60 protein-coding genes and 3 pseudogenes (2 of these 63 only partly in view) are annotated in these 54,238 nt (G+C 69.8%); 48 read left to right on the top strand and 15 right to left on the bottom strand.

Features of this window, described 5'->3' with window-relative positions; all coding sequences use genetic code 11:
• A protein-coding gene (locus ACWCPF_RS26440; RefSeq protein WP_451047580.1) for a hypothetical protein crosses the window boundary here: on the top strand, nucleotides 1-1,013 show its 3' portion. The gene continues 124 nt to the left of window position 1, outside the view; the window shows 1,013 of its 1,137 coding nt (coding positions 125-1,137); its start codon lies beyond the left edge, outside the window; its stop codon occupies nucleotides 1,011-1,013.
• Between the two features lie 207 nt (nucleotides 1,014-1,220).
• Here ACWCPF_RS26440 and ACWCPF_RS26435 read toward each other — a convergent pair.
• A pseudogene (locus ACWCPF_RS26435) lies at nucleotides 1,221-1,331 on the bottom strand (IS5/IS1182 family transposase); the annotation flags it as partial.
• On the opposite strand from ACWCPF_RS26435, the pseudogene ACWCPF_RS26430 reads away from it, so the two are divergent.
• From ACWCPF_RS26430 to ACWCPF_RS26390, 9 genes and pseudogenes are all read left to right on the top strand, one after another.
• Nucleotides 1,321-1,431 (top strand): annotated as a pseudogene (locus tag ACWCPF_RS26430) (IS5/IS1182 family transposase); the annotation flags it as partial. The pseudogenes ACWCPF_RS26435 and ACWCPF_RS26430 sit on opposite strands and share 11 nt — an antisense overlap.
• 189 nt (nucleotides 1,432-1,620) lie before the next feature.
• Nucleotides 1,621-1,842, top strand: a complete 222-nt coding sequence (locus ACWCPF_RS26425) for a hypothetical protein (RefSeq protein ID WP_451047579.1) — start codon at nucleotides 1,621-1,623, stop codon at nucleotides 1,840-1,842.
• A gap of 56 nt (nucleotides 1,843-1,898) precedes the next feature.
• Nucleotides 1,899-2,522: a restriction endonuclease gene (locus ACWCPF_RS26420; RefSeq protein ID WP_451047578.1), complete on the top strand. Its 624-nt coding sequence runs from the start codon at nucleotides 1,899-1,901 to the stop codon at nucleotides 2,520-2,522.
• 73 nt (nucleotides 2,523-2,595) lie between these two features.
• Nucleotides 2,596-2,991, top strand: coding sequence for an effector-associated constant component EACC1 (locus tag ACWCPF_RS26415; RefSeq protein WP_451047577.1), 396 nt, complete (start codon nucleotides 2,596-2,598; stop codon nucleotides 2,989-2,991).
• Nucleotides 2,988-6,689, top strand: a complete 3,702-nt coding sequence (locus ACWCPF_RS26410; RefSeq protein WP_451047576.1) for a caspase, EACC1-associated type — start codon at nucleotides 2,988-2,990, stop codon at nucleotides 6,687-6,689. Before ACWCPF_RS26415 ends, ACWCPF_RS26410 begins: the two co-directional genes overlap by 4 nt.
• Nucleotides 6,690-7,012: 323 nt before the next feature.
• Nucleotides 7,013-7,849 carry a vWA domain-containing protein gene (locus ACWCPF_RS26405; protein WP_451047575.1) on the top strand — a complete coding sequence of 279 codons (837 nt, stop codon included), beginning with the start codon at nucleotides 7,013-7,015 and terminating at the stop codon, nucleotides 7,847-7,849.
• Between the two features lie 35 nt (nucleotides 7,850-7,884).
• Nucleotides 7,885-8,706 (top strand): hypothetical protein, encoded by an 822-nt coding sequence (locus ACWCPF_RS26400; RefSeq protein WP_451047574.1) that lies wholly within the window; start codon nucleotides 7,885-7,887, stop codon nucleotides 8,704-8,706.
• Nucleotides 8,703-10,889, top strand: a complete 2,187-nt coding sequence (locus ACWCPF_RS26395) for a hypothetical protein (protein ID WP_451047573.1) — start codon at nucleotides 8,703-8,705, stop codon at nucleotides 10,887-10,889. The genes ACWCPF_RS26400 and ACWCPF_RS26395 overlap by 4 nt, the downstream gene beginning before the upstream one ends.
• Nucleotides 10,890-11,196: 307 nt before the next feature.
• On the top strand, nucleotides 11,197-12,483 hold the full coding sequence (locus ACWCPF_RS26390) for an IS256 family transposase (protein ID WP_451047585.1): 1,287 nt from the start codon (nucleotides 11,197-11,199) through the stop codon (nucleotides 12,481-12,483).
• A gap of 406 nt (nucleotides 12,484-12,889) precedes the next feature.
• Here the strand turns inward: ACWCPF_RS26390 and exaC are convergent, their stop codons facing one another.
• The 4 genes from exaC to xylB form a co-directional block, all read right to left on the bottom strand.
• Complete coding sequence (exaC, locus tag ACWCPF_RS26385) at nucleotides 12,890-14,413, bottom strand: acetaldehyde dehydrogenase ExaC (protein ID WP_451047572.1); 1,524 nt, start codon at nucleotides 14,411-14,413, stop codon at nucleotides 12,890-12,892.
• A gap of 149 nt (nucleotides 14,414-14,562) precedes the next feature.
• A complete protein-coding gene (locus ACWCPF_RS26380) occupies nucleotides 14,563-15,837 on the bottom strand; it encodes a GAF domain-containing protein (protein WP_451047571.1) in 1,275 nt (424 codons plus the stop codon).
• 327 nt (nucleotides 15,838-16,164) lie between these two features.
• On the bottom strand, nucleotides 16,165-17,433 hold the full coding sequence (locus ACWCPF_RS26375) for an ROK family protein (RefSeq protein ID WP_451047570.1): 1,269 nt from the start codon (nucleotides 17,431-17,433) through the stop codon (nucleotides 16,165-16,167).
• A 90-nt stretch (nucleotides 17,434-17,523) separates the two neighbouring features.
• Nucleotides 17,524-18,969, bottom strand: a complete 1,446-nt coding sequence (gene xylB / locus ACWCPF_RS26370) for a xylulokinase (RefSeq protein WP_451047569.1) — start codon at nucleotides 18,967-18,969, stop codon at nucleotides 17,524-17,526.
• 254 nt (nucleotides 18,970-19,223) lie between these two features.
• Between xylB and xylA the strand changes: the two genes are divergently transcribed.
• Complete coding sequence (gene xylA, locus ACWCPF_RS26365; RefSeq protein WP_451047568.1) at nucleotides 19,224-20,390, top strand: xylose isomerase; 1,167 nt, start codon at nucleotides 19,224-19,226, stop codon at nucleotides 20,388-20,390.
• 177 nt (nucleotides 20,391-20,567) lie between these two features.
• A complete protein-coding gene (locus ACWCPF_RS26360; RefSeq protein WP_451047567.1) occupies nucleotides 20,568-21,023 on the top strand; it encodes a hypothetical protein in 456 nt (151 codons plus the stop codon).
• Nucleotides 21,024-21,101: 78 nt separating this feature from the next.
• Here ACWCPF_RS26360 and ACWCPF_RS26355 read toward each other — a convergent pair whose 3' ends face one another.
• The 3 genes from ACWCPF_RS26355 to ACWCPF_RS26345 form a co-directional block, all read right to left on the bottom strand.
• Nucleotides 21,102-22,445 carry an esterase-like activity of phytase family protein gene (locus ACWCPF_RS26355; RefSeq protein ID WP_451047566.1) on the bottom strand — a complete coding sequence of 448 codons (1,344 nt, stop codon included), beginning with the start codon at nucleotides 22,443-22,445 and terminating at the stop codon, nucleotides 21,102-21,104.
• A gap of 171 nt (nucleotides 22,446-22,616) precedes the next feature.
• Nucleotides 22,617-23,978: an SWF or SNF family helicase gene (locus tag ACWCPF_RS26350; protein WP_451047565.1), complete on the bottom strand. Its 1,362-nt coding sequence runs from the start codon at nucleotides 23,976-23,978 to the stop codon at nucleotides 22,617-22,619.
• On the bottom strand, nucleotides 23,975-26,884 hold the full coding sequence (locus ACWCPF_RS26345; protein ID WP_451047564.1) for an SNF2-related protein: 2,910 nt from the start codon (nucleotides 26,882-26,884) through the stop codon (nucleotides 23,975-23,977). Before ACWCPF_RS26345 ends, ACWCPF_RS26350 begins: the two co-directional genes overlap by 4 nt.
• 267 nt (nucleotides 26,885-27,151) lie before the next feature.
• On the opposite strand from ACWCPF_RS26345, the gene ACWCPF_RS26340 reads away from it, so the two are divergent.
• A complete protein-coding gene (locus tag ACWCPF_RS26340) occupies nucleotides 27,152-27,334 on the top strand; it encodes a hypothetical protein (RefSeq protein WP_351902902.1) in 183 nt (60 codons plus the stop codon).
• 128 nt (nucleotides 27,335-27,462) lie between these two features.
• Here the strand turns inward: ACWCPF_RS26340 and ACWCPF_RS26335 are convergent, their stop codons facing one another.
• Both ACWCPF_RS26335 and ACWCPF_RS26330 read right to left on the bottom strand, forming a co-directional pair.
• Complete coding sequence (locus ACWCPF_RS26335; protein WP_451047563.1) at nucleotides 27,463-28,401, bottom strand: hypothetical protein; 939 nt, start codon at nucleotides 28,399-28,401, stop codon at nucleotides 27,463-27,465.
• 139 nt (nucleotides 28,402-28,540) lie between these two features.
• Nucleotides 28,541-28,870 carry a hypothetical protein gene (locus ACWCPF_RS26330; RefSeq protein WP_451047562.1) on the bottom strand — a complete coding sequence of 110 codons (330 nt, stop codon included), beginning with the start codon at nucleotides 28,868-28,870 and terminating at the stop codon, nucleotides 28,541-28,543.
• Nucleotides 28,871-28,968: 98 nt separating this feature from the next.
• Here ACWCPF_RS26330 and ACWCPF_RS26325 point away from each other — a divergent pair, with 98 nt between their 5' ends.
• Nucleotides 28,969-29,853 (top strand): oxygenase MpaB family protein, encoded by an 885-nt coding sequence (locus ACWCPF_RS26325; protein WP_451047561.1) that lies wholly within the window; start codon nucleotides 28,969-28,971, stop codon nucleotides 29,851-29,853.
• A gap of 43 nt (nucleotides 29,854-29,896) precedes the next feature.
• Here ACWCPF_RS26325 and ACWCPF_RS26320 read toward each other — a convergent pair whose 3' ends face one another.
• Nucleotides 29,897-30,496: a class I SAM-dependent methyltransferase gene (locus tag ACWCPF_RS26320; RefSeq protein WP_451047560.1), complete on the bottom strand. Its 600-nt coding sequence runs from the start codon at nucleotides 30,494-30,496 to the stop codon at nucleotides 29,897-29,899.
• A 152-nt stretch (nucleotides 30,497-30,648) separates the two neighbouring features.
• On the opposite strand from ACWCPF_RS26320, the gene ACWCPF_RS26315 reads away from it, so the two are divergent.
• From ACWCPF_RS26315 to ACWCPF_RS26285, 7 genes and pseudogenes are all read left to right on the top strand, one after another.
• A complete protein-coding gene (locus tag ACWCPF_RS26315; RefSeq protein WP_451047559.1) occupies nucleotides 30,649-31,443 on the top strand; it encodes an MHYT domain-containing protein in 795 nt (264 codons plus the stop codon).
• Between the two features lie 104 nt (nucleotides 31,444-31,547).
• Nucleotides 31,548-34,184: a sensor histidine kinase gene (locus tag ACWCPF_RS26310; protein ID WP_451047558.1), complete on the top strand. Its 2,637-nt coding sequence runs from the start codon at nucleotides 31,548-31,550 to the stop codon at nucleotides 34,182-34,184.
• A complete protein-coding gene (locus ACWCPF_RS26305) occupies nucleotides 34,181-34,618 on the top strand; it encodes a roadblock/LC7 domain-containing protein (RefSeq protein WP_451047557.1) in 438 nt (145 codons plus the stop codon). Before ACWCPF_RS26310 ends, ACWCPF_RS26305 begins: the two co-directional genes overlap by 4 nt.
• Nucleotides 34,619-34,640: 22 nt before the next feature.
• Nucleotides 34,641-35,051, top strand: a complete 411-nt coding sequence (locus ACWCPF_RS26300) for a DUF742 domain-containing protein (RefSeq protein WP_451047556.1) — start codon at nucleotides 34,641-34,643, stop codon at nucleotides 35,049-35,051.
• Between the two features lie 66 nt (nucleotides 35,052-35,117).
• Nucleotides 35,118-35,723: a GTP-binding protein gene (locus ACWCPF_RS26295; protein WP_451047555.1), complete on the top strand. Its 606-nt coding sequence runs from the start codon at nucleotides 35,118-35,120 to the stop codon at nucleotides 35,721-35,723.
• Between the two features lie 147 nt (nucleotides 35,724-35,870).
• Nucleotides 35,871-36,284, top strand: a complete 414-nt coding sequence (locus ACWCPF_RS26290; protein ID WP_451047554.1) for a roadblock/LC7 domain-containing protein — start codon at nucleotides 35,871-35,873, stop codon at nucleotides 36,282-36,284.
• A gap of 139 nt (nucleotides 36,285-36,423) precedes the next feature.
• Nucleotides 36,424-36,816, top strand: a pseudogene (locus ACWCPF_RS26285) (DUF6397 family protein); the annotation flags it as partial.
• On the opposite strand, the gene ACWCPF_RS26280 reads toward ACWCPF_RS26285, so the two are convergent.
• The 3 genes from ACWCPF_RS26280 to ACWCPF_RS26270 form a co-directional block, all read right to left on the bottom strand.
• Nucleotides 36,817-38,226, bottom strand: a complete 1,410-nt coding sequence (locus tag ACWCPF_RS26280; RefSeq protein ID WP_451047553.1) for a tyrosine-type recombinase/integrase — start codon at nucleotides 38,224-38,226, stop codon at nucleotides 36,817-36,819.
• A 16-nt stretch (nucleotides 38,227-38,242) separates the two neighbouring features.
• Complete coding sequence (locus ACWCPF_RS26275; RefSeq protein WP_451047552.1) at nucleotides 38,243-38,692, bottom strand: hypothetical protein; 450 nt, start codon at nucleotides 38,690-38,692, stop codon at nucleotides 38,243-38,245.
• Between the two features lie 155 nt (nucleotides 38,693-38,847).
• On the bottom strand, nucleotides 38,848-39,279 hold the full coding sequence (locus ACWCPF_RS26270; protein ID WP_451047551.1) for a hypothetical protein: 432 nt from the start codon (nucleotides 39,277-39,279) through the stop codon (nucleotides 38,848-38,850).
• 531 nt (nucleotides 39,280-39,810) lie between these two features.
• On the opposite strand from ACWCPF_RS26270, the gene ACWCPF_RS26265 reads away from it, so the two are divergent.
• The 25 genes from ACWCPF_RS26265 (at nucleotide 39,811) to ACWCPF_RS26145 (ending at nucleotide 52,058) form a co-directional block, all read left to right on the top strand.
• Complete coding sequence (locus tag ACWCPF_RS26265; RefSeq protein ID WP_451047550.1) at nucleotides 39,811-40,095, top strand: hypothetical protein; 285 nt, start codon at nucleotides 39,811-39,813, stop codon at nucleotides 40,093-40,095.
• Between the two features lie 100 nt (nucleotides 40,096-40,195).
• Nucleotides 40,196-40,486 (top strand): hypothetical protein, encoded by a 291-nt coding sequence (locus tag ACWCPF_RS26260; RefSeq protein WP_451047549.1) that lies wholly within the window; start codon nucleotides 40,196-40,198, stop codon nucleotides 40,484-40,486.
• Nucleotides 40,483-40,764, top strand: coding sequence for a hypothetical protein (locus ACWCPF_RS26255; protein WP_451047548.1), 282 nt, complete (start codon nucleotides 40,483-40,485; stop codon nucleotides 40,762-40,764). Before ACWCPF_RS26260 ends, ACWCPF_RS26255 begins: the two co-directional genes overlap by 4 nt.
• Complete coding sequence (locus ACWCPF_RS26250; protein ID WP_451047547.1) at nucleotides 40,761-41,363, top strand: hypothetical protein; 603 nt, start codon at nucleotides 40,761-40,763, stop codon at nucleotides 41,361-41,363. Before ACWCPF_RS26255 ends, ACWCPF_RS26250 begins: the two co-directional genes overlap by 4 nt.
• The gene (locus tag ACWCPF_RS26245; protein ID WP_451047546.1) at nucleotides 41,360-42,088 is read left to right on the top strand and encodes a hypothetical protein; all 729 of its coding nucleotides are present in this window, start codon (nucleotides 41,360-41,362) and stop codon (nucleotides 42,086-42,088) included. The genes ACWCPF_RS26250 and ACWCPF_RS26245 overlap by 4 nt, the downstream gene beginning before the upstream one ends.
• Nucleotides 42,085-42,312 (top strand): hypothetical protein, encoded by a 228-nt coding sequence (locus ACWCPF_RS26240; protein WP_451047545.1) that lies wholly within the window; start codon nucleotides 42,085-42,087, stop codon nucleotides 42,310-42,312. The genes ACWCPF_RS26245 and ACWCPF_RS26240 overlap by 4 nt, the downstream gene beginning before the upstream one ends.
• Entirely contained in the window at nucleotides 42,309-43,028 is a 720-nt protein-coding gene (locus ACWCPF_RS26235) for a hypothetical protein (protein ID WP_451047544.1), read from the top strand. The genes ACWCPF_RS26240 and ACWCPF_RS26235 overlap by 4 nt, the downstream gene beginning before the upstream one ends.
• A complete protein-coding gene (locus ACWCPF_RS26230; RefSeq protein ID WP_451047543.1) occupies nucleotides 43,028-43,276 on the top strand; it encodes a phiSA1p31-related protein in 249 nt (82 codons plus the stop codon). Before ACWCPF_RS26235 ends, ACWCPF_RS26230 begins: the two co-directional genes overlap by 1 nt.
• On the top strand, nucleotides 43,276-43,452 hold the full coding sequence (locus ACWCPF_RS26225; protein WP_451047542.1) for a hypothetical protein: 177 nt from the start codon (nucleotides 43,276-43,278) through the stop codon (nucleotides 43,450-43,452). Before ACWCPF_RS26230 ends, ACWCPF_RS26225 begins: the two co-directional genes overlap by 1 nt.
• Nucleotides 43,452-43,682 carry a hypothetical protein gene (locus ACWCPF_RS26220; RefSeq protein ID WP_451047541.1) on the top strand — a complete coding sequence of 77 codons (231 nt, stop codon included), beginning with the start codon at nucleotides 43,452-43,454 and terminating at the stop codon, nucleotides 43,680-43,682. The genes ACWCPF_RS26225 and ACWCPF_RS26220 overlap by 1 nt, the downstream gene beginning before the upstream one ends.
• Nucleotides 43,679-44,137 (top strand): hypothetical protein, encoded by a 459-nt coding sequence (locus tag ACWCPF_RS26215; protein WP_451047540.1) that lies wholly within the window; start codon nucleotides 43,679-43,681, stop codon nucleotides 44,135-44,137. The genes ACWCPF_RS26220 and ACWCPF_RS26215 overlap by 4 nt, the downstream gene beginning before the upstream one ends.
• Before the next feature lie 111 nt (nucleotides 44,138-44,248).
• Nucleotides 44,249-44,593, top strand: coding sequence for a hypothetical protein (locus tag ACWCPF_RS26210; RefSeq protein WP_451047539.1), 345 nt, complete (start codon nucleotides 44,249-44,251; stop codon nucleotides 44,591-44,593).
• A 64-nt stretch (nucleotides 44,594-44,657) separates the two neighbouring features.
• Nucleotides 44,658-44,795, top strand: coding sequence for a hypothetical protein (locus ACWCPF_RS26205; RefSeq protein WP_451047538.1), 138 nt, complete (start codon nucleotides 44,658-44,660; stop codon nucleotides 44,793-44,795).
• A complete protein-coding gene (locus ACWCPF_RS26200) occupies nucleotides 44,792-45,910 on the top strand; it encodes a DNA polymerase III subunit beta (RefSeq protein ID WP_451047537.1) in 1,119 nt (372 codons plus the stop codon). The genes ACWCPF_RS26205 and ACWCPF_RS26200 overlap by 4 nt, the downstream gene beginning before the upstream one ends.
• Before the next feature lie 63 nt (nucleotides 45,911-45,973).
• Nucleotides 45,974-46,621, top strand: coding sequence for a hypothetical protein (locus tag ACWCPF_RS26195; protein WP_451047536.1), 648 nt, complete (start codon nucleotides 45,974-45,976; stop codon nucleotides 46,619-46,621).
• Nucleotides 46,622-46,745: 124 nt separating this feature from the next.
• Nucleotides 46,746-46,985, top strand: coding sequence for a hypothetical protein (locus tag ACWCPF_RS26190; protein ID WP_451047535.1), 240 nt, complete (start codon nucleotides 46,746-46,748; stop codon nucleotides 46,983-46,985).
• Nucleotides 46,985-47,962 carry a YqaJ viral recombinase family nuclease gene (locus ACWCPF_RS26185; RefSeq protein WP_451047534.1) on the top strand — a complete coding sequence of 326 codons (978 nt, stop codon included), beginning with the start codon at nucleotides 46,985-46,987 and terminating at the stop codon, nucleotides 47,960-47,962. The genes ACWCPF_RS26190 and ACWCPF_RS26185 overlap by 1 nt, the downstream gene beginning before the upstream one ends.
• The gene (locus ACWCPF_RS26180; RefSeq protein ID WP_451047533.1) at nucleotides 47,959-48,762 is read left to right on the top strand and encodes a recombinase RecT; all 804 of its coding nucleotides are present in this window, start codon (nucleotides 47,959-47,961) and stop codon (nucleotides 48,760-48,762) included. The genes ACWCPF_RS26185 and ACWCPF_RS26180 overlap by 4 nt, the downstream gene beginning before the upstream one ends.
• Before the next feature lie 65 nt (nucleotides 48,763-48,827).
• A complete protein-coding gene (locus ACWCPF_RS26175; RefSeq protein WP_451047532.1) occupies nucleotides 48,828-49,217 on the top strand; it encodes a hypothetical protein in 390 nt (129 codons plus the stop codon).
• Nucleotides 49,217-49,531 (top strand): nucleoside triphosphate pyrophosphohydrolase, encoded by a 315-nt coding sequence (locus ACWCPF_RS26170; protein ID WP_451047531.1) that lies wholly within the window; start codon nucleotides 49,217-49,219, stop codon nucleotides 49,529-49,531. The genes ACWCPF_RS26175 and ACWCPF_RS26170 overlap by 1 nt, the downstream gene beginning before the upstream one ends.
• The gene (locus ACWCPF_RS26165) at nucleotides 49,528-49,758 is read left to right on the top strand and encodes a hypothetical protein (protein ID WP_451047530.1); all 231 of its coding nucleotides are present in this window, start codon (nucleotides 49,528-49,530) and stop codon (nucleotides 49,756-49,758) included. Before ACWCPF_RS26170 ends, ACWCPF_RS26165 begins: the two co-directional genes overlap by 4 nt.
• The gene (locus ACWCPF_RS26160; RefSeq protein ID WP_451047529.1) at nucleotides 49,755-50,600 is read left to right on the top strand and encodes a hypothetical protein; all 846 of its coding nucleotides are present in this window, start codon (nucleotides 49,755-49,757) and stop codon (nucleotides 50,598-50,600) included. The genes ACWCPF_RS26165 and ACWCPF_RS26160 overlap by 4 nt, the downstream gene beginning before the upstream one ends.
• A 20-nt stretch (nucleotides 50,601-50,620) precedes the next feature.
• Entirely contained in the window at nucleotides 50,621-50,851 is a 231-nt protein-coding gene (locus ACWCPF_RS26155; RefSeq protein WP_451047528.1) for a WhiB family transcriptional regulator, read from the top strand.
• On the top strand, nucleotides 50,848-51,315 hold the full coding sequence (locus ACWCPF_RS26150; RefSeq protein ID WP_451047527.1) for a hypothetical protein: 468 nt from the start codon (nucleotides 50,848-50,850) through the stop codon (nucleotides 51,313-51,315). Before ACWCPF_RS26155 ends, ACWCPF_RS26150 begins: the two co-directional genes overlap by 4 nt.
• Nucleotides 51,312-52,058, top strand: coding sequence for a DNA methylase (locus ACWCPF_RS26145; RefSeq protein ID WP_451047526.1), 747 nt, complete (start codon nucleotides 51,312-51,314; stop codon nucleotides 52,056-52,058). Before ACWCPF_RS26150 ends, ACWCPF_RS26145 begins: the two co-directional genes overlap by 4 nt.
• Before the next feature lie 56 nt (nucleotides 52,059-52,114).
• Here ACWCPF_RS26145 and ACWCPF_RS26140 read toward each other — a convergent pair whose 3' ends face one another.
• Complete coding sequence (locus ACWCPF_RS26140) at nucleotides 52,115-52,414, bottom strand: type II toxin-antitoxin system prevent-host-death family antitoxin (protein ID WP_451047525.1); 300 nt, start codon at nucleotides 52,412-52,414, stop codon at nucleotides 52,115-52,117.
• A 159-nt stretch (nucleotides 52,415-52,573) separates the two neighbouring features.
• Between ACWCPF_RS26140 and ACWCPF_RS26135 the strand changes: the two genes are divergently transcribed.
• Both ACWCPF_RS26135 and ACWCPF_RS26130 read left to right on the top strand, forming a co-directional pair.
• Complete coding sequence (locus ACWCPF_RS26135) at nucleotides 52,574-53,506, top strand: hypothetical protein (protein WP_451047524.1); 933 nt, start codon at nucleotides 52,574-52,576, stop codon at nucleotides 53,504-53,506.
• Nucleotides 53,503-54,238, top strand: the 5' portion of a protein-coding gene (locus ACWCPF_RS26130) for a replicative DNA helicase (protein WP_451047523.1). It continues 614 nt past the right edge of the window; only the first 736 of its 1,350 coding nucleotides appear in the window; it begins with the start codon at nucleotides 53,503-53,505; its stop codon lies beyond the right edge, outside the window. The genes ACWCPF_RS26135 and ACWCPF_RS26130 overlap by 4 nt, the downstream gene beginning before the upstream one ends.

The raw sequence follows: 54,238 nt of genomic DNA, 5'->3' as shown, positions 1-54,238 counted from the left end.
TCGGCATCTTCGAGCAGGTGATCGCCCCCGCCTGCGAGAAGTACGGCATCACCGCTGTGCGCGCGGACGGCATCGCGCACGCCGGTGACATCAACGAGCAGATCTGTCGGCACGTCGTCGAGTCCGACCTGGTCGTCGCGGATGTCAGCGGCGGCAACCCCAACGTGATGTACGAGCTGGGGCTGCGGCACATCACGGGCAAGCCGACGATCCACATCGGGGAGGCCGGGCAGCTGCCCTTCGACATCGCTTCGATCAGGACCATCCGCTACCAGCGGACGCGCAGTCATCTGGCCGGAGCGTGCAAGGAGATCGAGAGCGCCCTGGAGGCCGGGCTCCGCGACGGCTTCGAACTCCTCACACCGGCACGGGTGCTGCGCGGACTCCAGACCGGTGACGGACCGGCCTCCGCCTCAGAGGTCAGCGACGGGGAGAACGGGGAGGACATGGATTCGCCCGGTCTGCTCGACGACTTTGCTGTGATCGAGGACGGGCTGGACGAGACGACCGCCGACATGGAGGCGATCACGAAGACGATCGAGACGATCGCAGTCCTGACCGAGCGCTCCGCCACCGAGATGCTCGAACTAACCCAGGCCAACGCTCCCGCGAGCGCGCGGCTCGCCGCCGTCGCCCGGTACGCGGAGACGATCAGCGCACCGGCGGGCGAACTGAACATCATCGCCGCCGCGTTCGGGCAGCGGATGGTGAATCTTGACAGTGGGGTGCGGGCCGTGCTGGGGCTCATCGAGATGACGCCACCCAACGAGCGAGGCGAGGGAACGGAGGCGTTCCTGGAGCAGCTGATGTCGCTGGATGAGGCCGCGCGGGACAGCCTGGCACAGATCGGCTCCTTCGGCGCGTCGGCGGGCACCATGGTCCGGGTGAGCCGGCACCTCCGTAAGCCGGTGAAGGAGATCTCCTCGGCGGTGACCCAACTGACCGCCGCCATCACGAGGATGGGGGAGTGGTCGGCCAAGGCCCGCGTGCTGGCTCGCAGTGACACCGCATGACACTGCATCGAGGGACCCGGACCTCCTCAGAGGTCCGGGTTCTGTGTTCTCACGCAACGGCTCGCACACACATTGACGGGCCGCTGCCGGCCGATCCACCTGCGGTCCTGTCCTACAGCGGAGTTGAGGGCGCAGCTCTTGCCGCAGCAGAAGCTGTCGTCCAAGGCGACGCCGATACATGGCTGTGGCCGTCGGGGATGATGGTGACCCCCGGTAGAGGATCGCGTTCACGATCTTCCGCATGTCGTAGGCATCGTGGTGGCCGCTGACCGAGCGGTGCCGGTCCTTCCACGCGGTGATCACCGGCTCGATCAACAGGTCGCCTCGTCGCTCTGCGAAGGTCCGCGCACTGGTCGAAAAAGGTATCGCCAGCCTCAAGCCCTGGCGACTTCTCCGCAAGATCGGCTGCTCGACTACCGGATCACCTGCCAACTCGTCCCCGTCACCGATCCGGCGACTCCCAGCCGGAGCACCTGCCGGGGCGCAGGGGGGCACGCGAGGCATGCACGGTGCTGCAACGCGCCACCACTTCGGCTGAAGATGCACTGCCCGGGACGGATGCTTTCCCGATATTCATGAAGGCTGGGGTGGGAAACGGGGGGTTCCGATGCTGCTCGTCGTGGCATTACTGGTGGTCGGAGGCACGGCGCTGGTGTCGCGCTGCGGCGGCCCGACAGCGTTCCACCGGCCATGTCGCCGCAGACGCAGGGGGTTGTTCGCGCGCTGTCGGGACCATACCTTCACCTTGGTCACGATTACCGATCTGGCAGGCCTCGCGCTGTACGGACTGGCCTGTGGCTTGTTGGCGCTGTTCGGCCCGGCCGTCTGATGCCGCGCAGGCGGAGCCAGGGCGGCTGGGCGGCGGTGCCCTGGTGGGGATGGGGCGTGGGCGCCGTGGCCCTCATCAGCGGGTTGTGGCAGGCGGCTGGGCAGTGGCCGGAGCGGACGGGCATCGCCCTGACCGTTGCGGCCGTGGGACTGGGCCTGAAACCGGGACGGCTGGCCGTACGGAGATGGACCGACCGCTCAGCTCTCGCCGCGGGGCCCCTACGGTATTCGCTGGCGCATCTCGATGCCCTAGATCCTCAGGCGTTCGAGCAGGCGGTCTGTTCCCTGCTGCGCCGGGACGGACTGACCGCGGAGCACGTGGGAAGAGCGGGGGACAAGGGCGCTGACGTACTCGTCGTCGACCGTTCGCGACGACGGGTCGTCGTCCAGTGCAAGCGGCTGCGTCCGGACCGCAAGGTCGGGGACCAGGACGTGCAGCGAGTCAACGGCACCTATCGCCACGACCACGGTGCCCAGTTTGCGGTGATCGTCACCACAGGAGGCTTTACGGCAGCGGCCAGAGCCAGCGGCCCACGCTACGGGATTCGCCTGGTGGACCGGGATGCGCTGGAGCGGTGGGCTGACCTGGGTGAGCCGCTGTACAGAATTCTGCGAATTCCCGACGAGGGCGTAAGACGTCGACGCCGGGCGGCCGGATCGTGGCGGAGTGGCAGGAACTAGGGTGACGGCGCAGTCGAACGAGATACATCTAATTCTGGTTCAGAACGGGCGAGTTGGCAGTATGAGGGGAATCATGTCGGACGAGATCGAGTCGGCGCGGATCCAGGTGTTCGGCGCCGACCCGCGTCACGCGGAACTCGAAGCGCGAGAGCTTCGTGAGGTTCTGCAGGGGCTGGACGACGCCAAGGTGCGCTTCGCTCCTTCTGAAGCGCCGGTCACCAGGGAGGGCGCGAAAGGGCCGGAACTGTTGACTCCGGAGGTCGTGCTCATCCTCACTACGGGCACTCTGGCGCTGGCACGGACTGCCATCAAGGCATGGGTCGAGGTACGGAAGAGCCGCAAGGTGCGTGTTGTACATGCCGACGGCACTGTCACGGAGTTCCAGGGCGGAGTGTCCGGGCGTGAGGTGAAGGCACTGCGCGACGGCCAAGGTGATGTGCCGGGAACCGGCCAGGGAGCCGGAAGATGAGCCGGAAGCATGCCTTACTCGTGGGCACCGCCACCTACGCGGATGTGAACTTCCCCGACCTGCCTTCAGTGCGTGCGGACCTTCACTATCTGAGCCAGGTACTGGAGATGCCGGCGGTAGGCCGGTACGAGAAGTGCGTACGGGTCGAGGACGCGTCGAAGACGGCCATCAAGCAGGCCGTTGAACGGTTTCTCCGGGACCGCGAGCCCGACGAACTGGTCGTGCTCTACATCAGCGGCCACGGGGCCTACGACCGTGAGGATGGTCAGCTCTACTACGTCACCACGGACACCGAGGCGGGTCGGCTCCAGCAGACCGCGCTCGAAGCCTCCTATGTGACGGACCAGTTGGAGAAATGCGCAGCTCGGCGCAGAGTCCTGCTCCTGGACTGTTGTTTCAGCGGCAGCGCGGTGCAGGGCTTTCGCAGCAAGGGAGTGTCACACTCGGCCGCCGCGCCGGTGGTCGAGGCAAGCGGCGTATATGTCATCACCGCGTCGCAACACTGGGAGCAGGCCTTCACCACTGATGCGGACCAGCCCTCGCAGTTCACCAAAGCGATGATCGAAGGCCTGCACTCAGGACAGGCGGACCTGGATGGCGACGGTCAGGTCTCGGCGAACGAACTCTTCCGGTATATCAGCCGTGACTTGAGGAAGGCACCTGACGGACGTCGGCAGACGCCGACCCAGTCCAGCCTTCAGGTGACCGGTGACGTCTATCTCGCCGATGCCGCCGCCGGACGCCAGATCCCCGCGCTCAAGCCGCTGCCCGCCGGCCTCACCGCGGTCACCGACGGAACCGGAGGGGCAGCGCCGGCCCCGGTCAAGGCAACCAGGGCGGTGCACGACGACTCCGCCTTCACCGACACCGACTGGGCAGACCTGCTGACGTACTACCAGCACTGTCTGGAGGCGGAGAACTCCAGTGACGAACTGCTGCCGCTGGTGGGCAGCGACCCGCCCCGCGTGGTCTGGCCGGCGAGGGAGGAAGTCCTGCTCTCCGGTGTGGAAGCCAGCGTGCAAGCGCCGGCACGCGTCGTGGACCTCGCCGAGCGAGCGCACAAGGAAGGCGCAGACCTCTGGTACGGATACCCCGTAGCCGTGCTCTACGACGGCAAGCGACAGGTGTGCGCACCGCTTGCCATGCGCCAGATCGAGATCGAACGTGGGCCACAGGGACCCAGTGTGGTGACTCCCACGGGGCCGATCATCCTGCATCCCAAGCTCGTTCTCGACCGGTTGGGCAAGGACGAAGGCAGGGAACTGCTCGCCGCCTACCAGCCCAACTGGCGACCGGGCTTCCGGGAGGACATGGTCCGCGATCTTCGCAGCCTGCTGCAGGAGCTGGGGCTGTCCGACACTGAGCATCTTGATCCCGGATCGCTCGGCGATGGCAGCTCGCTGTACGCCGCGCACGAAGGTGCCCGCAATGTGGCGGTCGTCTTCGCGGCCCGGCCGGACTCGGGGGCCACCGCGCAGCTGATGAAGGACTACAAGACGCTGGCGAGGAGCGTCGGGCAGTTCGCGGGCACTGCGCTCGGGGCATTCCCCGGGCGCGCGGACTCGGAAGCGGACGAAGGCGCCGAGGAAGACGTGCAGGTCGTCGCTCCGCTGGAACTGAACGAAGTGCAGGAAGCGGTCATCCGGTCCGCCATGGTCCGCAGGCTCACCGTCGCAACCGGACCGCCTGGCACTGGCAAGAGCCAGCTCATCGTCAACGCGGTCGCCACCGCCAGGGCGGCCGGCCAGACGGTCCTGGTCGCCTCCACCAACAACAAGGCGGTGGACGAGGTTTGGGAGCGCTGCGAAGCGCTGGCTCCGGGCCTTCTCGTGCGTACGGGTAACCAGAACGCCATAGAGGAAGAGTTGCGGACGCTGGAGCGGCTGACCCGCAGTGCTCGGCCCCACCAGTCTTCCCAAATGCACCGAGGCGAGCTGCGGAACCATCTGCGGGAGCAGGAGGCACTGCGTGGTCAACTTGCCGAAGCCGCCGGTAGAGAGCGGGAACTGGCGGACCTGGGCCGACTGCGCTTTTCCTTCGCAGCACAACGCCATGCTGCCCCTCAGACGCTCGCAGCTGCTCTGGGCGACGACGTGGCGCTTGGCCGCTGGTTGCGCCGAGCTCGCACGGCGGTGCGCCTCGGCTTCTTCGGGGGATGGCTGCGAAGCCGTTGCCTGCGCGGTATCGGCCCGCTGTCCGTCCAGACTTCCGGGCGCGCTGAATTCGCCGGCCTTGTGGCTTTCGCGGAGGCCGAGGCCGCTTGGCGGCAGAAAAGCACCGAGGCCGAAGGTGTAGCGGACGATCACGAACTCCTGACGGTGTCTCGGGAGACCGATCGACGGATACGCGAGACGGCGGCACTACTGCTGCAGGCGCTGGTGGCAGAGCAGGCGACGACCATCCGCGCGGCCCTTCACGACCGGATCGAAGCCGTGAAATCACGATCACCGCGGCAGTGGTCGTCCCTGGAGCGGATCCTGCCCCAGGTTTCGGGCTGGGCCGTCACCGCGAGGTCCGCACGGCGGTTCCGGGACCGCGCTGCCCTCTTCGACCTGGTCATCGTCGACGAGGCGAGCCAGTGCTCCACGCCAGATGTGCTGCCTTTGCTGTTTCGCGCACGGCGGGCTCTCGTGATCGGTGACCCCATGCAGTTGCAGCACATCACCACGCTTCAGCCCCGGCAGGAGGCCGAGGCGCATCGAGGGGCGGGGCTGCGAGCCAGCTGGCTTGATGAGCACCGGCTTGAGCACCGTCGCTACTCCTCGTTCCATGCGGCTGCCCACGCCGCGGGAAAGACTCTGCTGCTGGACGAGCACTTCCGCTGCCATCCGGACATCATCGGCATCTCCAATCGGCACTGCTACGGCGACCGGCTCACCGTTCTCACAGAACCCCGGTCATTGCGGCGCCTCGAAGGAGTTGCTGCGGTTCAGTGGCTCGATGTGACCGGAACCGCGCGCAGAGGCGGTAACGGATCGTGGATGAACGAGGAGGAGGCGGATCGGATTCACCTTTCGGTGGAGCGGCTGCTGATGCGGCTGCCTGATGGCTCGACGGTAGGGGTCGTCACCCCCTTCCGAGCGCAGAAGGAGCTGATCGCCGAGCGCTGGAAACACGAGTCGCGTGTCCGTATCGGTACGGTGCACACCTTCCAGGGAGGACAGCAGGACGTGATCCTGCTGTCGCTCGTCGCAGGCGCGAGAATGCGCCCGAGCGCGGTCAACTGGCTGTGCCGGGAGGTCAATCTGTGGAACGTGGCCGTTACCCGCGCTCGTTCGCACCTCATCGTGTTCGGCGACCGCGACTTCTGGGCGGCCCGGGCGGGGATGCCCGCTGTGCTGCTGGACGCGGCCGAGACCAAGGGCGCGTCGTCGTTGCCAGCCGCGGAACCGGGACAGCAGGATGAGCTGGTCGGCGACCGGCTCCAATTTCTTCTGAAGGCCGAGATCTCCGGAGTCCTGATCGATCGGAACGTCACGGTCGATGGCTATCCGTGCGACTTCGACGTCCGTCGGCGTACGGGTGCGACACAGGTCCAGCTGGATCACGGGGCGCCCGCCGACCTGGAGGACGGCGCCCGCCACCTGAGGCTTGCCCTCAGCCATGCGGCGCTGTTGCCGAACGGTGTGCGACTGCCTGCCTGGCACGTCTGGGCCGACCGGACGGAACGAGTGACGGAGCTACTCGGCGGCCAATGAGGACGAGGCACCGACATCGGAGTGCTGAGCGTCCGCGCCGGTCGCCCGGACGGCTATCCCAACCTCGATGGCAGCCAACCGTCGGCACCTTTCACTGAGTTGCCCAGCTCGACATCGTGCAGCAGAGGGGCAGGACAGGAGGCATCGAGGTGCAAGGCCTCGGCAGCAGCACTTTGAGCACGTCCGCCCCTACACCGACGACTTCGCACTACGATGCGGTCGGGGGATTTCTGTGAGTCGAGGCGCGCGCTGATGGCCTGAGCGTTTGCACGTCGTACGAGTCCTCCGACATCGACTTCTTCGCAGTCCGCCAGGAGCCCAACGTGCCGTATACGGCAGAGATCAGCCGCAGCAACCCGACGAGCATCATCTTTCTCGTCGATCAGTCGACCTCCATGAGCGACCCCATCGGCGGCGAGGTTCCGCAGCAGAAAGCTGATGTAGTTGCCGACGCCATCAACCGGCTGCTCACCGAACTCTCGGTCAAGTGCGCAAAGGAAGAGGGCGTCCGCGACTACTTCCACGTCGCGGTCGTCGGCTACGGCGCCACCGTCGGCTCGGCGTTCGCGGGCTCGCTCGCCGGACGGGACATCGTTCCCCTCAGCGAGGTGGCGGACAACCCGGCCCGCGTCGACGAGCGAAGCAAGAAGGTGCCTGACGGTGCCGGTGGTCTGGTCGAGACCGTGGTCAACTTCCCACTGTGGATGGACCCGGTCGCTCATGGTGGAACCCCGATGAACCGCGCCCTTCAGTATGCGGAGAGCCTGGTCGCCGCCTGGACCGAGCGGTACCCGGCGAGTTTCCCGCCCATCGTCATCAACCTGACGGACGGGCAGTCGACCGACGGCGACCCGACCGCGGCTGCCGAGGCCGTCACTTCGCACGCCACCGCCGACGGTGCCGCGCTGCTGTTCAACCTGCACGTGTCCGCCGCAGGGGGAACACCCACTGCGTTCCCCGACAGCGCGGACGGTCTCCCCGACAGCTACGCCCGCACGCTCTTCTCCATGTCGAGTCCTCTGCCGAGCCATATGCGTTCGTACGCCGCATCGCAGGGCCAGCGGGTCAGCGAGACCACGCGGGGCTTCGTCTACAACGCGGACATCACCACCGTCGTACAGTTCCTCGACATCGGCACCCGCGCCACCGAACTGCGGTGACGGCTCCACCCTCCTGCGTGTACGTCACTCACCTCGTGGCTCCCAAGTACGGGAGCACGGAGGCGGAATGCGAGGACGCCGTCGTTGTGCTCCCCGATCTCACGCACGACTACATGTTGCGAGAGCCCCTTACCGCGGGCGTCTGTGACGGGGCGACAGAGAGCGCCCTGGCCAAGGACTGGGCTCGGATGTTGTCCCGCGCGGCGGCCGAGCATGCCATGGAACGTCCGGAGCTACTGGCCGGCGGAACCGCCTTCGAGGAGTTCGCTTTGTCGGCGGTGGCTCAGTGGGATCCGTGGCTCGCGCGATACACGCAGGCACGTATGGAGGAAGGGCGCCCGCTGAAGTGGTACGAGCACACCAAGCTCGCCGAAGGCGCCTACGCGACGCTGCTCACTGTGCGCGTCGATCCAGACCGCGGGCCTGGCCCGAGTGCCGACTCCGCGTCGCCTGAACCGGGGTGGCGCTGGCAAGCGGCTGCTCTGGGGGACACCTGCCTGTTCCATCTGCACGACGACCGGCTGGTCCAGGCGTTTCCAGTAGGGACTGCAGACGAGTTCGGCACGGTCCCTGACCTCTTCGGCAGCCGCAATCGTGATGCGGCGCTGCTCGCCTGTCGCACTCGGTTCACCGAAGGCTGGTGCCGGCCCGGAGACCGGCTGCTTTTGATGACCGACGCACTGGCCGCGTGGTTTCTGTCGGCCCCGGACCAGGACATCGCCCTACGTCAACTGCTGGAATTCTCCGGGCCCGACGATCTGGGATCGTTCGTGGAGTGGCTGAACGGCCTCCGGGTCCGCCGGGAGCTGCGCAATGACGATGTGGCCGTTGTACGGATCGATTTCGAAGGGCGGTGAACGTGGTCTCGCCCACCGGTCAACAGAGGCAGTTTCCCAGCGGCGCCGCCTACGCGGAGGCCTTGCAGCACACACAGCTGTGTTTCGAGCACCCCGAACTCAAGGGCGCGATGCCGGAGCTGACCAAGCTCGGCCTGCCCCGCGCCATCTCCGGCGCTTTCGCGAGCGTGTTCTCGCTGACCTCTGCTGTGTCGGGTCAGCGGTACGCAGTCAAGTGCTTCACCCGTCACGTCCCTGACCAGGAGCTTCGCTACCAGGCCATCAGCAGTCGACTCGCGGTGTTGGACCCTGCCGAGCTGTCCCAGCCGTGGAATCTCGGCTTCGAGTACCTTCCCGACGCCATCGGCGTCGGCCAGGATCGCTACCCGATCCTGAAGATGGAATGGGCCGAGGCCGTCACGCTGTCCTCATGGCTCGACAACAACCACACCGACCGGTTCGCCGTGGAGCGTCTGGCCGACAGGTTCGAGGCTCTGACTCGTGACCTGTCCGATCACGAGATCGCCCATGGCGACCTCCAGCACGGCAACCTACTCGTCGCAAGCGACGACACCCTGCGTTTGGTCGACTACGACGGCATGTATGTGCCGGCGCTGGCAGGTCTCGGTGGTACCGAGCGCGGCCACCGCAACTACCAGTCACCCATGCGCGGAAATGACGACTTCGGGGCGGCACTGGACCGGTTCTCCGCCTGGATCATCTTCATGTCGCTCAAGGCAACCGCGGCAGACCCTGCTCTGTGGCCTCGGCTGCACGAACCCCGAGGTGAGTTTCTGCTGCTCACCGAGGAAGACTTCAGCAAGCCGGGCGGCTCCGCAAGGCTGCAGACGCTGCTCGCCCATCCAGATCCGACCGTGAGTGGCCTTGCGGACCAGGTGAGATCCTTGGCCTTTCAGCCGCTGGATGTGTTGCCCCCGCTCGCCCATGCGATCCCCAAGCAGCGGTCCGCCGCGCCGACGCCCACTTTGGTTTCGGCTTCCCCTGCTACCGCTGCTGCGGGGACGGGCGGACTGCCCGGCTGGATGGCTGGACACGTTCCCCCGCAGACAGCGCCACCAGCGGCCGGGCCTTCCGCCACTTCACCAGGCGGCTTCCACACCCGGACGCCGTTGGACGTCGTCACAGCGGTGTTGTGGCCTGCGCTGTTGGTCGTGACGGCTCTGTTGATCGTCGTCGGTTTCCCGGGCCCTCTCATCGGTGCCGGAGCGCCCGTCCTGGTTGCCGCCGTGATCACGGTCTTCGCGCGGAGCCGCCGGGTGGAGAGAGCACAGTCACGGGCAGTGCTGGCCAAACTGACGGACGAATTGGCCAAGCTGGAGGACCCCCTCAAGGCAGCCGAGAAACTGCACAAGGACAAGACGAAGTTCGACACGGCGGAGACAAAGCGGACCACCGCCTACCCGAAAGCCCAAGACGCGCTCACCGCCCAATACCACGCCGCGCTCAAGGAAGCTGAGAAGCGCAAGGTCCGGAAGCAACGCGACATCGACAAGAAGACTGACGCGCTCTCGGAGGAACTCCGTAAATCCCTGGCCAAAGCGCTCACTGACAAGCAGTCCGCATATGTCCGGGACCAGCTGGGCCGTCGGCTGATCGCAAAGTCCCCGCCGCACGGAATCGGGCCCAAACTCGCCGCTCGTCTCGCTGCGGAAGGGATCCGGACCGCAGCCGATTTCACGGGCTACCGGTCCGTGCAGAACAGCTCCTACAACAGCACCGGTGCCGTACTCGTGCTCAGCAGCGGTCGAGTCGCCAATGTTCAGGGAATCGGCGAGGCCAAGGCCATCGCTCTCGATGTCTGGCGTAGAGACCTGATCGCGTCCGCCGTGGCCCGGCAGCCGAGCGCTTTGAGCACAGCGGAGCGCCAGCAGATCGAGCAGGGCAACACTCGTCGCCGGGCGCAGCTCGCCGACCAGCGCAAGGCTGTGGAGTCCGAGACCGAGGCCATGCGTGAGCGGGCCCAAAAGGATCTGCAGAACGGCCAGCAACGGCTCGCCCGGGAGAACACGCTGGCAGGTGACAGGGCCCGGCAACAGCGTGAGGAGTTCGGCCGACGTGCGATCGGACTTCAGCAGAACAGCGCACTGCACGGGACACTGAGCGCCTCCAAGGAGGCCGCCAAACTCCAGCACCGAGGGCTGTCATACGCACGCTACCTGCGGTTCCTGTACATCGGTCACTGAGGCCGCACGCGGCCGGAGACAGTGACGCAGACTGGTCGGATCAAGGCTTGACGGTCCGGCGTGGCGACGGTGGGCGGGTCTCGACGCGACGCTCATATGACGGATGGTGGGTTGCCGAGACCGATGCCGAGTGGGTTGGCTTTGTGCCGGCAGGCGTCTTGCCGCTTGTTCCTGACCCGCTGAACAGGGCCAGCAGTAACAGGACCAGCAGGAGACCGCCACCTCCAGTGCCCGCCGTAGCGGGGGAGTGTAAATCTAACGGCGGATCCGACGATCACGGGAGAGACGTCAAGTGACTGACACCGCCATGGAGTTGGAGACCGTGAAGCCTGTCGAGAGTGCCCAGCCTGGGCAGCCTGCGCCCGTGTCCGACGAGCAACTGGTCGCGATGCTGGTGGAGCGGGCCCGGTCGGAGGGGCTGCAGCTGACCGGGCAGGGTGGGCTGCTGCAGCAGCTGACCAAGCGGGTCTTGGAATCTGCCCTGGAAGGCGAGATCAGCGATCACCTCGGCTATGACAGCCACGATGCCGGCGGCAGGGGCAGCGGCAACTCCCGCAACGGGGGCCGGGCCAAGACCGTGCTGACCGACGTCGGGCCGGTCGAGGTCAAGGTCCCGCGTGACACCTCGGGCACGTTCGAGCCGCAGATCGTCAAGAAGCGGCAGCGGCGGCTGACCGGGGTCGACGAGATGGTGCTGTCGCTGTCCGCGAAGGGGCTCACTCACGGCGAGATATCCGCCCACCTGGCCGAGGTCTACGGCGCCGAGGTGTCCAAGCAGACCATCTCCACCATCACCGACAAAGTGATGGAGGGCATGGCCGTGTGGCAGAACCGGCCCCTCGACCGCGTCTACCCCGTCCTGTTCGTGGACGCCATCAACGTCAAGATCAGGGACGGGAAGGTCGCCAATCGCCCCATCTACGTGGTGATGGCGGTGACCGTGGACGGCACCCGCGACATCCTCGGCATCTGGGCCGGCGACGGCGGCGAGGGCGCCAAGTACTGGCTGCACGTGTTCACCGAGCTGAAGAACCGCGGCCTGGACGACGTGCTCATGCTGGTCTGCGACGGGCTCAAGGGCCTTCCCGAGGCCGTGGAGACCGTCTGGCCTCGCACGATTGTCCAGACGTGTGTGGTTCACCTGCTGCGGAACTCGTTCCGGTACGCCGCCCGTCAGGACTGGGACAAGGTCGCCAAGTCCCTCAAGCCCGTCTGCACCGCGCCCAGCGAGGACGCGGCGACGGAAAGGTTCCTGGGGTTCCAGGAGGCGTGGGGGAAGAAGTATCCGGCGATCGTGAAGCTGTGGTGGGACGCCTGGGCCGAGTTCGTGCCCTTCCTCTCCTTCGACGTCGAGATCCGCAAGGTCATCTGCAGCACGAACGCGATCGAGAGCGTCAACGCCCGCATCCGCAGGGCCGTCCGTGCCCGCGGGCACTTCCCCAACGAAGCCGCCGCCCTCAAGTGCATCTACATGGCGCTGATGAGCCTGGACCCGACCGGGAAGGGCCGCAAGCGGTGGACCATGCGCTGGAAAGCACCCCTCAACGCATTCCAGATCGCCTTCGAGGGCCGCCTGACCCCGAGCCACAACTGACCATCAACAACCAAGATCAGCCGTTAAATTGACACACCCCCACCCAGCCTTCCTCTGCATTGTCCACTTCCGGGGGGAGGATCGCATGCGGCAGTGACAACGGCCTTGTTCATGCCGGAAGCTTGGTGGCGGGCCGACTTCGCGGCGGCTTTCCTGTCCGGCCATTTCTGCTGTCTTCTCTCGGCGGTTCGGGCGCTGCCTCCGGGCATTGGGCGGGTCGCTGCGCCTATGAGCGGGCGGCTCGCGGGGGTAACGCCCTCCGGCATGATTTGGTCCGCGGCTGGTCCGAGCAGAACTTCATTGGGTGCCAGAGAGTAACTAGAAGAACCCGACTGATTGCATTGGGTAGCTATCGTGTCGGGTTGCCTGGAGCGCAACGATGCCTCCAGGCAACCGACTTCAGGCTCTAGAAGAACCCAAGTTTTTTCGGACTGTATGAAACAAGAACGTTCTTGGTCTGCTGATAGTGCTCCAGCATCATCTTGTGCGTCTCGCGTCCGATTCCGGACTGCTTGTAGCCGCCGAAGGCTGCGTGCGCGGGGTACGCGTGGTAGCAGTTCGTCCATACGCGGCCCGCCTGGATCGCCCGGCCCGCGCGGTACGCCGTGTTGATGTCCCGCGTCCACACCCCGGCCCCGAGGCCGTACGTCGTGTCGTTGGCGATTTTGATGGCGTCGTCGAAGTCGTCGAACGAGGCCACCGAGACGACCGGACCGAAGATCTCCTCCTGGAAGATCCGCATGCGGTTGTCGCCCTCGAAGATCGTCGGCTGGACGTAGTACCCGCCCTTCAACTCGCCGTCGTAATCGGCGCGTTCGCCGCCCGTGAGGATCCTGGCGCCTTCGTTGCGACCGATGTCGATGTAGGAGAGGATCTTCGTGAGCTGCTCGCCGGACGCCTGCGCGCCGATCATCGTGTCCGTGTCGAGCGGGTGGCCGGGCTTGATGAGTTCGGTGCGCGCGACGGCCGCCTGGAGGAAGTCCCCGTAGTTGCCGCGCTGGATCAGACCGCGCGACGGGCAGGTGCACACCTCGCCCTGGTTCAGCGCGAACATGGTGAAGCCCTCGAGGGCCTTGTCGCGCAGGTCGTCGTCCTTGTCCCATACGTCGTCGAAGAAGATGTTCGGCGATTTGCCGCCCAGCTCCAGGGTCACCGGCTTCAGGTTCTCGGCGGCGTACTGCATGATCAGCCGCCCGGTCGACGTCTCGCCCGTGAACGCCACCTTCGCCACCCGCGCACTGGACGCGAGCGGCTTGCCCGCCTCCTCGCCGAAGCCGTTGACGATGTTCACCACGCCCGGCGGCAGCAGATCCCCGACCAGGCTCATCCAGTAGTGCAGCGAGACGGGGGTCTGCTCGGCGGGCTTGATGACCACCGCGTTGCCCGCGGCCAGCGCCGGCGCGAGCTTCCATGTGGCCATCAGGATCGGGAAGTTCCACGGGATGATCTGCGCGACGACGCCGAGCGGCTCGTGGAAGTGGTAGGCGACGGTGTCGTCGTCGACCTCGCTGAGTGCGCCCTCCTGGGCGCGGACCGCGCCGGCGAAGTAGCGGAAGTGGTCGATGGCCAGCGGGATGTCCGCGGCCAGCGTCTCCCGCACCGGCTTGCCGTTCTCCCAGCTCTCCGCGACCGCCAGCGGCTCCAGGTACGCCTCCATCCGGTCGGCGATCTTCAGCAGGATGTCGGAGCGCTCGGTCGCCGAGGTGCGGCCCCAGCTCGGCGCGGCCGCGTGCGCCGCGTCGAGCGCCCGCTCCACGTCCTCCGCCGTGCCGCGCGCCACCTCGGTGAACGTCTCCCCGTTCACCGGAGACGGGTTCTCGAAGTACTGCCCACGAGCCGGAGGCACGTACTCGCCGCCGATGTAGTGGTCGTAGCGCGTCTGGTAGGAGACGATCGCGCCCTCGGTTCCGGGCGCCGCGTAACGGGTCATCCTGCTCTGCCTCCCTCAGCAGCGCTGCCCGCCGTTGGGCAGCTCTCCGCGGGAGGGTAGGGAGGCGGACGTTGCAGGTACGTTGCAGCGCTGGTCGGGACCGCCTGAAGACTGGCCCGCCCATGTTCATGTCCACTCCACGCCCACGCCTACGGATGCGGGTGTGGCCATCCGGCGGGTGCCGCCAGCTCCGACTCCAGCGAGGTGAGCCGCGCCCGCGTCGCGGCCGTCGGGCGGGAGGCCGCGAGCGCCCGCCAGACGTCGACGTCGTCCTCGCCCCATGACGAGTGGGCCCAGTCCGCCAGCAGATCGGGGTCGCCGCAGGCGATCAGCGCCGCGCGCAGACCGTCCGCGAGACGACTCCTGAGCCGCACCACCGCCGGCGCCTGGGACGTCGGCAGCGGCGGCCCGGTGTACGCGTTCACGGCCGCCGTCACCGCGCCGGCCGCCAGCCGACGTTCGACGACGGCCAGGTCCGACTCGCAGCCGACCGTGAGCCGGTAGGGACGCGAGGCCAGCAGCCCCGGGCCCAACACCCCGCGCAGCCGGGCGAGTTCGGCCCGCAGCGTCACCGGCGGCGCCGACTCGTCCTCGTACAGCGCGCACAGCAGCTCTTCACCCGTCAGACCCTCGGGGTGACGGGCCAGCAGCACGAGTATCTCGCTGTGCCGACGGCTCAGCCTGATCCGCCGGCCGCCGGTGACCAGACACGCCTCGTCCCGGCCGAGCACGGTCAGCCGCGGTGCGTCGGCGGCCGGCCGCTCGGGGGCGAGCAGCGCAAGATGGGCCTCCGCGGCCCGCGCGACCGCCTGCACGAACCCCAGGCTGTGCGGATGCGCCAGTCCGTTCCCGCCCGTGATGTCCACGGCGCCCAGCACCCGCCCGGTGCGCGGATCGTGCACCGGGGCGGCCGCGCACGTCCACGGCTGAACCCGCCGGATGAAGTGCTCGGCCGCGAACACCTGCACCGGCCGGTCCAGGGCGACCGCCGTGCCCGGCGCGTTCGTCCCCACCGCGTTCTCCGCCCACCGCGCACCCGGCACGAAGTTCATCCGCCCCGCCTGCCGTCGCGTCGCCGCGTGACCCTCGACCCACAGGAGCCTGCCGCGCGCGTCGCACACCGCCAGCAGATGCTCGCCGTCCGCGGCGAACGTCCCCATCAGCTCGCGGAACAGGGGCATCACCCGCGCCAGCGGATGCTCGGAGCGGTAGGCGCCGAGCTCACCGTCGGTCAGCTCCACGCGCGCGGTGCCGTCGGGACCGACACCGGCCCGCGCGGAACGCCGCCACGAGTCGGCCACGACGGCACGCACCGGTCGCGGCACGGTGCCCGCCTCGGTGAACGTCTCGTGCGCCCGTCGCAGGATCCGTACTTGTTCGGCGGGGTCGGCCCCCGGTTCCAGGGCCACCCAGGGATCGGTCAACTCGTCCTCCCGGAAGGCGAAACGGCTGGGGCAGGGCTGGGGGTAGGGCTTCGGATACGGCTGGGGACATCGTCACTCCGGGTACGCGGCCCGACAACCGTTTGGACGATGGTCACCCGAAAGACGAGCATCCGGTTTCGATCCGGTTCGGCTCGGACGGAGTTGACGAGCGTCCGCTGCCGGCCCTGGCGCCGGCTCCGGCCCTGGCTCCGGCCCCGGCCCTGGCACCGGCTCCGGCGCGCCACGCCGCCGGCGTCGCGCGCAACCGCGCCTGCACGCCCCGGCGAGTCTCGCGGGCGGGACACTCCACGGTCCGGGTCGCGCCGCTCAGGCCCGTTCCGCCCCCGCCCCCGTCCCCGTTCCGGCCCCGGCCTTGGCCCCCGGCTCCGCCACCCCCGCCCCCACCGCTGCCGGATCGTCCAGCACGGCCCGTACCACCGAGTGCGCGGCCCCCAGCAACGGTCCCTCGGAGCCCAGCCGGGAGACGGACACGGGGCAGGCGGGGCCCGCCGTACGCCGGGAGAGTTCGGTCTCGAGGGACGGCAGCAGCCAGGGCGCGAGCGCGGCCAGGGCGCCGCCGAGCACGACGCCCTCCGGATCCAGCAGATTGAGCGCCCCGGTGAGGGCGATCCCCATGGCTGTTCCCGCTTCGCGCAGAGCGCGCCGGACGTCGGGATCGCCGTCCGCGGCGCGCCCCGCCAGGAGTCCGACGCGGTCCTCGCCCGGTTCCAGCCCCGCCGCCCGCAGCACCGCCTCCTCGCCGGCGTACTGCTCCAGACAACCCCGTCCGCCGCACACGCACGCCGGACCGTCGGGGTGGACCGGCACATGGCCCAGCTCGCCGGCGAAGCCACGCGTGCCGCGCAGCAGGTTGCCGTCCATGACCAGGGCCGCGCCGATGCCGATCTCCGCCGAGACGTGGAGGAAGTTCCCCGGGGTGTCCGCGCCGAGCCAGAGCTCGGCCAGTCCGCCGAAATTGGCCTCGTTGTCCACGGTCAGCGGGAACCCGTCGGGCAGCAGCGCGCCGAGGTCGACGTCCTGCCAGTCGAGGTTCGGCGCGCGGACGACCGTACGGGCGTCCCGCGCGACCAGGCCGGGGACGGCCACGGCGAGCCCGGCCGGCCACAGCCCCTCGCGCTCCGCCTCGGCGACGACTTGGCGCACGAGCGCGGTCAGTTCCTCGACCACGGGCTCGGGGGAGCGGCCGCGGTTCGTGCCGTGCCGCACGGCACGCGCGCGTACCTCGCCGCGCAGGTCGACGGCGCAGACCGCAAGATGGTCGACGCCGATCTCGGCGCCTATGCCCGACGGGCCGCGCCCGCTGACCGCCAGCGCCGAACCGGGCCGCCCGACCCGGCCGGGGCGCTCGGGGCCCAGCTCCTCCAGGAGTCCGGTGCGTATGAGTTCGTCGACGAGGGTCGAGACCGCCGCGCGGGTCAGGCCGATGCGTGAGGCGACCGCCGCCCGCGAGAGCTGGCCCTCGGCGCTGACGGCGTGCATCACCCGGGCCAGGTTGCGGCGGCGCATGCCCTGCTGGGTGTCGGGCAGTGCGCGCCCCGGACCGGCCGACCGGGCTTCATGCAGCGGTGCGGTCATGCCTCCGTCGATTCGTCGATTCATCGATGCGCTAATTCAGCGATTGATTGAGTGATGCATTGATTCGGCGATGAGTTGATCCGTCGATGCTCAGTGGGCGTCGGTGCTCCGTTCCAGCAGCGGGGCCGCGTCGGAGAGTACCCCGGCGATCCTGGCCAGTGTCGTGTCGTCGCGCTCGACGGCGTCCAGCACCGGACCCCGCGCGGTGTTCCAGCGGCGGGCGACGGCGGCCGGGTCCTCCCCGGTCAGCAGGCCCGCCGCCTGCGCCGCCGCGCCCAGCGCGACGAGCTCCTTGGCCTCGGGCACCTGCACCGGCCGCCCGGACAGCCGGCGCACGGTCTGCTGCCAGGCCGTGCCCCGGGCGCCTCCGCCGATCAGCAGGAGCGGGGCCGAACGGTCCGCGTCCTCGTCGAGGACGAGGTCGAGCGCGCCCAGCAACGAGTGCACGGCGCCGTCGTAGGCGGCCTGCAGCAGCTGACCGGCGGTCGTGTCGTGGCGCAGGCCGTGCAGCAGGCCGGAGGCGTTCGGCAGGTTCGGGGTGCGCTCGCCGTCCAGGTACGGCAGGAGCGTGAGGTGCGCGGTGGGTTCCACCGTCTCGCGGTCCAGGCCCAGCAGGGCGGCGACGCGGTCGACGGCGAGCGTGCAGTTCAGGGTGCAGGCCAGGGGCAGCCAGTCGCCGTGCGCGTCGGCGAAGCCGGCCACGGTGCCGGTGGGGTCGGTGGGGCGGTGCTTCGCCACCGCGTACACCGTGCCCGAGGTGCCGAGGCTCAGCACGGGCGTGCCGGGGCGCAGCCCGAGCCCGAGCGCCGCTGCGGCGTTGTCGCCGGTGCCCGGGGCGACCAGCGTGCCCTTGGCGAAGGGCAGGTCGTGGCTGTCCCGGACCGTGCCGGCCACCTCACCCGGCCGCACCACCCGAGGGAGCAGCGCGGGGTCGAGCCCCACGTGGGCGAGGATCTCCTCGTCGTACTTCTCGGTGCCGGACGCCCACCAGCCGGTGCCGGAGACATCGCCGCGGTCGGTGGTGCCCTCGCCGGTCAGGCGCTCGGTGAGGTAGTCGTGGGGGAGGCGCACGGCCTTGGTCGCGCGCAGGGCCTCCGGCTCGTTCTCCGCCAACCAGGCCCACTTCGTGACCGTGAAGGAGGCCGCCGGAACGGACCCGGTGCGCTCCGCCCAGAACTTCGCGCCGCCGAGTTCCTCGGTCAGCCGACGGGCCTGCGGGGCCGAGCGCACGTCGTTCCACAGCAGCGCCGGACGCACCGGCTCTCCGCGCTCGTCGAGCGTGACGAGCCCGTGCTGCTGCCCGCCGATCGACACCGCGGCAGCCTCGCGCGCCGCGTCGCCGCACTGGTGCAGCGCCTCGCGCAGCGCGTCCCACCACTGGCGCGGGTCGCTCTCGCGGCCGGCCCCGGAGGACACGGTGTGCGGCGCCTGACCACTCGCGACGACCTCGCCGGTGGCCGCGTCGACGACGAGGACCTTGGTGGACTGGGTGGACGTGTCCACGCCGACGACGAGCGGACCCTCGGCTGCTGACATCGGGCTCTCCCTCAAGTTTTTCCGCGGCTCTGCGGGATCTGTCTTCCCAGAGAATGCTTCCGCATACTAATTTGTAAACGGCCATGACGAAATAGCCGGCAGCACAGCTTCACCAGCACGACTTCACCAGCACAGGTGCAACAGCACAGCTGCACCAGCACAGCTGCACCAGCACAGCTGCACCAGCACAGCTGCACCAGCACAGCTTCATCAGCACGACCCAGCAAGACAGACTTCAAGCAAGGAGCCGCGGCATGAGCTACCAGCCCACCCCCGACGACAGGTTCACCTTCGGCCTGTGGACCGTCGGCTGGCAGGGACGGGACCCGTTCGGCGACGCCACGCGACGTGCCCTGGACCCGGTCGAGACGGTGCAGCGCCTGGCCGAGCTGGGCGCCTACGGCGTGACCTTCCACGACGACGACCTGATCCCCTTCGGGTCCTCCGAGAGCGAGCGCGAGGAGCACATCAAGCGCTTCCGCGCGGCCCTGGACACCACCGGCATGACCGTGCCGATGGCCACCACCAACCTCTTCACGCACCCCGTCTTCAAGGACGGCGCGTTCACCGCGAACGACCGTGACGTGCGCCGCTACGCCCTGCGCAAGACGATCCGCAACATCGATCTGGCCGTCGAGCTCGGCGCGAAGATCTACGTCGCCTGGGGCGGCCGTGAGGGCGCGGAGTCGGGTGCGGCCAAGGACGTGCGCGTGGCTCTCGACCGCATGAAGGAGGCCTTCGACCTCCTCGGCGAGTACGTGACCTCCCAGGGCTACGACCTGAAGTTCGCGATCGAGCCCAAGCCGAACGAGCCGCGCGGCGACATCCTGCTGCCCACCGTCGGCCACGCCCTGGCGTTCATCGAGCGCCTGGAGCGTCCGGAGCTGTACGGCGTCAACCCCGAGGTGGGCCACGAGCAGATGGCCGGGCTGAACTTCCCGCACGGCATCGCCCAGGCGCTGTGGGCGGACAAGCTCTTCCACATCGACCTCAACGGCCAGTCCGGCATCAAGTACGACCAGGACCTGCGCTTCGGCGCCGGCGACCTCCGTTCCGCGTTCTGGCTGGTCGACCTGCTGGAGAGCGCCGGTTACGCGGGCCCGAAGCACTTCGACTTCAAGCCGCCGCGCACCGAGGACCTCGACGGCGTGTGGGCGTCGGCCGCGGGCTGCATGCGCAACTACCTGATCCTCAAGGAGCGGGCCGCCGCGTTCCGCAACGACCCCGAGGTCCAGGAGGCCCTGCGCGCCTCCCGCCTGGACGAGCTCGCCCAGGCCACCGCCGCCGACGGCCTGCAGAGCCTGCTCGCCGACCGCGGCGCCTTCGAGGACTTCGACGCGGACGCGGCCGCCGCCCGGGGCATGGCGTTCGAACGCCTCGACCAGCTCGCCATGGACCACCTTCTGGCCGCCCGGGGCTGAACCCACGCGCACGCGTGTGTGCAGCGATGAGCGTGCACACACGCGTGCCGCGGAACGACCGCTGTTCGAGCGTTCTCCGTACGCAGTGCGCCGGAACCATGCCGTCCATGCCATGGATCGGTATCAACTGCCGTGCGGGGGTCGCGCTCCGAGCGGTGCACCGCGACGCTGGACCGTATGGCCATGCCGCCCGTACCGCCCCAGCCGCCCGGACCGCCGGGCGACACACCGCCGCCCGGTGGATTCGGACCGCCGCACTCCGGCTTCGGACACGACGACGGGACAGGGGGAGGGGGCGGTTGGTCGCCGCCTCCGCCGTCCCGGCCGCCGGGCGGTGCCGGACGGCGCCGGAACCCGCTCTTCGTCGTCCTCACCCTGCTGGTCGTCGCCGGAGCCGTCCTCGCCGTCGTGCTGATGTCCTCGGGCGGCGACGACTCACCGGACGACGGGCCGACCGGCAGCAGCACGGCCTCCACTCCCGGCCCGTCCTTCAGCCTGCCGGTCGAACTGCCCAGCGGCCTGCCGACCGAGCTGCCGTCGCAGTTCCCCACCGAGCTGCCGAGCGAACTGCCGACGGAGATTCCGAGCGAGCTGGAGTCGCTGCTGCCCTCCCTGAGCGAGCTGCTGCCCTAGCCTCCACGCGCGCGCGTACTCCGTGCCCCGCAGGGGGCCACGCGCGCGTGCCGAGGCGCGCGTCGTCTCTCAGATGCCTCAGATGCCCCGCGGCAGCCGCACATAGGTGACGGTCGTCTCGATGCCGCTGTCGACCAGCCGCCCCTGCGCGTCGAACGCGCCGGTGCCGTCCGTCATCCCGAAGTCGTTGTCGTTGATGAGCGCCAGCGTGTCGTCGTCCACGCGCGCGACGCCCTCGATCTTCCCGGGCACCCCGGCGACCTTGCCCAGGTCGACGACCAGCCGCTTGGACAGCACCGGGACACCCGACGCGGCGGGGTCGGCCAACTGCTCCAGCGACGGCGTCGTGGCGTCGTCGTCCCAGCGGCTGCCCAGGATGTTCGCCGACCGGCTGAGCCGGACCAGCTGCAGCCGAGCGGCCTTGTCCGTGCGCTCCTCCACCAGCAGCCGGTCGCCGCCCACGGCGACCACCGAGGAGATCTTGAGCTCGGAAGTGTCGTCCTCGCTCGGGTCGACCACGTCGATCGGGTCGAAGCGGTACGCGTACTCGGCCGTGACCGCCTTCTTCTTCGGCGAGAAGCGCAGCAGTCGCGCGGTCCGCGAGCCCTCTCCCGCTGCGGTGTCCGGGAGCGACAGCGGGCTCTGCACCGCCAGCACGAGGTCGCCGCCCGGGAGTTGGGCGAGCCCCTCGAAGCCACGGTTGATCTTCCGGTGCAGCAGGACCGCGGGCAGCGCCTCCACGACCGGGTAGCCCGCGCCGGTCAGCTTCAGCCCCTCGGGCACGTAGCGCGTCAGCACCTTCCCGCGCGCGGAGACGTGCACCAGCGAAGGACCGTACTCGTCGACGAGCCAGAAACTCCCGTCCGCCGCCCGCACGATGCCCTCGGTGTCCAGCCCGTTCGGGTTGTAGGACAGGGGCGTCTGGGCGTCGTAGGAGTACGGCGCCTCATCGCGCCCCTCCTGGTTGGGCAGCCCCGTCACGGGCTTCCCCGACGACGTGGTGACCGGGATCGCCTGGAGCACCTTCACGGTGTCCCCGGACACCCGGATCCGCACGATGGCCGGGTCGAACCCCGGCACGGGGAACGTGCGGCGCTTGGTGCCGCCGACCTTGATCTGACCGTTGGGTCCGCGGTCGGTGACCGTCCAGAACTCGCCCTTGCGGCCCGCCGGATAGATGTCGCTGCCGATGCCGCCGAGGTCCACGCCCCGGTCGTCGGCCACCGTGCCGGGCAGCAGCGCGTTGCTGAACGCCCCGAGCGGGATGTCGCCGAGCGTCGCGGTCCGGGTGACATGCGCCGAGTGGGACGACGTATCCGCCGCGGCCGGTCCGGCGGTGGCGAGCGCGGCCAGCACGGCGAGGGGTACGCCCGCCGCGACGGAACGGTGGACGCGGCGCCTGCCGGCGGCATGCGGGGACATCGGGCCTCCTGAGGGGCAGTTAGGCAAGTTCGTTGACAGCGGCCAGAGTTGGCGCACGCACCGAACGCCGTGCGACCTGCGGGTGAACGTGGGGCGTCGGCCGTCCATCGGGCCGACGCCCGGTCCAAAACGGGGTGTTGCTCCCGGTGCGGATCGGGGGCTAACCCCGCCCTAGGAAACCGCTTCCTCACTGTCGGGCCGAGCCGCCGCCAAGGCCGTCGCCGGGTCGTGAGCCGCGTCCCCGACGGCCGTCCAACGGCCCCGCTCCTTGCGGTACGGCCGCCAACGGCCGTCCCGCCCCAGCCGCAGTTGGCAGGCCGCCCCCTCGCCGACCACCGTCCACCGGTTCCCGCGCGCCCGCAGCACGGGCCGTTCGTCCTCCTCCCAGGCCGATTCCAGTGCCGCACGCGCGCGTGCGAGCGCCTCGCCCTCCACCGTCCACTCTTCCTCGAGCACGGACAGCGCGGCCGCCCCTCCATGCCGCCATGCACGCACGGCCGCTGCCAGTTGCTCCCGGCTGCGCCCCGACCCGGCGGCAAGCCGGCCGACCACGTCCGCGGTGGGTCCGTCCACTGCCTGCGGGCCTTCGAGAACGCCCGCCGCCAGCCGGACCGCGTCCTGGCCGAGCGTCAGCGCGGCGCGGGCCGCGGCGGGGGCCGCGGCTTGGGATACGGCCGTGGCTTGGGGCGCTGCTTCGGGCGCACGTCGTTGGGCCTCCTCGCGGAGCGCCTCCGCCAGCAGCAACTGCGCCGCGACGGCCGTCCGGGCGGCCAGGATCTCCAACGCCGCCGGTTCCACCCCGGCCGGCGGCGGCGCATCCGTGTCCAACGAGGGCGGGACGCCCGGTTCCTGAGGGAACTCGGGCGCGGCGGGCAGCGGAGGCAGGATGCTCCCGGCCGCGTACGCCTGCGCCGCGTCCACCCCCTCGGGCCGGGTCGGCTCGGCTTCGGCCCGCGCAGCCGTGCCACGCGCCTGGAGGTCGTCCAGCAGGGCCTGTTCGGCGCGCCCCCGAAGCAGCAGCAGGACGAACGGATCCTGGTCGAGCAACCTCGCCACCTGGTAGCAGACCGCCGCCGTGTGACCGCACTGGTCCCATGCGCCGCAGTCGCACTCCGCCTCCAGGTCTCCGAGCCCCGGGAGCAGGTCGACGCCGGCCGCCTCGGCGTCCTCGACCAGGTGGGACGGCATCTCGCGGTCGAGCAGCGCGGCCACATGTCCGGCCCGCTCGACCGCCAGGTCCAGGAACCGGTCCCACTGCGCGTCCGAGAGCCGGTCGAGCAGCACGTCGGCTCGGTGCGACGTGCGATCGTGGTCCTGGACGACGGCCGTGACGCGCCCCGGCCGCACCGACACCGCGCCGACGGCGCCCGCGCGCGCGAGGCGGCGGCCCGTTTTCACCTGCTCCCCGTCCAACGCGCCGTCCTCCAACGCGGCCAGCCACGCCCGACCCCACCACGTCTGCGCGAATCCCTTCCCGCGCGCGGGAGGCAACGCGGCGAAGGTCCGTTCCTCGGTGCTGTCGTGCCGGTTCATCGCAGCTCCACCAGGTCGGCCAGTTCGGCGTCCGTCAGTTCCGTGAGCGCCGCTTCGCCGGCCCCGAGAACGGCGTCGGCGAGGTCTTGTTTACGGCGCAGCATGTCGGCGATGCGGTCCTCGATCGTCCCCTCGGCGATCAACCGGTGCACCTGCACCGGCCGGGTCTGGCCGATGCGATACGCCCGGTCCGTGGCCTGCGCCTCGACGGCCGGGTTCCACCAGCGGTCGTAGTGCACGACATGCTCCGCGCGCGTGAGGTTGAGGCCGGTGCCGGCCGCCCGGAGCGACAGCAGGAACACCGGGACCTCACCGTCCTGGAAGCGCTGGACCATGGCCTCGCGCTCGGCGACGGGCGTGCCGCCGTGCAGGAACTGAGTGGGCACGCCTTGTGCCGCAAGATGCTGTTCGAGCAGGCGCGCCAAGCGCACGTACTGGGTGAAGATCAGCACGCTCGCCCCCTCGGAGAGGAGCGTGTCGAGCAGCTCGTCCAGCAGCTCCAGCTTCCCGGAGCGTCCGGCCGTCCGCGGCTGTTCCTCCTTCAGGTACTGCGCCGGATGGTTGCAGATCTGTTTGAGGCCGGTCAGCAGCTTCACGATCAGCCCGCGTCGCGCCATGTCGTCGGCCTCGGCGATCGCCGCCAGCGTCTCGCGCACCACGGCCTCGTACAGGCCCACCTGCTCGGTGGTGAGGGAGACGGGACGGTCGGTCTCGGTCTTGGGCGGCAGCTCGGGGGCGATCCCCGGGTCCGACTTGCGGCGGCGCAGCAGGAACGGTCCCACCAGCCTGGCCAGTCGCTCCGCAGCCGCCGGATCCCCGCCGGACTCGATGACGCGCGCGTACCGCCTACGAAAGGCCCCGAGCCGGCCGAGCAGGCCCGGCGTCGTCCAGTCCAGGATCGCCCACAGCTCCGACAGATTGTTCTCCACCGGGGTACCCGTGAGCGCCACACGCGCGCGTGAGCCGATGGTGCGCAGCGCCCGCGCGGTCGCCGAGTAAGGGTTCTTCACATGCTGCGCCTCGTCCGCCACGACCAGACCCCACGGCGCCTCGCCCAGCCGGCCCGCGTCCAGCCGCAGCGTGCCGTACGTGGTGAGTACGACCTCCCCGTCGGCCAGGGTCTCCAGATCACGTCGCGGCCCGTGGAAGCGGCGCACCGGCGTGCCCGGCGCGAACCGCTCGATCTCCCGCTGCCAGTTGCCCATGAGGGACGTCGGACAGACCACGAGGGTGGGTCCCGCGGTCTCGGCGTCCGTCTGGCGGTGCAGGTGCAGGGCGATCAACGTGATCGTCTTGCCGAGCCCCATGTCGTCCGCCAGACAGCAGCCCAGTCCGAGGGCGGTGCTGCGGGCCAGCCAGTCCAGGCCGCGCCGTTGGTAGTCGCGCAGCGTCGCGTCGAGCGCGGCCGGCTGCTCGATCGGGTCCTGCGTCTCATGATGCGTCAGGCGCTCCCGCAGGGCCGCCAGCCAGCCGGTGGGCTGTACGTCGACCCGGCGGCCGTCCACCTCGGTGGAGCCCGTCAGAGCCGCGCCCAGCGCTTCCACGGGCGTCATCTTGCGGTCCTGCTGCATGCGGGCACGGCGCAGTTCCCGGGGGTCGATCAGGACCCACTGGTCACGCAGCCGCACCAGAGGCCGGTTGGCCTCGGCCAGCCGGTCCAGTTCCTCGCGCGTCAGTTGCCGGTCGCCCAGTCCGAACCACCAGGTGAAGGTCACCAGCGCGTCCGCCGACAGGAAGGACGGCGTGTCCGATCCGGTGCGATCCGGCCCCGTTCCGTGCTCCGGCGGCCCGACGACCGCGCGCGCGGTGAGCGTGCGGGCCAACTCCCTCGGCCAGTGCACCTCCACCCCCGCGCCGGCCAGCGCTCGCGAACCCTCCCCCAGCAGTTCGGTGACCTCGTCGTCGAGGAGATCGACGGCGTCCGGGACGGCGGCCGACAACAAGGGAGTGAGCGCGGGCCAGGCCCGGGCCGCACGGCGCAGCGCGAGGAGGGCGTCCATCCGCGCGCGCGGGCCGAACCTCTCGACAACTGGACCGGACCCGCCCCAGATCTCGGCGGCGTCCGCGACCAGCGCGGGATCGCTCACACTGTGCACCTGCGGCACGGCCCGGAAGCGGGGTGCCGATGACCCGGCATCGAGCGGAGCGATCCCGCCGCCGGACGCGTCGACGCCGGTCCGGTCGGCCCAGGAGCCGTCGACGTCGATCCCGGCCGGATCGATGCCCGAGACCTCGATCCGAAGCGAGATCCGTACGCCGGCGTCATGGCCCGCGGCTACGTCGGCCGTCCACCTGCGCAGCTCCGGCGCGCGCAGCGGCTGGTGGGCCGCATAGGCAGGCCCGCCCGTCACGAGCGCCGCGGCGGGCGTGCGGGGCAGTGCGTCGGCGACGGCGTCCAGGAAGGCGCGCAGCAGCCGCTCGGGATCGGGCAGGCGCAGCGGCGGGCTCTCGTCCACCGGCACGGCGTGCGCCTCGGGCGGCATCGAGGCGGCCAGCCTGCGCACCTGCTCGACGTCGTCCGGGCCCAGCGGGCCGACCCGCCAGGCGTCGTGGTCGTCCGGGGAGAGGCCGGGCAGCAGCAGACCACGGGCGACGCAGCGCAGGGCCAGCAGGGCGGCCGCACCCCAGAAGGCGGTGGCCCGGTGTGCCTCCGGAGTCACACGCGCGCGTGTGAGCACGGGAAGCGCGTCCAGCACCGGCAGCAGCAGGGCCGGCACGCGCACGAGGGTCACACCGTTCCCGGCGGGCCGGACGACGGACAACTCCTGCACGGATGCCGACGGGACGACGGGAGGTGGGTCGCCGTCGGGGTGCCAGAAGGCGACGCGGCCGGTGCGGGCCGGGGTGCCGGGCACGAACACGGCGCTGAAACAAGCCAGCTCAGAGATCTCGGTCGATGTTTCCACGGGGAACCTCGGCGCGGCGATGAACCTTCTCCTCAAACTTGACTACTGGAGGCGGGGTCGCCGAGGGTACAACACTTCGGCGCGGAACGCGCACCGTCTCCGAGGCAGGCTTCGGCGGCCTTCGTCCGAGAGCCCGACGCGAGGGGTTCTCAGGGGCGTCTCAGGGGTGTGGCTCAGGGAGGTCTCAGGGTCGTGTCCGGAACCACGGGCGGCGTGGAGCCGTTTTCATGGCAGAGAGCGGCAGTGGCCGCGAAGGAGGCGACGCACATGTCGAAGAACGCGAAGATCGCCGCAGGAGGTGTGGCGGCAGGGCTCCTCCTGTTGATCTGGCTGCCCTGGTGGGCAGCCTTCTTGATCATGGTGGGGGTGCCGGTGGCGGCCTACCTCACGCTGGATCCGTCCCAACGGCGCAGGTTGCGCCGTGTCACCCGCAAGGAACTCGGCCGGTGAGCGACGGGGGCCGAGCCCCGAGCCCCGAGCCTCGGTCCCCGTCCCCGTCCCCGCCCCTTTTCCCGTCCCCGCAAGTGTCGTCCGGCGGCCTGGGCCGGCGTGGTCAGCGCCGTGAGGCCCGGGCCGGCTCAGAGCGGCCGTACCGCCATCTTGTCGAGCGCCTCCAGGAGTCCGGGCAGTTCGGGACCGCGGCCGACCGGCAGCACCTCGCCCGGCTCATCGTCGAGCAGGACGAGCGCGATGTCGTCGGTCCTGGCCACCAGCGACCAGCCGGGCCCGTCGGCGCGCAGGGTACGCGCATCACCGGGAGCGAAGGAGGAGCGCACGCGGCCGAGCGGAGGCGGGGTGTCCACATAGGCGCGCACCTCCGCCAGGACGCGGCGGATGCCGCGGTGGCCCTTCGGTGCGCCCTCCACGGCCGCCTTGGCGCCATCGGCCGCGTCGCCGCCCTTCCCGGACCCGCCGTCCACCTTCCCGGATCCGTCGACGGCCCGGTCCGCCCCGTCGCTCCGCTTCGGCTCGTCCGTGCCCGAGTCCGACCCGGCGGTCTGCCGTGGGGGAGCGAACTCGGTGTCGTCGATCTGCTCACGCCACAGGGCCCACTGGAGCGCGATCTCGTCGGCCCCCAGCCGCCGCTGGGCCGGGCCCCAGGTACTCGTGTCCGGAGGGCACAGCGCGGGGCTGTCGGTCACCTCGGGGGCGGGATCGTGCGGCGCGGGCACGCCAGGGGCCGCGACGGCCACCGCCAGCGGCCAGCCGGGCAGCGCCGCGACGACCGTCCGCTCGCCCGGCGAGAGGTCGTACTCCATGCCGCAGTCCCACGACGCGATGGCGACGGCCACCAGTGACACGTCGTCGATGACGACGGTCCATCGCGCGCCGTCGCCGTCCTGGCCCAGCACCAGGCCGTACCCGTCGGCGAGCGGCGCGAGGCCGAGCGCCGCACAGGCCTCCGGGTAGTCGTCGCCCAGCGCGCTAGGGAACTTCGCCGGCGTCAGCAACACCGCCGTGAGCACATAGAGCGCATCGTCCGCGGCGGCGACGGCGTCCTCGTCCGTCCCTGCCATCCCAGCCTCCCCATCGGTTCGTCCACCGGCGCGCACCCTAGTGCGGCGGGAAGGCGCTTGTCACGACTCCCCGACATTACCCGGAGCTGCAGTTTTCCATCCGGACGGGGCGAATCGACCGCCTCCGGCCGTGGCAGGGTCACTCCGCAGGCAGTCCGAGGAGCGCCCGGGCCACCGCTCGCGGTGACTCGTCGCGCTCCCGCGCGAGCGCGATGACGGCGCGACAGGCCAGTTCGTTGACCCCGAAGGACAGCGCCTCCGGCGACACCCAGCCCGCCGCCTCGTCGATCCTGTCCTGGTCGTCCTCGGTGCAGGCCGAGACGTACGCGGCGGCCGCCTCGAACAGATTGGGCGTGCGCTTCCCGGCGCCACGCGCTGCCCCGTCCGGACGTCCCTCCCCGTCCGGACGCGACCGCGCGCGCCCCGCGTCGCGGAATCTCCCGTAGGCCTCGCGGATTCTGCCGAACATGCCGACCGCCTTCCCCCTGCGCTGTTGCGCAACTGATCGTTCATTTCCTGTTGTTCAACCTAGAGTTGGAGTCACGGCGGCAGAAGGGGGACGCGGCGGTGAAGCGCTTCGAACGGCTCGAACAGATCCGACGGATGGACCCGTACGAGGACGCGTTGGAGATCTACCGGCTCACGTCGGCGTACGAGTTCCCGTGGGACTTCACCCGCGCTCTTGAGCTGGCTCTTTACCGCACGTATGCGGTCCCGAGCATCGGGCGTCTGCTCGCGCAGACGGCGGAGCTCACGGACCGCGCCCAGAAGCGCTACGACGACACCGTGCTGCTGCTCGACGCCGTCGTCGAGCACGGCTTCGACAGCGAACAGGGGCGTACGGCGGTCCGCCGCATCAACGAGATGCACCGCAGTTACGCCATAGGCAACGACGACATGCGGTACGTGCTGTGCACGTTCGTCGTGATGCCCAAGCGGTGGATCGACGCCTACGGGTGGCGCAGGCTGTCCCGCCACGAGATCGTCGCCTGCACCGAGTACTACCGCGCCCTCGGGCACCGCATGGGCATCAAGGACATCCCCAGGACCTACGAGGAGTTCGAGACCCACCTCGACGCCTATGAAGCGGACCACTTCGCCCGGGACGAGAATGCGCGAAGGGTTTCGGACGCCACCCTCACCCTGATGGCCTCCTGGTATCCGAAGCCGCTGGCGCCCGTCCTGCGCAGCGCCACGCTCGCCCTGCTCGACGAACCGGTCCTCAAGGCCTTCGGGTACACCCCGCCGGGCTCTGTCACCCGCACGCTCGTGCGTGCAGCGGTACGCGCGCGTGGCCGCGCGGTGCGGCTGCTGCCGCCACGCCGGGCGCCCCACCACGCGCGAGAGAACTGGGAGATCAAGGGCTACCCGAACGGCTACCGGCTCGCCGAACTCGGCACCCGCCCGGTGCCCGGCGTAGGCGGCTGCCCCGTACGGCACGCGGACGGCTGAGCTGCCGGGTGAACGGCCGCCCACCCGAGGCCCTCGGCGAGCCTCAGCCTTCTCGGACGGCCAGGGCCAGGAAGCGGGCGTCCTCGTCCACGTAGGACGTCATGCGCCACCCCGAACCAGCCAGCAGCGGACAGAGGTTGGGCTCCGCCCGCTGGTCCTCCGGCGTGATCCGCCGACCCTGGCGGGCCGCGAGCGCCGCCCTGCCGATGGGATGGAACAGCGCCAACGTGCCGCCGGGGCGCACCACCCGCGCCAGTTCCCGCAGGTTCTCCGCCGGGCGCGGCAGATGGGCGATCAGGCCCGCCGCGAACACGGCGTCCAGCGATTCCGAGCGCAGCGGGAGCGCGGCGACGTCGGCGACCATCAGCCGCCCGGCGCGGTCGCGTCCCGCCCGTACGGCGGCCTCCAGCATGGCCGGGGTCAGATCGGCTCCCACGACCACTCCCGAGCGTCCCACGGCGGCTCGCAGCGGCGTCAGGGCGCGTCCTGTGCCGCAGCCGGCGTCCAGGACGCGGTCCCCTTCGCGCAGACCGAGTTCGCCGACCGCGGCGGCGTAGGCGGGGCCGTCGTCGGGGAACCGGGTGTCCCAGTCCGCGGCGCGCGCGGAGAAGAACTCCTGAACGTGTGTGTGGTCGTCGCTCATGCTCCGCATGATCTCTCACCGGCACGGACGATGCCCCGGCGCACATGTTCGAGCGTGACCCGATCGTTCCGGCGCACTTCTGTGTCACTTTCCAACACCTTTCGAAATGCGCCCCCTTTGTGCTCCTGTGCCCCGGCTAGCGTCCCGTGGCCATGGGACACCTGGACCACGCAGCCTTCGGCTGGCTGACCCCTGTGCTGTCGTACGTGATGGCCTGTATCGGCGCCGCCCTCGGGCTGCGCTGCACCGTGCGCGCGCTCGGCGCCACCGGACGTTCGCGCCGCAACTGGCTGATCACCGCGGCCTCGGCGATCGGCACCGGCATCTGGACCATGCACTTCGTGGCCATGCTCGGCTTCGGCGTCAGCGGCACCGACATCCGCTACGACGTTCCGCTGACCGTGCTCAGCCTCCTCGTCGCCATGGTCGTCGTCTGCGCCGGCGTCTTCGCCGTCGGCTACAGCCGCGAACGCACGCGCGCGTTGCTGATCGGCGGGCTCACCACCGGCCTGGGCGTGGCGAGCATGCACTACCTGGGCATGGCCGCGGTCCGGCTGCACGGTGACGTGATCTACGACCCCGTGCGGGTCGCGCTCTCCGTCCTGATCGCGGTCGTCGCGGCGACCGCCGCCCTCTGGGCCGCCCTCAACATCAAGTCGCCGATCGCGGTCACCCTCGCCTCCCTCGTCATGGGGGCGGCCGTGAGCAGCATGCACTTCACCGGGATGTTCGCGGTCAGCGTCCATGTGACGCCTTCCGGCGACGCGCTGCCCGGGGCCACGGCGATGCAGTTCATCTTCCCCCTCGCCGTCGGCCTCGGGTCCTACCTCTTCCTGACCTCGGCCTTCGTCGCGCTGTCGCCCACCACGGGGGAGCGCGAGGCGTCCGAGTCGGCCCAGCAACCGGTGGAGAACCGCGTCGGCCGACAGCAGGCCCGGACCGTCTGACGACACCGGCGGCACGGCACGTCGCCCCTCCCACGCCCCTACCACTTCCTCCCTAGCACTTCCTTCCCAGTACTTCCGACGTACCACTTCCGAGCGAGGAGGCCATGCGTACACCCCGTAGGACCCCGACGGCAGGCGCCGAGGCGCCGCCCCCCACGCGCGGGCGCCGCGCCCACGCCGGACCCCCCGCCGACGAGGGCCCGGACGAGCAGGCGGACGCCTCGGCCGACGCGATACCCCCGCGCGCGGAACGCCTGCGGCTCCGGCCGCGTACCGTGCGCGCCAAGATCGTCTGTCTGCTGATGGTGCCCGTCGTCTCCCTGCTGGCACTGTGGGCGTACGCCACCGTCACGACCGCGCAGGACGTCTCCCGGCTGCGCCAGCTGCAGCGGGTGGACGCCCAGGTCCGTGCCCCCGTCGCGGCCGCGGTGGCCGCCCTGCAGACCGAGCGGGCGGCTGCCGTCCGCTACGCCACCCATTCCGTCCCCGGACAGGACGGCGACCTGAGGGCGCTCGCCGAGCGCACGGACCGCGCGGTGGCCGAACTGCGGCTCGGTGACGACAGCACCGTCGCCGACGGCCAGGACCTGCCCACCGGAGTCGCCCAGCGGCTCGAGACCTTCGTGTCCGGGGCCGAAGGCCTCCCCTCCCTGCGGACCGCCGTGCTCGACGGCAGCGCCGGCTGGGAGGAGACGTACGGCCGGTACACGAGCACGATCTCGACGGCCTTCTCGGTCGGCGGAGCCCTCACCGGCATCCAGGACGCCGAACTCGGCTCGGACGCGCGCGTGCTGCTCGAGTTCTCCCGCGCGGGAGAGGCCCTGGCCCAGGAGGACGTCGTGCTCGCCGGCGCGCGCCTGGCCGGAGGCCTCGACGGAGCGCGCCTGCGGCTGTTCACCGGCGCCGTCGACACTCGTCGTGCCCTGACCGAGTCGGCCGTCGCCGACCTGCGCGGCCCCGAACGCACCGCCTGGCAGCGCCTCGCCGCCGGCAGTGCTTATGCCGCCCTGTACGCCGCCGAGGACGAGGTGCTCGCGCACCGGGCGGGCGCGAAGGCGATCGCGGCTGCTCCGGCGAGCACGTGGGACAACGCGCACACGCGTGTGCAGAACGGGATGCGGACCATCGAGGCGGACGCCGGACACGGTGTCGCCGACCGCGCCGACCCGCTCACCCGCGGTCTCCTCACCCCGGCCGGGGCCGCGGTCCTGCTGGGCCTCGCGGCCGTCGTGGCCTCGCTCGTCATCTCCGTGCGCATCGGCCGCGGACTCGTCGTCGAACTGGTCAGCCTGCGCAACAGCGCCCTGGAGATCGCCAGGCGCAAACTCCCGGAGGCCATGCGGAAACTGCGTGCCGGGGAGGAGATCGACGTCCGCGCCGAGGCCCCGCCCGGACCGCCCTCCGAGGACGAGACCGGTCAGGTCGCCGAGGCTCTGGGCACCGTGCACCGCGCCGCGCTGCGGGCCGCCGTGGAGCGGGCCGAGCTCGCCAACGGCATCTCCGGGGTCTTCGTCAACCTCGCCCGCCGCAGCCAGGTCCTCGTCCACCGCCAGTTGAGCCTGCTGGACAGCATGGAACGCCGCTCCGACGACCCGGACGAGCTGAGCGACCTCTTCCGGCTCGACCACCTCACCACGCGCATGCGACGCCATGCGGAGAGCCTGATCATCCTCTCCGGCGCAGCGCCCGGCCGGGCCTGGCGCATGCCGGTCTCCCTCACCAACGTGATCCGCGCGGCCGTCTCCGAGGTCGAGGACTACGCGCGCGTGGAGCTGCGCCAGCTCCCGGAGGCGGCCGTCATCGGCACCGCCGTCGCCGACCTCACCCACCTGCTCGCCGAACTCGTCGAGAACGCCGCCCAGTTCTCACCCCCGCACACGCGCGTGCGGGTCACCGGCGAGCCCGTCGGCAACGGATACGCCGTCGAGGTCGAGGACCGAGGCCTCGGCATGGGCAAGGAGACCCTGACCGAGGCCAACCGGCGCATCGCGCAGTCCGAGGCCCTCGACCTGTTCGACAGCGACCGACTCGGCCTGTTCGTGGTCAGCAGGCTCGCCGCCCGCCACGGCATCAAGGTGCACCTGCGGACCTCGCCCTACGGCGGCACCACCGCGGTCGTCCTGCTGCCGACCGCCCTGCTGCACAGCGGGAAGCCGGAACGTTCCGCCCGTGAGACGGCGGAGATCGAGCAGCGGTCTTCGGAACGCGAGTACGCGCGCGTGCCTGCGTCCGACCGGCACGCCGACGGCCGCAACGTCGGCGGTCGCAATGCCGCTGACCGCAATGCCGCTGACAGCCATGCCCAGGACCGGAATGCCCCCGACCGATACGCCTCCGACCGGCATCAGGAGGCCGTCCCCGCCGTCCCCGCCGCCGCCGACCGCCCCGCGCTGGTGGCTCCCGTCCGAGCCGCCGCCGAACCCCCGGCGGCCGACCCCCCGCCGCCCGGAGTGACCGCCTTGCGCCTGCACCGCCCCACGGACGACTCCGAAGGATCGGACGACCTTCCGCGCCGGGTACGACAGGCCAGTCTCGCCCCCCAGCTGCGCCGCCCGCATTCCGAGGAGCCGGCCAAGGCGAACTCCCCGCGCGGGGACGAAGCGCGTACCCCCGAGGTCGTACGAGACCGGATGACCGCCTACCGGGACGGCTGGGCCCGGGGCGGCGGCAGACAGTCCGGCCGCCGAACCACCCCGGATTCCGCACCGGGCCGTCAGAGCAGTGAAGGAGACCCCGCATGATCCAGGACCCGAGCACGAGGTCGGCCCAGCGGTCCGGCGAACTCGACTGGCTGCTGGACGACTTGGTGATGCGCGTGACCGAGGTGCGGCACGCCGTGGTGCTGTCCAACGACGGCCTGGCCGTCGGCGCGTCCAGCGACCTCAGACGCGAGGACGCCGAACACCTCGCCGCCGTCGCCTCCGGCTTCCACAGCCTCGCCAAGGGCGCGGGCCGGCACTTCGGCGTCGGCGGCGTCCGCCAGACCATGGTGGAGATGGACGACGGCTTCCTCTTCGTGGCCGCAGCGGGCGACGGCTCCTGCCTGGCCGTTCTCACCGCGGTGACCGCCGACATCGGCCTGGTGGGGTACGAGATGGCGCGGCTGGTCAAGCGGGTCGGAGAGCACCTCTACACGCCGACCCGCCTCGCCGCGCGGCCGCCCGTCACCGGATGAGGCGAGAGAGCGACCCGCACCGATGACCGAGGACACGACCAGCGCCCCGCATGAGCTGGGCAGCCAGTGGTACGACAGCGAGGCAGGCCCGCTCGTCCGCCCGTACGCCATGACGGGCGGACGCACGAAACCCGGCCCCACCGGAGTGCGCTTCGACCTGATCGCCCTGGTCACCCTGGATCCGGGCGCGCCCGGCACGGACGGCATGGCCATCGGTCCGGAACACCGCACCCTCATCGACCTGTGCCGCACGGAGACGCAGTCCGTCGCCGAGCTCTCGGCGGGCTCGAACCTCCCCGTGGGCGTGGTCCGGGTGCTCCTCGGAGACCTGCTGGAACTCGGCTGCGTCACCGTCAGCCGTCCGGTCCCGCCCGCGCAGTTGCCCGACGAACGGATTCTGCGCGAAGTGATCGAGGGGCTGCGAGCTCTGTAGATGAACGTTCAACACCGACTTGTGCATGCCTTCTGCCGTTGCCGACACGACCGAGAGAAGTGATCCATGGTCTCCGAGCACTCCGACGCCACGGGCGGCGAGACGGCCCCCCTCGCGTTGAAGATTCTGGTCGCCGGCGGGTTCGGCGTGGGCAAGACCACCATGGTGGGCGCGGTCAGCGAGATCAAGCCGCTGCGCACCGAGGAACTGCTCAGTGAGGCGGGCCAGTTGGTCGACGACACCGACGGCGTGGACCAGAAGGTGACGACGACCGTCGCGATGGACTTCGGCCGCATCACCATCCGTTCCGGCCTCTCCCTCTACCTGTTCGGAACCCCGGGCCAGGACCGCTTCTGGTTCCTGTGGGACGAGTTGTCACAGGGCGCCCTGGGCGCGGTGGTCCTGGCCGACACCAGGCGGCTCGAGGACTGCTTTCCCGCGGTGGACTACTTCGAGCATCGCCGCATCCCGTTCGTGGTGGCGGTCAACTGCTTCACGGGCACGCGGACATACGGCGCTCAGGACGTCTCGCGCGCCCTCGACCTCGACGGCGGCACCCCCGTCGTCCTGTGCGACGCCCGTGACCGCGACTCGGGGAAGGAAGTGCTGATCCGGCTGGTCGAATACGCCGGGCGGATGCACACCGCCCGGCTGCTCGACTCCGTGAGCTGACCGCGCCGTCGGCGGCCCGATCAGGTCGTCCTCCACGCCATGCCGCCGTCCTCCTTGCTCCGGCGGCGGGCACTGGGGAAGGCTGGCCGTCAGATTCTCCGGCGAGGTGGAGGATCACACGGGGAATCGTCACACGGGGAGTGGGACATGGCGCAGAACCAGGGGCTGGGCTGGCTGTTGGACGATCTGACCGAGCGCGTCGACCATGTGCGGCACGCGCTCGTCCTGTCCAACGACGGGCTGGTGGCGGGCGCGAGCACCGGACTGTGCCGGGAGGACGCGGAGCACCTCGCCGCCGTCTCGTCCGGACTGCACAGCCTGGCCAAGGGATCCGGCCGGCACTTCGGCGCGGGCCAAGTGCGCCAGACGATGATCGAGTTCGACGACGCGGTGCTCTTCGTCACCGCCGCGGGCACCGGCAGTTGTCTGTGCGTGCTCAGCGGGGCCGAGGCCGACATGGGCCGCATCGCCTACGAGATGACCCTGCTCGTCAACCGGGTCGGCGAACACCTCACCGTGGACCCCCGGCATCCTGAGCGTGGTCCGATCACAGAGCTCTGACCTGCACTTTTGTTCTTCTCCGTGGAGTTATCCACAGGCTCGCCACGAGATCGGCGATTCCGGCTACGGTCTTTTCCGAGGCCACCGCGGACAGCGCGGGCCTGCTTCACTCCACTTCACTCCACGGGGGAGATCGATCATGTCCGGCAACATCGTCACGCCGTCGTCCCACGCCGTTTCGTGCACGCCGAGCCGAGCGGCGCGGGAACTCGACCTGAAACGAAGCGAGTTCGACCTCGCCGCGCACCTCGGGTGCATCAGGACCTTGCCCGACGAAGGAGGAGGGGGCCGCCGGGTGGAGCGGGCGGAGATCGACCGGCTGCGTTCGGAACCCGGCTTCCCCGAGACGCTGCGCGAGCGCGTGCTGGTCGTGGGCACCGGCGAAGGCGCCGCCGTCCTGGAGGTGCCCCCGACCCGGTTCACCCGCCTCGCCCGGCTGGGACTGGTGGTGCCCGTCAAGTTCTATCTGAACCGGTACCGGGCCGTTGTCTGGCTCTATCTCGCCGACGAACTACGGCAGTTCGCCTCCGACTCAGGCCGCAGACTCTTGCAGCTCAGAGGCGCTTTCAGCGTCTCTTGCGTCCGGTAGTACTGCCGCATCCCCGGGGTGCGAACCAGCTTCCGGGGCGTCGCAAATCGTGTCTTGGGGAGCGTCTGGGGAGGACGCCGAAGAATCCAGAGCCTGGGAGAACCAGGCGTCCATCGCCTGCCGGCCCCGGCCGTCCGCATCGGGCAGGAAGTGTCCGTACACCCGAAGCGTGATCGCGGCGTCCGCGTGGCCGAGCCACTTCGAGACTGCCACGGGATTCTCCCTGGAGTCCAGCTGCACGCTCGCGAAGGTGTGCCGCAGGCAGTGAAAGCCGTGCTCGTGCGCCGCCATGTAGACCAGGCGGAACCCCCGCCCCGTCTTCCGCCTCACCTTCTCCGGCTCGGGAATGACTCCGGCCGCGGCAAGCGACCTTTTCCAGTAGTTCTCGTTCCACATGTTGGCGCGCACCGCACCGCCGTTGCTGTTGACGACCAGGAGCCGGTGCGTCTGCGGCGCCCGCTCCTTCGCCTCCAGCTTCGTCTTCGGCGGCCGGGGGTCCTTCCACGGCAGCGTCACCGACTGCGGGGGATAGGCCGCCACGTGTGCGGCAAGGCGAGCGGCAAGGTGGTCCGGCATGGGAACGGAGCGGGTCTTGTTGCCCTTCGGCAGCGAGAAGACCAGCTTCCCCTCGACGTTGCGGACCTGCCGCCGGACATGGATCACGCGGCCTTCCATGTCGAGGTCGTCTTCGGCCAGCGCAAGCGCCTCGCCCTGGCGCAGCCCCGCGCCGGAGCCGATGTCGACGAGGATCCGGTACGCGGCGGGCAGGCCAGCCTGAACGGCTGCCACGCGGGTGCGCGTCCAGGCGCGCGCCTTGGTGGGCGGCTTCACCGGGGCTTTGATGGTCCGCGCGCGGCACGGGTTCTTCAGGATCCGCTCGTCGTCCACCGCGCAGTCCAGGATGTTGTTCAGGTATCCCCAGACGACGACCGCGGTGCCCGGTGATATGACGCCCTCCAGATCCTTGAGCCACTGGCGCAGAGTGTCGACCTTGATCTGGCGCAGCGACAGGCTGCCCAGGAATGGCAGGATCTGGTTGCGGACCCGGCGGCTGACGGTCTCCAGGGTTGCCGGATCGCCCGTGCGCGTCGCCCACCAGTGCTTGTCGACGTATTCGCGCAGCAGCATGTTGCCGTCGCGCGGGTCGATGAACTCGCCTCTGTTGCTGTCGGCCATGGCCTTCGCGAGCCAGGCGTCGGCCGCGCCCTTCTGCTTGTCGGGGAATGACCGGGCGCGGACACCCGGAATGCCGGCGACCTTGTAGCGCTTCCCCTTACCGTGACGCTCTGTGGGGATGTTGCGCTTACCGTCGGGCCCCTTCTTCATCCACCGGTCTTCTACGTAGCCCGCCATGGTCGCCCCCGTTCGTTCAGATGCGGCTCATCGGCCCGGGGCTATTGTCGATGATCTCGCCGGCGTACAGCTGGAACCAGCGGCCGCCACCGAGAATCTTCTCGGTGGGTGGGTTCACGGCGGCGGCGAAGCGCTCTGGGTCCAAGTCGGGGCAGATGTAGACGCGGATGATGCCGCGGTCTTCTGCCAGGCCCACGCCGAGGTCGCGCGGAACCCAGGGGCGGATGATGTGCTGGATCTGCAAGGGCTGGTCGGGGGTGTCGCGGGAGACGATCTCAGTGCCCCACAGCTGGAACCAGTGGGATGACGACATGAGCCGATCGACCTCAATGTTCAACTGCCGCACCACGTCGGCGAGGGGTCGGGTCTTGTCGAGACGAAGGCGGACGGTTCCGCGGTCTTCTTCTATGGCGGCCAGTCGGCCGGGCGCGAGGTCTTCGACGGCTTCGTAGGCGACGTCCAGCACGTGTCCTCCCGAGGGCAACGATGCACCGTCAGCCAGAACGGCCGGAAGTGCACGGTTGGTGAAGGGTACGTCTACCGAGAGTCGCCGACAATCGGTTGATGGAATGTCTACTTACGGACATCGCCGATCAGGCGCCGCCCAAGCGCCGCATGCCGCTACTCGCCGGCCTCGCGCCGGGCGCGCTCCTCGGCCTCGATCATGTAGCGCCATTTCATCAGCTCCGCCTTCGACTTGCCCGCGAGGTGTCCGACGATGATGCGGACCTCCTCGTCGTAGCCCGCGAGTTCGGTCGCCTCGTACATCAGCCACTGCTCGGCGGTGGCCTCTTGCACGCGGCGGAACGGCCTGCGGGTGGCTGCGGCGATGGCCTGCATCTGGTCCGGAGACGGCGGGTTCACTGGAGGAGTCTTGACGAGCTTCTGGTACCACTGCTTCGGCAGCCGCTTACCCTGCGGGTCGATCCCCTGGTCGGCCATCTCCTGGTAGGTGATCCCGGAGTCGTTGGCTTCCTGGATGAGCCGGGAGAGCGCGCCGGCAGGAGTGGTCCCGGCCGCGCCCTGGTCGGAGGCGGTGGCCGCTGCCTTCATGTCGTCTTCCTCTCGCGTCACTGTCACACCGGCTGTCTCTAGGGAAAACGGATAGCGCGGGAAAAATAGCAGGTCAGTCTGTACAACCTTCCAGGATCCGGGACAGTCCGTCCACAGACCAACGCTATCTGGCCATGAACTTTGCCGATACTCGCCGACAGGCTGTCCCGATTCTGTTGACAGGACGTCCCTGCGGGGGTTAACTCAAGGCCAGTGAAAGGCACCTCGCAACGGGGGAGATCCATTGAGCGTGCGCTACATCCTGAGAGACCTCGACTACTTCCAGAGAACCATGAAAACCCCAGGTCGCGGCAAGCCTTATACCGTCCGTGATCTAGCGGAAGCGAGCGGTGTATCCCGCTCTCAGGTCGGCCGGCTGCACTCCGGAGATCTCGACCACCTCGACGTCATTGACGCCCACTCTGTAGCGGAGGCCCTCGGTGTCGGCGTCCTGGTTCTTTTCATGCCCCCATCGTCCCCAAAACAGGGACATCCCGACATCGAAGCAACCCCCACGCGAAGGAGTACCTAGTGCCCAGGCTCGCCAAGACCCCGACCCCGCCCCCACCGGGACACGTCTGGATCGACGAAGCGGCACGACGCATGAGCGTCACCGTCCAAACGCTCTACAACTACCGGCAGCAGAACAAGGGCCCCGTCGGCATCCCGTCACCGCGCCGCCTCGCCTACTGCGTCGCCGAGATCGACGACTACCTCGCCGAACGCCGACAGGCCGCCGTCAACGCCATCCGCACCCACGAGTCCCGCCCGCCGGAGCCGCGCACCTCGCGCCGCACGGCCCCCGTCGCCGCCTGACAGGCCGGCGCATGAAGAAGCCGCCCCGCAACGACCAAGTCCGGGACGGCCCTTCCGATCCACCCCAACCATCCGCTGAACAGAGAGGTGGACCACCACCATGTTCTCACGCGACACATTCCCGAAGATCGTTCGCCAGACCCCGGTCAAGCACGGCGACTCGATGGCGCTGACGGTGTCCACCGTCCAGATCGCCCCTCGCCACTACGACACGGTCATCTTCGACGACAGCTCCGACAAGCGGCACGACGGCTGGTTCATCGGCGGCTACGTCATCAACCACTCCTCGAAGCGCACGGAGTCCCGCGAGGCCGCGATGGACGACCACCGCGAGGCCCTGTACGCGGCCCGCACCGAGCAGCCGAAGGCGCCGCAGGCGGTGGCTCGATGACCCGCCCGATCGCGGCCCTGGACGTGCCCGCCGACACGGTCGCCGCCGAGGCTGACCGCATGTGGGCGGAGCGCGAACGACGGGTGGCCGCCCTCCACTTTGAGCAGGCCGCCGACCGCACCAAGTCCCCGTCGGAGCAGATCGCGTTCCGTCTCGACGCCTGGCTGGTGAAGCACCCGGACGACGTCCGTGCTGCCGCCGACGCGTACCCCGACTGGCCCGCCCAGTTCGCCGCCATCAAAGCCGCCCACAGCTCGACCATCGAGGAGACCCAGTGACCGGCTACCCGGAGATCGCGGCCCGGTTCGCCCGGGAGACCCGCAACCACCAACTGACCGTGCGGCACGACGACGGCCTGTACCGGCACCTCGTCTGCGCGGACCCGGACGGCGGCTTCTACCGCTTCGACCTGCTCACCTGGCCGCACAACGTGTTCCTGCGCGGCGACGGGTTCAGCTTCGGCTTCACCGTCTGGCCGACCGTCGACATGTTCGACGTGTTCCGCGGGTCAAGCGCCGGCGGCATCAACCCCGGCTACTGGCAGGAGAAGGTCACCGCCGGGAAGGTCCGAGACTGGTCGGAGGAGCGGTTCCGGGCCTGGGTGACCGATGAGGCAGCGAAGGGCGAGGCCCGTCATCCGGGACTGGTCGAGGCCGTCGGCAAGCGGATCCTGCACTCCGACGAGCACAGCCTGGAGTACCAGGGCACCGCCGAGTACGCAGTCGCGTCGTTCAGCCACGGCGGCTACCGGCTCCGGCTCCCGAACGACTGGGAGAAGGACTTCGAGGACTACTCGTGGGAGTACCTCTTCGCCTGCCACGCGGTCCTCTTCGGCATCGGCCTGTGGGACGCCGCCCGAAAGGCGGTGACGGCATGACCGACTACGTTGAGATCGCCGGCCACTTCGAGCGGGACTTCGCCGAGGCCAAGCTGACCGACCTGCACGAGGACGGCCTGCGCCGGCACCTCCAGTTCTCCGCCCCCAAGTCGATGAACCGGCTGCTCCTGGTGACGTGGCCGTACAACCTGCTGGTCGCCGGGTCGCACGGCTCGTTCCACTTCGAGCGGTACGGCGACGACACCGAGGACATGTTCGACTGGCTGCGCGGCGTCCGCGTCGAGCCGTCGTCGTGGGCGTCGAAGCTCCTCAACGGGCGCCACTCGGTCCTGGAGTACGACCAGGACCGTCTGGTCCGGCAGGTCAAGGACGAGGTCGCCGACGCTGTGCGCGAGGGTGGCCCTCGGGGTCTGCGGGCGGCCGTCCGTGAGCAGATCCTCGAAAGCGACTGGCTGCACAGCAAGGACATCGCGCTCTCCCTCATCGACGAGTTCGAGCACGGGGTGAACTATCGCGCCGAGTGCTCGTGCGGCGTTGGCGAGGACCACGATTCGTACAGTTCGGCGCTGACGTGGGGCATCTATGCGCACCGTGGCGACGGCCATGAGGTCTCCGTGAAGGAGATCGGCGGCTTCGCCTTCTCCGACGTGTCCGAGTGGCGCGTCGACAAGCTCGGCTATCACTTCGTCTACCAGTGCCACGCAGCCTCGTGGGCCATCCGCCAGTACGACGCCGCCCGCAAGCCGGCGGGGGTGACCGCGTGAACGCCCCTAAGGACTCGTTCGTCGCCGACTTCAAGGCGCTGTGTGCCGCCCTGAACATCGAGACGGTGACGGCAACCGACACGTTCGGCCGCCAGGACGTGCAGATTGCCCGTGACGGGCTCAACAAGCTGATTGCTGCTGGCCTGCTACCGGAGGACCCGACCACGCACCCCGCGTGGGAGGAAGTTCTCCGCAGGCACCGCGAGGCGGGGGACGCGTCATGAACGTCGAGACCTTCAACGCCCGTTTTCCGGTCGGCACCCCGGTGATCGCCTACCCCGGCGCCCGACCGGAGGACGACCTGGGCGACGAGCAGCTCATCACGCGCACCCGCAGCCGGGCCCATCGAGTCTGCGGCCACAGCGACGTCGTCTGGGTCGACGGACACGGCGCGTGGATCACCCTCAGCCACATCGACCCGGTCACCGAGGACGAGTGGAAGCAGGCGCGCATCGACCGCGACGCCGCCACCGTCGCCCGCAGGGCGGCCCTTCTCGCCGCGATCCAGGAACGCCCCTCGCTGGAGTGGAAGCCCGGTCTGGCGGTCGGCGCGCTGCGGCGGGCCGGAATCCACCCGGTGAGCATCGGCACCGCATCCAAGGATCTGCAGGACCTGGCCGCCGAAGGGCTGCTCGTCACGCACACGGAAACCGTGACCAGCGGATACGGGCTGCCCGACCCGGCCCCAGGAGGAGAAGTGACCGCGACGATCTGCGGCGGCATCACCGCCAACCTTGACACTGGGCCCGTCCAAACCCGCTACGGCCGCGACAGCGAAGGCCGCCAGACAGCATGGCTGATCGTTGGCGACAACGAGATCGCCATCAAGGCCAGCGACTCCCCGCCGGAACTCCTGGACCAGCTCGCGGAGAAGGCAGCCGAGCTCGCCGCCTGGATCCGACGCGACCAGAGGCTCGCCGTGCTGCCGGAGGTGTCGTGATGGACGCGATCCTCGACGGCGCCCGCATCAACTTGGACCGTGTCCAGGTCGCGGCCGACGGCACCACCTGGCTGTGGACCTGCGACATCAGCGAGTCCGGGCAGCCCCTCATGCAGCGGGTCGACCAGCCCGGGCAGCCGGGCGAAACCCTGCCGGTCGACTACCTGGTTCGCTGGCACGGCCCGCTCACCCCACAGCGCCAGCCCACGACCGCGGCCATGTACCGGCGCGTCCTGGCGGTGGCGTGATGGCCGGCCGGGATGACGCGGTGCAGGCGGAGATCGACTGGCTTGCCGCCCGCGAAGCCGAACTCGTCGCCGAGCTGGCCGCGCAGCGCGAAATCGGATTCGAGCTCCGTACCGCCCGGGACTTCGCCGAAAGCGACGCCGCCGGATACATCGACCGCACCGGACTGGAGGCGTGATGGCCGGCCGCGAACTCGACCAGCACGTGCTCGGCGACACCTTCATCGACCCGAACCTGCTACGCCGCGCCGCCGTGCACCTCGCCGACGGGATCGCCGCACAGCATCCCACCGAACTCGACGACCTGGCACCCGAGTACGCGGGCCGGCTCCTCGCCCAAGACCCCACCATCCGCGCCGGGCTCCTCGAACTCATCGACGCCATCGGACTGCCCCGGAGAACACCGTGACCCTCGCCGAACTCATGCCCGTCCGCCTGGCGATGTTCGCCCGCCCAGCCCGGTCCCGGCACCGCGCCGTCGACGAGGTCGACCGACAGAAAGCTCTCCGTATCGGTTCCGACCTCCGAATCAAGGCGCTGGGCGTCCAGCTCGCCGACGCCGAAGCCATCCGCGCCTGGACCGCCGCGCAGCTCGCCGGCGCCGAAGAGATCGTCGTCAAACAGCAGGCCGACCTTGACGAACTCACCGCCGAACGCAACCACCTCGCCGAGGAGGTTGCCGCGCTCAAGCGCCGGTTCGCCGCCCATCTGGCCGCCGACGCCAACGCCACTCGCGTCACCGTCCCGCCGATGATCCGCGACACCAGCGCCCTCGAGGACCAGGCAACCGGGCCGATCCCTGTCCAGGCGCTCTGGGACGCACTCGGCGCCCAGGCCGTCGCCGACCCGGGCCGCATCCACTAGCCCGCCGCCTTCGCCGGATGCCCACCGGCCGACGAGGCGGCGACCAAGCAGAAACCCCGGACGCTCGAACCGCCCGGGGATCCGAAAGCAGCATCCCACGGAGGCCAACCAGTGCTGAACACCGGAGAGCAGATCACCTGCCCCACCCTCGAGCAGCGCGACAACTTTCACTTCGAGCTGCGCTGCGAAGACTGCGACGTCCAGCGACTGTCCCGACTGAACCTCGGGCAGGTCGACGACCGATACCGCGAGGGCCGGGTCACCCAGAACGGCTTCGAGGCCTACATGTTCGTGTGGGCACTCCTGTCGCCGGCCGGCAGTCGCGCCGAGTGGCGCGAGCCGCCGACGGATCCGACCGTGCGGCGCATCGCTCGAAAGCTGCTGGCCATCCGCCGCTTCGCCATCCCCCTCGAACTCGTCGATGAGCAGCCGGCCGCGTACCGGCCCGCGGCCTGACCTCCCACAAGCCGAGGCTCTCGGACCGCCCGAAAGTAGCCACCAGCGCCCCATGGAGACCCAGATGGACATCGAACAGCTCCCCCTCTTCGACGACGACGAGATCGTCGGCACCGGCAAGCTGCTTCCGTGGCCGGCCGCCACATCAGAGGCAGTAGCCGAGAACAGCACCGACGGCGAGCCACAGGCGGAGGCGGCGTGAAACTCCGCATCGACCAGAAGCAGTTGGCGGAAGCCGCCCGGCGCGCACACCGCCGACTCCCCAACAACCCGCTCAACCCCGTCCTGGCCGGGCTGATGCTCGAGGCCACGCCCGACCAGGTGACTCTCTCCGGGTTCGACCTGGAAACCTCAACCCGCGCCAGCCTGGAGGCGGAAACACTGGAGCCCGGCCACAGCCTGGTCTCCGGCCGCCTGCTCGCCGACGTGACCGCAGCCCTGCCCGCCGGCCCCGTCGACGTGGTGGCCGACGAGCGGGAGCTGACGGTGTCGGCGCCCGGCACCACGTTCGCGCTGCCCGCCATGAACCACGGCGACTACCCGGCCCTCCCGACCCCGCCCGGAGCCGCAGGCGTAGCCGCCGGGGAACACCTGGCCGCGGCCGTCGGACACGCCGCCACCGTCGCCATGACCCCTAAAGAGGCCGTCGGCAGCCGCGAACCATTCGGCGGCGTCCACATCAGCGCCGACGGCGACCAACTGGTGGTGGAAGGCTCTGACGGCTACCGCATCGCCCGCCACCGGCTCGCCTGGACACCCGACGGCGACGCCGCCGGCGACCTCCTCATCCCGGCCGCCGACATCGCGGTAACCGTCAAACAGATGGCCGGAGGCCCCGTCCACATCGGCTTCCCCGGCCCGGGCGGCGGCGTCGCCTCCCTAGCCACCGACACGCTCACCGTGACGAGCCGCACCATCGCCACCCCCTACAAGAACATCGACAGCCACTTCCCCGACCCGGCCAAGGCTGCGGGCTGGACCCGGGTCGACGCAGGCGAACTGCTGGAGGCGGTCAAGCGGGCCGCCTTGGTCAACGAGAAGGAAGAGCAGCCGATCACCCTCTCCTTCGACGGCGACCAGGTGACGGTGCGGGGCGGCGTCGAAGGCTCCCGCGGGGCCAGCCGGGTCGACGTCGAAGCCGCCGACCTGGACGGGTTCGAGATCGCATTCCGGGCCGGCTTCCTCGGATCGCTCCTCGCCCCGATCGGCGACGTCGTCCAGGTCTGGTTCACCACCCCGACCAAGCCGGCGCTGATCGTGCCGGTCGACGACGGCTCCTACCGGGCCGTGTGCATGCCCGTCCGCCTCCCCAAGTAGCCCGTGCGCCCCGCCGAGGCGAAGTCGGCGGGGCACCCCACCCAGCATCCCAGGAGACCCACAGTGATCACCATCGCCGACCGCACCCTCAGCCGGCTCGTCGCCCAGACCCGCCCGCACGTCGGGAACCTGATCGACGCCGAAGACGTCCAGTGCATCACGTTCGAATACGACAACGGCGTCCTGTACGCCATGGCGACGAATCGGTTCACGCTCGCCGTTTCTCGCACCCAGGTCACCGGCGGCAAGGGCAAGACGTGGCACGCCATCGTGCACCGAGTTCAGATCCCCGAACTGGCCGCCGCCGTCCGGCTGCTGGACGCCAAGCCCGTCAACCTCGAGCGCACCGCCACCCAGCTGGTGCTCTCCGGGGAGTCCGGCACTCGCATTGCCATCGACCTCAGCCCGTTCGCCAAGACCCCCCTCGACTGGCGCAAGATCCTCCTGCCTGCCCTGGAACGTGAGGCCAGCAGCCAGCAGATGGCGATGGAACCGAAGTTCTTCGGCGCCTGGAAGAACCTGCCCGGCCCGGTGCAGATGTGGTCTACCGGCGAAGGCAAGCCGACGTTGATCGTCGCCGCCGACTTCCTTGGCGCGCAGATGCCGATCCGGCTCCGAGACGGCAAGGACGACACCATGCGCCGCGAAATCGACGCCTGGGGCGCCGCCAAACGGCCCGAGACCAAGCCTGCCGAGCCGGCCGCCGCCTGACGCGCCCCTCCCATGCCGCCGCGTCGAGTGACCCCCACGCTCCGCGGCGCCCAGGGCGGCTCGCCCCGCACCTCCCGGCCGGGGCGAGCCGCCCGCCCAACCGCACACCCAGAAACGGGGCCCCATGTACCTCACCCGCAACGTCGGCCGCTGGCAGATCGAACTGCACCAGCGGGCCGTGCACCTCACCCGACAACCCAAGGCCGACCCGGCATGCGGTGCCTGCTACGGCCGCGGCGGTCACGGCTGGTTCACCGCCTCCGGCAACGCCGACTGGGAGGACTGCCACTGCGTCAACCAGCTCCGCACCTGGAGCCTCCGCCTCTGGCCCCGCCGCGACACCGCGAAGGAGTACCCGTTCTGATGACCACCGCCATCTACCCCTCCGGCGCCACCGTGGCGCTCGAGGCCGACGCCTCCCGCGAGGAGTGGCACGCCGTCCGCAAAACCGGCATCGGCGGCTCCGACATCGTCGCGATCTGCGGCCTGAACCAGTGGACGTCGCCGCTGGAGATCTGGCTAAAGAAGACCGGACAGTCCGTCCCCCGACGCATCGACGAAGTACTCGACGAGGCCGGCGAGATGGGCCACGAGCTGGAGCCGTTCGTGGCCAGCCGCTTCACGAAGAAGACGGGCCTGCCGATCTTCGAGAACCCCGGGACTCTGCGCCTGCCGGAGATCCCGTGGGCGCTGGTCAACCTCGACCGCACCACCAAAGAGGCTGGCTTGCCGGGCGTCGTCGAGATCAAGACCCGCTCCAGCTACGCACTGAACGACTGGATCGACGAACCACCCGTCGACGTCCAGGTGCAGACGCAGTGGCAGATGCTCCTCACGGGCTGGTCCTTCGGCTATGCCGCTGCGTCGATCGGTGGCCAGCGCGTCATCGTCCACCGCATCGAGCGCGACGAGAAGCTCATCGACGATCTCCTCGCCATCGGCGCCGAGTTCTGGGGCTGGGTGACCACCGGCGTCCAACCGCCCCTGGACGGCAGCCACGCCACCGGCCAGCTCCTCGACCGCATCCACGCCAAGCCCGGCCGCAAGGACGTCATCGCCGACGCTGCCGAAGTCGAGAAGTGGCTGAGCATCCGCCACACCGCACAAGAGCAGATGCAGGCCGCCGACATCGCCATGACTGAGGCAGACAACCACCTCAAAGCGATGGCCGGCGACGGCACCGACGTCTACATCCGCGGCGAACTCGCCTACACGTGGCGGCCTCGGCTCGGCCAGATCAGCTGGAAGACCGCCGCCCTCGACCTCGACCCGGACCTCGACCCCGAGCCGTACCGCGGCGAGAACACCCGCGCCCTCAACATCGTGATGGAGAACCTGTGACCGACTCCGCCCGCAACGCCGTCGCCCGCCGAGCCGAAAACGTCGGCCAGGTCAAGCAGGCCGGCCAGCAGCAGAAGCCGACCATGGCGCAGCAGATCGAACGGATGAAGCCAGAGATCGCCCGCGCCCTCCCGAAGCACATGGACGCGGACCGCATCGCCCGCATCGCACTCACCCTGATCCGCAAAAACCCCGACCTCGCCGAGTGCACCACCGAATCCTTCCTCGGCGCACTCATGACCTGCTCGCAGCTGGGCTTCGAGCCCGGCTCCCCGACCCAGGAGGCGTTCATCGTCCCCTACAAGGGGGAGGCCACCTTCCAGCTCGGCTACCAGGGCATGGTCACGCTCTTCTACCAGCACCCGATGGCGTCGTCGGTGAAGGTCGAAACCGTCCGCGAGAACGACCACTTCGAGCACGAGGAAGGCCTCGAGGAGAAGCTCGTCCATCGTCCCTGCAAGACGGGCCCGCGCGGCGCCCCGGTCGCCTACTACTCCGTCGCCCGCCTCATCAACGGCGGCCGCACCTTCAAGGTCATGTACCCGGCCGAGATCGAAGAGCGCCGCCAGAAGATGCCGTCGAAGAACAGCCCGGCCTGGCGAAACAGCTACGACGAGATGGCCAAGAAGACCGTCCTGCGCAACCACTTCAAGGCCCTGCCGAAGAGCGCTGAACTCGCCCGCGCCATGGCCCACGACGGCACCGTGCGCACCGAATGGCAGCCCGACGCCATCGACGTCCCGCCCGAGTACCTCAGTGAGCCTCAGCGCCCCGAACTCGGTGCCGGCAGCAACGACTGATCCATCCGCCTCCGGCCTCCCGCCCGCCGCAAACAGGCGGGAGGCCGCTCACCCAAGGAGAGCACGTGAACCTGACTCCCGCCCAGGCGAAGGACCGCGCCGACCGTATCCTCGCCGCCCTGAAGCCCACCGTCTCCCAGTGGACGGCCGCGGTCCTGGACCAGGCCGTCCTCCACCTCGCCGACTCCGGCCAGCCGTTCGGCATGAACGACATACGGCTCCTGGTGCCCGAGGACGACTGCCGCAAGGCCGGCGTGTACTTCGCCAGCCTCACCGGACACGACGCCCTTCACTCCAACGAGCCCGCCCTGCTGCGCAGGGTCGGCGAGGAGACGTCGATCAACCCGAAGGCGCACGGCAAGAAAGTGAATGTCTACATCCTCACCCACGCCGGACGGCAGTTCATCAAGGAGCGGCAGGCCGCCCGCGCCGACCAGCGGAAGGCGGCGGCGTGATGACCAGCAAGCTGATCCGGGACCGCATCCCGCAAATCGCCGCCGCACGCGGACAGCACCTCGACATCCGCGTCGCCGATCAGGCAGAACTCCCCGCCCTGCTCAAGGCGAAGATCGCCGAAGAGGCCGGTGAAGTCGCCGACGCCGCACCCGGCGACCTCCTCGAAGAACTCGCCGACGTCCTCGAAGCCGTCCACGCCCTCACCCGAGCAGCCGGCCACACCCTCGACGACCTGGAGCAGGCGCGCGCCGACAAGGCCGCCGAACGCGGCGGATTCACCCGATGCCTCGTCCTCCGACAGGTGACCGCATGACCGCCGTCCTCAAGCCGGCCGCCGACTGGTACATCAACCAACTCGCCGAACACGGCTGGCTCACCGTCCTCAGCGCCCAAGCCGGCCTGTTTCTCGCAGCCTGGTGCGTGCTCGGTGCCGCCCTCCGCCAGCACCGGCAGTACCGCGAACGCCGCGACGGCATCCGCCGCCTCCAGTCCTACGCCAACCACCCCGCCAACCACACCCGGAAGGAGGACCGGCCATGACCACCGCCCACGAGCCCAGCCGCTGGTGCCACCTCCAAGGCTGCGACAGCCCGGAGTGCGCACTCGCCAGCTACCGGTACATGAGCGCCCTCCGACTCGACCACAGCCGCGGCATCCGGCGCCTCCGCGACGCCGCGCCCGTCCTTGAACACATCCAGCGCCTCATCGCCAACGACTGGCTCGTCCGACAGATCTCAGCCGGCAGCGGCGTATCCCAGTCCGCCATCCGCTACGTCCTCTACGGCCAGCCCACCATCAGCCGGGCCCGCGCGGCTGCCATCCTCTCGATCCCCATCGGGCCCGCACCCGTCGACCACGGCACCGTCGACGCCACCGGCAGCATCCGCCGACTCCGGGCGCTCGCCTGCCTCGGCCACACCCTCGACGAGATCGGCGCCGAGACCGGAATGAACCGCCACCGGCTCGGCCGGATCATCACCGGCAAGCATGCCGAGCTCGACGCCCCCACCGCGCGGGCCATCACCACCGCCTACCGTCGCCTGTCCGCCTTTCGCAGCGACAACCCGCACACCATCCGCCGGGCCCGCGTGCAGGGCTGGCACGGACCGCTCGCCTGGGACGACATCGACGACCCCGCATGCCAGCCCGAACAGGCCGCTCCTTACGAGGCCGCACCCAAGTATGAGCGCGACCCCGACAAGGCCGCCGAGATCGAACACCTCTACCTCCTCGGCGAAAGCCCCGAGCAGATCGCCAAACAGCTTGGAGGTAACAAGAAGTACATCGGAGACCAGCTCAGCGCCATCCTCCGCCGCCGCGAAGTAGCCGCACGGATCGAGCGCGAGAAGGCCATGCGCGCCCGGTTGGGGGCCGCCGCGTGAGCGCTGGCCGGTACGCGTGGATGGGCGACGCGCTCTGCGCCCAAGCCGACCCCGACGAATGGACCGAAATCAGGCCCGGCGGAAGCAGCCGGCTACCCAAACGCATCTGCAGCCGATGCCCCGTCCAAGCCGCCTGCGCCGCACACATCAACCGCATCGAAGACGCCGAAGGCACCCAGCTCGGCCTGTGGGGCGGCGCCAGCAAACAGCAACGGACGAAGGCCCGACGGCGGATGGAGGAAGCCGCGTGAACTCCGACACCCGCCAGCAGATCGCGGCCCTGCTCCACTCCGGACACAGCGACCTCGAGGTCTACCGCCGCACCGGCGCCGCACGCACCACCATCGCCCGCCACCGGAAACACCTCGGCCTGCCCGGCTACCACACCACCGCCGACAGCCCGGCCTGCCGCCACGGCCACCCCTTCCCGCAGAACCTCGGCCGCAACGAGAAGGGGCACCTGATCTGCCGCGAGTGCGTCCGAGCCAGCAACCGGGCCGCCCAGCGCCGTGCCTACATCCCCGCGCAGCCAGACGAGGTCGCCGTCGACCGGGCCGCCGCCGGAGACCCGCCCACCCGGCTCACCCCGCGCGAGCGACATGCGGCGATCCGTCGCCTGGACCGGCAGCCGCTGTCGGCGCCGGCCATCGCGGTGCGTGTTGGCTGCTCCACGCGCACTGTCCAGCGTGTCCGCACGAAGGCGGTGGCGTCATGAACGCTCGCCCCCGCGTCCTCGATCTGTTCTGCTGCGCCGGCGGCGCTGGCATGGGCTACTGGCTCGCTGGCTTCGACGTCGTCGGCGTCGACATCCAGCCCCGCCCCAACTACCCGTTCGAGTTCGTCCAGGACGACGCGCTCACCGTCATGCGGGACCGCGGGCAGGACTTCCACCTCGTCCACGCCTCCCCGCCCTGCCAAGCACACACCGCGCTGACAAAGGGCACCAACCGCGGTCGCGAGTACGTCGACCTCATTCCCCAGATGCGGGAGCTGTGCCTCTGGTACGGCGTCGACTGGGTCATCGAGAACGTGCCCGGCGCCGCAATCCGCAAAGACCTCACCCTGTGCGGCGAACAGTTCGGCCTCGGCGTCATCCGCCACCGGCACTTCGAGTTCGGCTGGCTCGGCGCGGACCCAGTAGCCCCCATGCCGCACCGCCGGCACCGGGGCCCGGTTCGTGGCTGGCGGCATGGCGTCTACCGCGACGGCCCGTACATCGCCGCCTACGGCAAGGGGGGCGGCAAGGGCAGCGTCGCCGAGATGCAGCAGGCGATGGGCATCTGGTGGACCGACGTCCACGAGGAGCTCACGGAGGCGATCCCGCCCGCGTACACGGAGTGGATCGGCCGGGAGTGGATTGTCCGCGGGCAGTGGAACGCCAGGCGTGAGCCGGATGCCGAGCAGCGACTGGCCCGACTGCGGCGCACACCCGAACGGCACGCAACCTCACGAGCCTAGACCGCACACGACAAAGGCCCCGCAACCGCGGGGCCCGGAGGAGAGGAGGAGAGATGTCAGAAAGCGCCGTTCTCGAGGAGTTCGTGCAGGTTGGGGTCTTTCCGCTCGAGCAGTGCAGCGAACTCCGGGTCCTCGTTCAGCTTGTACAGGCGACGGACAAGGTCGTCGTAGAACGGGCGGGCCTCGGCGTCAAGGACGGCGGCTTTCCAGCGGTCCATGGAGATGAGCATGGCCTGCGGTTTGTCGCGGCGAGTAAGCGCAACGGGGTGGCCGAGAAGGCGCACTTCGGCGATGACCTCGGTCATGTTCGCGCGGGCGTCGGAGACGCCCAGCTGTCGGATCCCGGACTCACTCATGCGACCAGGATACACAAGAGCTCGCTTGTAATGTCCGTCGGGTTGTACAATTCAAAGGCGCACGAAGCTCTGGCACCAATGGCCACGTCGCCCCCATGAGGGCTGTCCAAAAACAGCGCTGACCAGCACAGACGCCCTCGCCGAGAAGAGATCCACAGCATGCCAAGCCGGTTTGAGTTCGAGCGCGCGATCAGGCGTAGCGGCCTGCAGCCTCTGGCGCGGCTGCTCGCCCTGACTGTCGCCACATGGGCTGACGTCGAGACCGGTCGCATCGCCATCCGCAACCAGCCGGCCCAGTCGGTGCTATTGGAGGCCACCGGATTGTCCAAGTCTGCGTTCCTGTCGCACCGCAAAGCGCTGCTCGAAGAAGGGTGGCTGAAGTGCAAGTCGCCCGATCGCATCAAGGCCCAAAAGGAGCACGCCCAAAATGTCTACTCCATCCACATTCCGGAGGGTAAGGCTGGGTCGCCAGGCGACCTAGCCAAAACGGACAAGAGGGTCGGAAAGCGACGCGAACCTAGGTCGGGAGACGACCTAGACCTAGGTCGCCAGGCGACCCAGCCAAATGGGACAGAAGCCGTTAAGTCCGGATCGACCCTAGGTCGCCAGGCGACCACAAGAGTCTTTCCTTCTACTACTACTCCTTCCTCTCCTGCAGCCGATGGGGAGCAGGCGGGCAGCGAAGAACGGATCCCGCGAGCCTTCGACTACTGCCAGCCGCTCATCACCGCCATGACCGACGCCGGGCTGGACGTCTCCTGGCAGATGAGTGCCGACGATTGGCAATCCGTAGCCCGCGTACTTCAGAGGGCGGGAGTCGAGCGAATGGTCAAGTTCGCCCTCGGTGCCAAGTCCCGCACACCCATCCGCTTCGCCACCTTCTACCTCCGAGCCGGATGGGCCGGCCTCCCGCCGAGCAGCACCAAGCCTGCACCGCAGCCCAAACATCTGCGCGCCCTACCCGACTGGTGCGAAGAACCGGACTGCGACGAGAAGACCCGCCTCCGCGAACACGAGGACGACAGCGGCCTGCGCTCCCTCTACCCCTGCCCCGAATGCCATCCCAAGAGCCGTAAGGACACCGCCGCGTGAACGACTTCGACGAGCCCCATGACCACGAGCGCAACCCCCCGCACGACACGCAAGCCGAAATCGCCGCTCTCGGAAGCATGCTCCTGTCGCTGCACTCGATCGACCGAGTCAGCGTCGTCGCCGAAGCGCGCCAGTTCTACCGACCCGCCCACCAGGCGATCTACAACGCGATCCTCGCGGTGTACGGCCGATCCCGCAGCCCCAAGGTCGACCCGATCACCGTCGGAGAAGAACTGGCCCGCCTCGGACTGCTAGACAAGGTTGGCGGCAGCAGCTACCTGCATCACCTCGTCCAGGCCGTGCCGTCCGCCATGAACGCCGAGCGGTACGCCGAGATCGTCCGTGACAAAGCCCTCCTGCGCACAGTCATCGAAACGTCCACCCGGGCCGCCGCCCGCGCTTACGCCCAGCAGGACGAGGCCGTCGAAATCCTCGACGACGCCATGGCCGAGTTCCAGGGGGCAGCCACCGGCGCCTCGCCGCTCGAGGTGAAACTGTCCGTCGGCGACCGGTGGGGCACATTCCTCGACGAACTCGAGGCCGGCAAGGACCCCCGGGCCCTCGACACCCCGTGGCAAGACCTCAACGACATCATCGAGCTCAAGCCCGGCCAGCTGATCACCGTTGGCGCGGCCACCGGTGGCGGCAAGTCCCTGCTCGGCATGAACCTCGCTTCCCACGTTGCCATCCGCCGCAACCGGCCTGCCCTCGTTGCCTCCATGGAAATGGGCG

The organism is Streptomyces sp. NPDC001858 (assembly GCF_053594615.1).
This window is presented reverse-complemented; position numbering and strand designations above follow the sequence as displayed.

Coding starts and splice junctions, on each gene's coding strand:
- ACWCPF_RS26425 (WP_451047579.1), top strand. CDS start 1,621: ATGCTGCTCGTCGTGGCATTACTGGTGGTCGGAGGCACGGCGCTGGTG.
- ACWCPF_RS26415 (WP_451047577.1), top strand. CDS start 2,596: ATGTCGGACGAGATCGAGTCGGCGCGGATCCAGGTGTTCGGCGCCGAC.
- ACWCPF_RS26410 (WP_451047576.1), top strand. CDS start 2,988: ATGAGCCGGAAGCATGCCTTACTCGTGGGCACCGCCACCTACGCGGAT.
- ACWCPF_RS26390 (WP_451047585.1), top strand. CDS start 11,197: ATGGAGTTGGAGACCGTGAAGCCTGTCGAGAGTGCCCAGCCTGGGCAG.
- exaC (WP_451047572.1), bottom strand. CDS start 14,413: ATGACCCGTTACGCGGCGCCCGGAACCGAGGGCGCGATCGTCTCCTAC.
- ACWCPF_RS26375 (WP_451047570.1), bottom strand. CDS start 17,433: ATGACCGCACCGCTGCATGAAGCCCGGTCGGCCGGTCCGGGGCGCGCA.
- xylB (WP_451047569.1), bottom strand. CDS start 18,969: ATGTCAGCAGCCGAGGGTCCGCTCGTCGTCGGCGTGGACACGTCCACC.
- xylA (WP_451047568.1), top strand. CDS start 19,224: ATGAGCTACCAGCCCACCCCCGACGACAGGTTCACCTTCGGCCTGTGG.
- ACWCPF_RS26360 (WP_451047567.1), top strand. CDS start 20,568: ATGGCCATGCCGCCCGTACCGCCCCAGCCGCCCGGACCGCCGGGCGAC.
- ACWCPF_RS26355 (WP_451047566.1), bottom strand. CDS start 22,445: ATGTCCCCGCATGCCGCCGGCAGGCGCCGCGTCCACCGTTCCGTCGCG.
- ACWCPF_RS26350 (WP_451047565.1), bottom strand. CDS start 23,978: ATGAACCGGCACGACAGCACCGAGGAACGGACCTTCGCCGCGTTGCCT.
- ACWCPF_RS26340 (WP_351902902.1), top strand. CDS start 27,152: ATGTCGAAGAACGCGAAGATCGCCGCAGGAGGTGTGGCGGCAGGGCTC.
- ACWCPF_RS26335 (WP_451047563.1), bottom strand. CDS start 28,401: ATGGCAGGGACGGACGAGGACGCCGTCGCCGCCGCGGACGATGCGCTC.
- ACWCPF_RS26330 (WP_451047562.1), bottom strand. CDS start 28,870: ATGTTCGGCAGAATCCGCGAGGCCTACGGGAGATTCCGCGACGCGGGG.
- ACWCPF_RS26320 (WP_451047560.1), bottom strand. CDS start 30,496: ATGAGCGACGACCACACACACGTTCAGGAGTTCTTCTCCGCGCGCGCC.
- ACWCPF_RS26315 (WP_451047559.1), top strand. CDS start 30,649: ATGGGACACCTGGACCACGCAGCCTTCGGCTGGCTGACCCCTGTGCTG.
- ACWCPF_RS26310 (WP_451047558.1), top strand. CDS start 31,548: ATGCGTACACCCCGTAGGACCCCGACGGCAGGCGCCGAGGCGCCGCCC.
- ACWCPF_RS26305 (WP_451047557.1), top strand. CDS start 34,181: ATGATCCAGGACCCGAGCACGAGGTCGGCCCAGCGGTCCGGCGAACTC.
- ACWCPF_RS26300 (WP_451047556.1), top strand. CDS start 34,641: ATGACCGAGGACACGACCAGCGCCCCGCATGAGCTGGGCAGCCAGTGG.
- ACWCPF_RS26295 (WP_451047555.1), top strand. CDS start 35,118: ATGGTCTCCGAGCACTCCGACGCCACGGGCGGCGAGACGGCCCCCCTC.
- ACWCPF_RS26290 (WP_451047554.1), top strand. CDS start 35,871: ATGGCGCAGAACCAGGGGCTGGGCTGGCTGTTGGACGATCTGACCGAG.
- ACWCPF_RS26280 (WP_451047553.1), bottom strand. CDS start 38,226: ATGGCGGGCTACGTAGAAGACCGGTGGATGAAGAAGGGGCCCGACGGT.
- ACWCPF_RS26270 (WP_451047551.1), bottom strand. CDS start 39,279: ATGAAGGCAGCGGCCACCGCCTCCGACCAGGGCGCGGCCGGGACCACT.
- ACWCPF_RS26260 (WP_451047549.1), top strand. CDS start 40,196: ATGTTCTCACGCGACACATTCCCGAAGATCGTTCGCCAGACCCCGGTC.
- ACWCPF_RS26255 (WP_451047548.1), top strand. CDS start 40,483: ATGACCCGCCCGATCGCGGCCCTGGACGTGCCCGCCGACACGGTCGCC.
- ACWCPF_RS26245 (WP_451047546.1), top strand. CDS start 41,360: ATGACCGACTACGTTGAGATCGCCGGCCACTTCGAGCGGGACTTCGCC.
- ACWCPF_RS26235 (WP_451047544.1), top strand. CDS start 42,309: ATGAACGTCGAGACCTTCAACGCCCGTTTTCCGGTCGGCACCCCGGTG.
- ACWCPF_RS26230 (WP_451047543.1), top strand. CDS start 43,028: ATGGACGCGATCCTCGACGGCGCCCGCATCAACTTGGACCGTGTCCAG.
- ACWCPF_RS26225 (WP_451047542.1), top strand. CDS start 43,276: ATGGCCGGCCGGGATGACGCGGTGCAGGCGGAGATCGACTGGCTTGCC.
- ACWCPF_RS26220 (WP_451047541.1), top strand. CDS start 43,452: ATGGCCGGCCGCGAACTCGACCAGCACGTGCTCGGCGACACCTTCATC.
- ACWCPF_RS26205 (WP_451047538.1), top strand. CDS start 44,658: ATGGACATCGAACAGCTCCCCCTCTTCGACGACGACGAGATCGTCGGC.
- ACWCPF_RS26190 (WP_451047535.1), top strand. CDS start 46,746: ATGTACCTCACCCGCAACGTCGGCCGCTGGCAGATCGAACTGCACCAG.
- ACWCPF_RS26185 (WP_451047534.1), top strand. CDS start 46,985: ATGACCACCGCCATCTACCCCTCCGGCGCCACCGTGGCGCTCGAGGCC.
- ACWCPF_RS26170 (WP_451047531.1), top strand. CDS start 49,217: ATGACCAGCAAGCTGATCCGGGACCGCATCCCGCAAATCGCCGCCGCA.
- ACWCPF_RS26165 (WP_451047530.1), top strand. CDS start 49,528: ATGACCGCCGTCCTCAAGCCGGCCGCCGACTGGTACATCAACCAACTC.
- ACWCPF_RS26160 (WP_451047529.1), top strand. CDS start 49,755: ATGACCACCGCCCACGAGCCCAGCCGCTGGTGCCACCTCCAAGGCTGC.
- ACWCPF_RS26155 (WP_451047528.1), top strand. CDS start 50,621: ATGGGCGACGCGCTCTGCGCCCAAGCCGACCCCGACGAATGGACCGAA.
- ACWCPF_RS26145 (WP_451047526.1), top strand. CDS start 51,312: ATGAACGCTCGCCCCCGCGTCCTCGATCTGTTCTGCTGCGCCGGCGGC.
- ACWCPF_RS26140 (WP_451047525.1), bottom strand. CDS start 52,414: ATGAGTGAGTCCGGGATCCGACAGCTGGGCGTCTCCGACGCCCGCGCG.
- ACWCPF_RS26135 (WP_451047524.1), top strand. CDS start 52,574: ATGCCAAGCCGGTTTGAGTTCGAGCGCGCGATCAGGCGTAGCGGCCTG.